Annotated in this window: 42 protein-coding genes, 1 tRNA gene and 2 rRNA genes (1 of these 45 cut by a window edge); 26 read left to right on the top strand and 19 right to left on the bottom strand. The window is 59.2% G+C overall.

From position 1 onward, the window contains the following. From ACZ9IL_RS17440 to tcdA, 4 genes are all read left to right on the top strand, one after another. A 23S ribosomal RNA gene (locus tag ACZ9IL_RS17440) occupies positions 1-1,160 on the top strand; it begins 1,730 nt to the left of the window's first position. A 124-nt stretch (positions 1,161-1,284) separates the two neighbouring features. Beyond that, positions 1,285-1,399, top strand: a 5S ribosomal RNA gene (rrf, locus tag ACZ9IL_RS17435). Positions 1,400-1,496: 97 nt separating this feature from the next. Then, positions 1,497-1,573 (top strand) — tRNA-Asp (locus ACZ9IL_RS17430). A gap of 167 nt (positions 1,574-1,740) precedes the next feature. Then, positions 1,741-2,598, top strand: a complete 858-nt coding sequence (gene tcdA, locus ACZ9IL_RS17425) for a tRNA cyclic N6-threonylcarbamoyladenosine(37) synthase TcdA (protein WP_476004608.1) — start codon at positions 1,741-1,743, stop codon at positions 2,596-2,598. On the opposite strand, the gene ACZ9IL_RS17420 is transcribed toward tcdA, so the two are convergent. Next, a complete protein-coding gene (locus ACZ9IL_RS17420) occupies positions 2,583-3,020 on the bottom strand; it encodes a SufE family protein (RefSeq protein WP_476004607.1) in 438 nt (145 codons plus the stop codon). The genes tcdA and ACZ9IL_RS17420 overlap by 16 nt on opposite strands. A gap of 14 nt (positions 3,021-3,034) precedes the next feature. Beyond that, positions 3,035-4,255, bottom strand: coding sequence for a cysteine desulfurase (locus ACZ9IL_RS17415; protein ID WP_476004606.1), 1,221 nt, complete (start codon positions 4,253-4,255; stop codon positions 3,035-3,037). A 177-nt stretch (positions 4,256-4,432) separates the two neighbouring features. On the opposite strand from ACZ9IL_RS17415, the gene rep reads away from it, so the two are divergent. After that, positions 4,433-6,445, top strand: a complete 2,013-nt coding sequence (gene rep, locus ACZ9IL_RS17410; RefSeq protein ID WP_476004605.1) for a DNA helicase Rep — start codon at positions 4,433-4,435, stop codon at positions 6,443-6,445. A gap of 22 nt (positions 6,446-6,467) precedes the next feature. Here the strand turns inward: rep and ACZ9IL_RS17405 are convergent, their stop codons facing one another. The 5 genes from ACZ9IL_RS17405 to ACZ9IL_RS17385 all read right to left on the bottom strand — a co-directional run bounded on the left by ACZ9IL_RS17405 (position 6,468) and on the right by ACZ9IL_RS17385 (position 12,833). After that, complete coding sequence (locus ACZ9IL_RS17405) at positions 6,468-8,738, bottom strand: putative bifunctional diguanylate cyclase/phosphodiesterase (protein ID WP_476004604.1); 2,271 nt, start codon at positions 8,736-8,738, stop codon at positions 6,468-6,470. Positions 8,739-8,822: 84 nt separating this feature from the next. Beyond that, positions 8,823-9,275 (bottom strand): c-type cytochrome, encoded by a 453-nt coding sequence (locus tag ACZ9IL_RS17400; protein WP_476004603.1) that lies wholly within the window; start codon positions 9,273-9,275, stop codon positions 8,823-8,825. Positions 9,276-9,510: 235 nt separating this feature from the next. Beyond that, positions 9,511-10,536 (bottom strand): L-threonine 3-dehydrogenase, encoded by a 1,026-nt coding sequence (gene tdh / locus ACZ9IL_RS17395; protein WP_476004602.1) that lies wholly within the window; start codon positions 10,534-10,536, stop codon positions 9,511-9,513. A gap of 86 nt (positions 10,537-10,622) precedes the next feature. Next, entirely contained in the window at positions 10,623-11,813 is a 1,191-nt protein-coding gene (locus tag ACZ9IL_RS17390; RefSeq protein ID WP_476004601.1) for a glycine C-acetyltransferase, read from the bottom strand. Positions 11,814-12,188: 375 nt separating this feature from the next. Continuing rightward, complete coding sequence (locus ACZ9IL_RS17385; protein ID WP_476004600.1) at positions 12,189-12,833, bottom strand: TetR/AcrR family transcriptional regulator; 645 nt, start codon at positions 12,831-12,833, stop codon at positions 12,189-12,191. A 146-nt stretch (positions 12,834-12,979) separates the two neighbouring features. On the opposite strand from ACZ9IL_RS17385, the gene rfaD reads away from it, so the two are divergent. The 5 genes from rfaD to ACZ9IL_RS17360 are packed head-to-tail and all read left to right on the top strand — an operon-like array spanning position 12,980 to position 18,711. Beyond that, positions 12,980-13,939 carry an ADP-glyceromanno-heptose 6-epimerase gene (gene rfaD / locus ACZ9IL_RS17380; protein WP_476004599.1) on the top strand — a complete coding sequence of 320 codons (960 nt, stop codon included), beginning with the start codon at positions 12,980-12,982 and terminating at the stop codon, positions 13,937-13,939. 49 nt (positions 13,940-13,988) lie between these two features. Then, positions 13,989-15,749, top strand: coding sequence for a bifunctional glycosyltransferase family 4 protein/polysaccharide deacetylase (locus ACZ9IL_RS17375; protein ID WP_476004598.1), 1,761 nt, complete (start codon positions 13,989-13,991; stop codon positions 15,747-15,749). 2 nt (positions 15,750-15,751) lie between these two features. Next, positions 15,752-16,999, top strand: coding sequence for an O-antigen ligase family protein (locus tag ACZ9IL_RS17370; protein WP_476004597.1), 1,248 nt, complete (start codon positions 15,752-15,754; stop codon positions 16,997-16,999). After that, positions 16,980-17,759: a glycosyltransferase family 25 protein gene (locus ACZ9IL_RS17365; protein WP_476004596.1), complete on the top strand. Its 780-nt coding sequence runs from the start codon at positions 16,980-16,982 to the stop codon at positions 17,757-17,759. Before ACZ9IL_RS17370 ends, ACZ9IL_RS17365 begins: the two co-directional genes overlap by 20 nt. Positions 17,760-17,787: 28 nt before the next feature. Beyond that, complete coding sequence (locus ACZ9IL_RS17360; RefSeq protein ID WP_476004595.1) at positions 17,788-18,711, top strand: glycosyltransferase family 2 protein; 924 nt, start codon at positions 17,788-17,790, stop codon at positions 18,709-18,711. A 135-nt stretch (positions 18,712-18,846) separates the two neighbouring features. Here the strand turns inward: ACZ9IL_RS17360 and ACZ9IL_RS17355 are convergent, their stop codons facing one another. From ACZ9IL_RS17355 to ACZ9IL_RS17340, 4 genes are all read right to left on the bottom strand, one after another. Continuing rightward, the gene (locus ACZ9IL_RS17355) at positions 18,847-19,863 is read right to left on the bottom strand and encodes a glycosyltransferase family 9 protein (protein WP_476004594.1); all 1,017 of its coding nucleotides are present in this window, start codon (positions 19,861-19,863) and stop codon (positions 18,847-18,849) included. A gap of 212 nt (positions 19,864-20,075) precedes the next feature. Continuing rightward, complete coding sequence (locus ACZ9IL_RS17350) at positions 20,076-21,332, bottom strand: PTS ascorbate transporter subunit IIC (protein ID WP_476004593.1); 1,257 nt, start codon at positions 21,330-21,332, stop codon at positions 20,076-20,078. A 51-nt stretch (positions 21,333-21,383) separates the two neighbouring features. Next, positions 21,384-21,671: a PTS sugar transporter subunit IIB gene (locus ACZ9IL_RS17345; protein ID WP_476004592.1), complete on the bottom strand. Its 288-nt coding sequence runs from the start codon at positions 21,669-21,671 to the stop codon at positions 21,384-21,386. 33 nt (positions 21,672-21,704) lie between these two features. Further along, on the bottom strand, positions 21,705-22,148 hold the full coding sequence (locus tag ACZ9IL_RS17340; RefSeq protein ID WP_476004591.1) for a PTS sugar transporter subunit IIA: 444 nt from the start codon (positions 22,146-22,148) through the stop codon (positions 21,705-21,707). 252 nt (positions 22,149-22,400) lie between these two features. On the opposite strand from ACZ9IL_RS17340, the gene ACZ9IL_RS17335 reads away from it, so the two are divergent. From ACZ9IL_RS17335 to ACZ9IL_RS17315, 5 genes are all read left to right on the top strand, one after another. Next, positions 22,401-23,420 (top strand): LacI family DNA-binding transcriptional regulator, encoded by a 1,020-nt coding sequence (locus ACZ9IL_RS17335; protein WP_476004590.1) that lies wholly within the window; start codon positions 22,401-22,403, stop codon positions 23,418-23,420. A 30-nt stretch (positions 23,421-23,450) separates the two neighbouring features. Then, positions 23,451-24,431 (top strand): acrylyl-CoA reductase (NADPH), encoded by a 981-nt coding sequence (acuI, locus tag ACZ9IL_RS17330; protein WP_476004589.1) that lies wholly within the window; start codon positions 23,451-23,453, stop codon positions 24,429-24,431. Between the two features lie 72 nt (positions 24,432-24,503). Next, a complete protein-coding gene (locus ACZ9IL_RS17325) occupies positions 24,504-24,626 on the top strand; it encodes a hypothetical protein (protein ID WP_269429039.1) in 123 nt (40 codons plus the stop codon). A 175-nt stretch (positions 24,627-24,801) separates the two neighbouring features. Further along, entirely contained in the window at positions 24,802-25,146 is a 345-nt protein-coding gene (locus ACZ9IL_RS17320; RefSeq protein ID WP_476004588.1) for a DUF2799 domain-containing protein, read from the top strand. A gap of 24 nt (positions 25,147-25,170) precedes the next feature. Then, positions 25,171-25,497 (top strand): hypothetical protein, encoded by a 327-nt coding sequence (locus tag ACZ9IL_RS17315; protein ID WP_476004587.1) that lies wholly within the window; start codon positions 25,171-25,173, stop codon positions 25,495-25,497. A gap of 45 nt (positions 25,498-25,542) precedes the next feature. Here the strand turns inward: ACZ9IL_RS17315 and ACZ9IL_RS17310 are convergent, their stop codons facing one another. After that, a complete protein-coding gene (locus ACZ9IL_RS17310; protein ID WP_476004586.1) occupies positions 25,543-25,710 on the bottom strand; it encodes a hypothetical protein in 168 nt (55 codons plus the stop codon). Between the two features lie 75 nt (positions 25,711-25,785). Further along, complete coding sequence (locus tag ACZ9IL_RS17305) at positions 25,786-26,220, bottom strand: flagellar basal body-associated FliL family protein (RefSeq protein ID WP_476004585.1); 435 nt, start codon at positions 26,218-26,220, stop codon at positions 25,786-25,788. A gap of 145 nt (positions 26,221-26,365) precedes the next feature. Between ACZ9IL_RS17305 and ACZ9IL_RS17300 the strand changes: the two genes are divergently transcribed. Together ACZ9IL_RS17300 and ubiA are read left to right on the top strand one after the other, a co-directional pair. Then, complete coding sequence (locus ACZ9IL_RS17300) at positions 26,366-26,917, top strand: chorismate--pyruvate lyase family protein (protein WP_476004584.1); 552 nt, start codon at positions 26,366-26,368, stop codon at positions 26,915-26,917. After that, entirely contained in the window at positions 26,914-27,777 is an 864-nt protein-coding gene (ubiA, locus tag ACZ9IL_RS17295; protein ID WP_476004583.1) for a 4-hydroxybenzoate octaprenyltransferase, read from the top strand. Before ACZ9IL_RS17300 ends, ubiA begins: the two co-directional genes overlap by 4 nt. A gap of 178 nt (positions 27,778-27,955) precedes the next feature. Here the strand turns inward: ubiA and plsB are convergent, their stop codons facing one another. Next, a complete protein-coding gene (gene plsB / locus ACZ9IL_RS17290; RefSeq protein ID WP_476004582.1) occupies positions 27,956-30,379 on the bottom strand; it encodes a glycerol-3-phosphate 1-O-acyltransferase PlsB in 2,424 nt (807 codons plus the stop codon). Between the two features lie 203 nt (positions 30,380-30,582). Between plsB and lexA the strand changes: the two genes are divergently transcribed. The 4 genes from lexA (at position 30,583) to ACZ9IL_RS17270 (ending at position 34,189) form a co-directional block, all read left to right on the top strand. Beyond that, on the top strand, positions 30,583-31,209 hold the full coding sequence (gene lexA / locus ACZ9IL_RS17285; RefSeq protein WP_476004581.1) for a transcriptional repressor LexA: 627 nt from the start codon (positions 30,583-30,585) through the stop codon (positions 31,207-31,209). A 445-nt stretch (positions 31,210-31,654) separates the two neighbouring features. Next, positions 31,655-31,945, top strand: a complete 291-nt coding sequence (locus ACZ9IL_RS17280) for a hypothetical protein (protein ID WP_476004580.1) — start codon at positions 31,655-31,657, stop codon at positions 31,943-31,945. 215 nt (positions 31,946-32,160) lie between these two features. Beyond that, positions 32,161-32,787, top strand: coding sequence for an SCO family protein (locus tag ACZ9IL_RS17275; protein WP_476004579.1), 627 nt, complete (start codon positions 32,161-32,163; stop codon positions 32,785-32,787). Between the two features lie 22 nt (positions 32,788-32,809). Next, complete coding sequence (locus ACZ9IL_RS17270; RefSeq protein WP_476004578.1) at positions 32,810-34,189, top strand: MATE family efflux transporter; 1,380 nt, start codon at positions 32,810-32,812, stop codon at positions 34,187-34,189. Positions 34,190-34,233: 44 nt separating this feature from the next. Here the strand turns inward: ACZ9IL_RS17270 and trmL are convergent, their stop codons facing one another. From trmL to ACZ9IL_RS17255, 3 genes are all read right to left on the bottom strand, one after another. Beyond that, on the bottom strand, positions 34,234-34,698 hold the full coding sequence (gene trmL, locus ACZ9IL_RS17265; protein WP_476004577.1) for a tRNA (uridine(34)/cytosine(34)/5-carboxymethylaminomethyluridine(34)-2'-O)-methyltransferase TrmL: 465 nt from the start codon (positions 34,696-34,698) through the stop codon (positions 34,234-34,236). A gap of 186 nt (positions 34,699-34,884) precedes the next feature. Then, positions 34,885-36,240 carry an ATP-binding protein gene (locus ACZ9IL_RS17260; RefSeq protein ID WP_476004576.1) on the bottom strand — a complete coding sequence of 452 codons (1,356 nt, stop codon included), beginning with the start codon at positions 36,238-36,240 and terminating at the stop codon, positions 34,885-34,887. Next, entirely contained in the window at positions 36,237-36,929 is a 693-nt protein-coding gene (locus tag ACZ9IL_RS17255) for a response regulator (protein WP_476004575.1), read from the bottom strand. The genes ACZ9IL_RS17260 and ACZ9IL_RS17255 overlap by 4 nt, the downstream gene beginning before the upstream one ends. Positions 36,930-37,015: 86 nt before the next feature. On the opposite strand from ACZ9IL_RS17255, the gene fieF reads away from it, so the two are divergent. The 4 genes from fieF (at position 37,016) to ACZ9IL_RS17235 (ending at position 40,453) form a co-directional block, all read left to right on the top strand. Further along, on the top strand, positions 37,016-37,927 hold the full coding sequence (gene fieF / locus ACZ9IL_RS17250) for a cation efflux pump FieF (protein ID WP_476004574.1): 912 nt from the start codon (positions 37,016-37,018) through the stop codon (positions 37,925-37,927). 8 nt (positions 37,928-37,935) lie between these two features. Then, positions 37,936-38,715, top strand: coding sequence for a serine O-acetyltransferase (gene cysE, locus ACZ9IL_RS17245; RefSeq protein ID WP_476004573.1), 780 nt, complete (start codon positions 37,936-37,938; stop codon positions 38,713-38,715). 1 nt (position 38,716) lies between these two features. Continuing rightward, entirely contained in the window at positions 38,717-39,997 is a 1,281-nt protein-coding gene (locus tag ACZ9IL_RS17240; protein WP_476004572.1) for a hypothetical protein, read from the top strand. Positions 39,998-40,243: 246 nt separating this feature from the next. Continuing rightward, positions 40,244-40,453: a cell division protein ZapB gene (locus ACZ9IL_RS17235; RefSeq protein WP_476004571.1), complete on the top strand. Its 210-nt coding sequence runs from the start codon at positions 40,244-40,246 to the stop codon at positions 40,451-40,453. A 67-nt stretch (positions 40,454-40,520) separates the two neighbouring features. Here the strand turns inward: ACZ9IL_RS17235 and elbB are convergent, their stop codons facing one another. Continuing rightward, on the bottom strand, positions 40,521-41,171 hold the full coding sequence (gene elbB / locus ACZ9IL_RS17230) for an isoprenoid biosynthesis glyoxalase ElbB (RefSeq protein WP_476004570.1): 651 nt from the start codon (positions 41,169-41,171) through the stop codon (positions 40,521-40,523). Positions 41,172-41,570: 399 nt separating this feature from the next. On the opposite strand from elbB, the gene polA reads away from it, so the two are divergent. Next, entirely contained in the window at positions 41,571-44,333 is a 2,763-nt protein-coding gene (gene polA / locus ACZ9IL_RS17225; RefSeq protein WP_476004569.1) for a DNA polymerase I, read from the top strand. 87 nt (positions 44,334-44,420) lie between these two features. On the opposite strand, the gene ACZ9IL_RS17220 is transcribed toward polA, so the two are convergent. Next, entirely contained in the window at positions 44,421-44,984 is a 564-nt protein-coding gene (locus tag ACZ9IL_RS17220) for a gamma carbonic anhydrase family protein (protein WP_476004568.1), read from the bottom strand. Positions 44,985-45,000: the final 16 nt, after the last annotated feature.

Raw genomic sequence — 45,000 nt, 5'->3', positions numbered from 1 at the left:
GGGAGTCGCAGTGACCAGATGGCTGGGACTGTTTATCAAAAACACAGCACTCTGCAAACACGAAAGTGGACGTATAGGGTGTGACACCTGCCCGGTGCCGGAAGGTTAATTGATGGGGTTAGCGCAAGCGAAGCTCTTGATCGAAGCCCCGGTAAACGGCGGCCGTAACTATAACGGTCCTAAGGTAGCGAAATTCCTTGTCGGGTAAGTTCCGACCTGCACGAATGGTGTAACCATGGCCATGCTGTCTCCACCCGAGACTCAGTGAAATCGAATTCGCCGTGAAGATGCGGTGTACCCGCGGCTAGACGGAAAGACCCCGTGAACCTTTACTACAGCTTGGCACTGAACATTGAACCTACATGTGTAGGATAGGTGGGAGGCTTTGAAGGCGTGACGCTAGTTGCGCTGGAGCCGTCCTTGAAATACCACCCTTGTATGTTTGATGTTCTAACGCAGGGCCCTGAATCGGGCTCGCGGACAGTGCCTGGTGGGTAGTTTGACTGGGGCGGTCTCCTCCCAAAGAGTAACGGAGGAGCACGAAGGTTGGCTAATCCTGGTCGGACATCAGGAGGTTAGTGCAATGGCATAAGCCAGCTTAACTGCGAGACGGACAGGTCGAGCAGGTACGAAAGTAGGTCATAGTGATCCGGTGGTTCTGAATGGAAGGGCCATCGCTCAACGGATAAAAGGTACTCCGGGGATAACAGGCTGATACCGCCCAAGAGTTCATATCGACGGCGGTGTTTGGCACCTCGATGTCGGCTCATCACATCCTGGGGCTGAAGTCGGTCCCAAGGGTATGGCTGTTCGCCATTTAAAGTGGTACGCGAGCTGGGTTCAGAACGTCGTGAGACAGTTCGGTCCCTATCTGCCGTGGGCGTTGGATGATTGAAGGGAGTTGCTCCTAGTACGAGAGGACCGGAGTGAACGAACCTCTGGTGTTCGGGTTGTCACGCCAGTGGCACTGCCCGGTAGCTAAGTTCGGAATCGATAACCGCTGAAAGCATCTAAGCGGGAAGCGAGCCCTGAGATGAGTCATCCCTGACCCCTTGAGGGTCCTAAAGGGCCGTTGGAGACCACAACGTTGATAGGTGGGGTGTGTAAGCGCGGCGACGTGTTGAGCTAACCCATACTAATTACCCGTGAGGCTTAACCATACAACACCCAAGAAGTGTTCTGGGCCTTGTAGCAAGTGAACGAACTACTTATCTAATTCAGTGATAGTGACAAGGCAAACGCCTAAGTCGTTATTCACGTCAGCTTTCCAGATGAAGTTTTTTGCCTGGCGGCCATAGCGCCGTGGAACCACCTGATCCCATGCCGAACTCAGAAGTGAAACGCGGTAGCGCCGATGGTAGTGTGGCATTCGCCATGCGAGAGTAGGATACTGCCAGGCACCCAATTAAACGATGATGTGCAAAGTCACGTCATTGGCCGAGAGGATGACACCTCGTTGAACGGCAGCAGAATTAGCAAAGCGCTAACCAAATTGCGGAGCGGTAGTTCAGTTGGTTAGAATACCGGCCTGTCACGCCGGGGGTCGCGGGTTCGAGTCCCGTCCGCTCCGCCACACTTTAAAAGCCCAGTCGAAAGACTGGGCTTTTTTCATTTCTGATATCCGAAAATACAACCTTTGCTGTCACTTTTTCCCCTGTTCCAATATATCCGCGATCTTTTCTGATGATGCTGCCACCCCTTGTTGCCGCTATAATGGCCGCCCTCAAGCAAGGTGGTGGTATGAAAGCAGAATATCTACAGCGATTCGGGGGCATTGCCCGTCTATATGGTCAGAGCGCGCTCGGCTCCTTCAGTCAGGCCAAGGTCTGCGTAGTGGGGATCGGCGGGGTCGGTTCCTGGGCGGCGGAGGCACTGGCCCGGGCCGGCATCAATCAGATCACTCTGATCGATATGGACGACATCTGCATCACCAACACCAATCGCCAGATCCATGCCATGCAGGGTACCGTCGGGCGTCTGAAGACCGAAGTGATGGCCGAGCGCATTCGTGCCATCAACCCGGATTGCGAGGTGATCGAGGTGGACGACTTCGTCACTGCCGATAATCTGGCCGAGCACATCAAGCGGGAGTTTGACTATGTGGTGGATGCCATCGATTCGGTCAAGGCCAAGGTTGCGCTGATTGCCTTTTGCAAGCGCAACAAGATACCCGTGATAGTGGCGGGAGGGGCCGGCGGGCAGATGGATCCGACCCGGATCACCGTGGCCGATCTGGCCAAGACCATTCAGGATCCGCTGGCCGCCAAGGTGCGCTCAGATCTGCGCCGTCTGCACAACTTCAGCAAGAATCCGGCTCGCAAGTTCGGGGTGGAGTGTGTCTTCTCAACCGAGCAGTTGAGTTATCCCGATGGCAATGGCGGTACCTGTCAGGCCAAGGCGACCAGCGACGGTAACATGAAGATGGATTGCGCCTCCGGTTTTGGTGCCGTGACGCCGGTGACTGCGACCTTTGGTCTGGTGGCCGCTTCCCGGGTGCTGAAGAAGATTGCCGAACGGGGGGCTAAAGTTGAGCGCCTTGAGGCGGCCGCAAAGGCAGAAGAAATGCCGCCAGCGGCAGAGGATCAAGCTGAAGCCTGATCCCGGATCCCCAGCACTATTGCCCTGAGCCCGTTGCCCCGTGACGGGCTCAGGTGTTTCTCCAGCCCGAGTTCGGCGAGATAGCCAGTCATATCGAAGGCCTGAATGGCCTCCGCAGTCTGGTGATTGAGCGCCGCCAGCACTATAACGATGAGGCCGCGTACTATGCGGGCGTCGGAGTCGCAGGCGAAGTGCCAGCAGCCATCCTCACTCTTCTCCCCCTTCAGCCAGGCCTGACTCTCGCAGCCCTTCAGGCGAAGCTCGTCCTGCTGCCACTCGGTCGGCAGGACGGGCAGCAGCTTGCCGAGCAGGATGATGAGGCGGTATTGGTTTTCCCAGCCATTGGCGGCCGCAAACTGCTGGCGGATGGTATCGGCATTCGGCTCTCGGCCGATGGGGGTATAAGTCGCGAGATCACTCATTTCAATCATCCGCCTTAGAAGAAGTCGCTTAACTTGTGCAGGGCCGCCAGCAGAGCATCCACGTCATTCCGATCGTTGTAGCAGGCCAGCGAGGCACGCATGGTACCGCCGATGCCAAGGCTATCCATCAATGGCATGGCACAGTGATGGCCGACCCGCAGCGCTATGCCCTGCATGTCGAGCAGGGTGGCGGCATCTTGCGGGTGGATCTCGTCCAGCAGGAAGGAGATGGCCCCGGCGCGCCGCCTGGGCTCACCGATCAGACGCAGGCCCGGCACCTGTTGCAGGCCAACTAACAGATAGTCGGTGAGGGCCTGCTCGTGGCGCACTAAAGCCGCTCTGTCCTGCTGCTCGATAAATGTGATGGCGGCGGCCAAGCCGATGGCCCCGGCGATATGTGGGGTACCTGCCTCGAACTTGAACGGCAGGGTATTGAAAGTGGTGCCGGCGAAGCTGACCCTGTCGATCATCTCGCCGCCTGCCTGCCAGGGTGGCATCCGCTCCAGCCATTCTGTCTTGCCCCATAGCACGCCGATCCCGGTCGGGCCATAGAGCTTGTGGCCGGAGAAGGCATAGAAGTCGCAGCCGATGGCCTGCACATCTACCTCGAGGTGCGCCACCGCCTGGGCCCCGTCGATCAGGGTCAGGGCGCCGACCGCCTTGGCGGCCGCCACTATCTGCTCTATTGGATTGACGGTGCCCAGTGCGTTGGAGACATGAGCGACGCTGACCAGCCGGGTACGTGGCCCCAGCAGTGCGTGGTAAGCGTCGAGATCGAGATCGCCGCGCGCATCCAGCGGGATGACCCTGATGAGGGCGCCGGTGCGCTCGGCGAGCAACTGCCAGGGCACGATATTGGCGTGGTGTTCCAGGGTGCTGAGCACTATCTCGTCCCCCGCCCTGAGTTCGCTCAACCCCCAGCTCTGGGCTACCAGATTGATCGCCTCTGTGGTGCCGCGGGTCCAGATGATTTCCCGACTGTGCGGGGCATTGATGAAGCGGCTCATCGTCTCGCGGGCGGCCTCGAAGGCGCGGGTGGCGCGGCCGCTCAGGGCATGGGCGGCGCGATGCACGTTGGCGTTGTCGGCACTGTAGTAGCGGGCGATGGCATCCAGCACTGACTGCGGCTTCTGGGTGGTGGCGGCGTTGTCCAGGTAGACCAGGGGATGGCCGTTGACCTCCTGCGCCAAGGCCGGAAACTGGCTGCGCAGCCGGGCGTGCTGTTGCTGGTTCATGCTCCCCTCATCATCCTCTGGAAAAGTCGGTCATGATCCTGAAAAAGGCGCGCAAACACAAGGTGAAGTGCCGGGATCCTGCACAGCACCATGGCACCAGGCCAGTGCTCGGCTTCGGCGACGCTGACGATTTCTGTTACAATGCCGCCCCTCATCATAAGCCAAGAGATCCGGCCCATGAAGCTCAACCCGAATCAGAACGAAGCGGTCAAGCATGTCTCCGGCCCTTGCCTGGTGCTGGCGGGCGCCGGATCGGGCAAGACCCGTGTCATCACCAACAAGATCGCCTACCTGGTGCAGCAGTGCGGCTATAACGCCCGCAACATAGCGGCGGTCACCTTCACCAACAAGGCGGCGCGGGAGATGAAGGAGCGGGTCGGACAGACCCTGGGCCGCAAGGAGGCGCGGGGGCTCATGGTCTCAACCTTCCATACCCTGGGCCTCGACATCATTCGCCGTGAGCACAAGAGTCTGAATCTCAAGGCGAACTTCTCCCTGTTCGACGATACCGATCAGCTGGCGCTGCTCAAGGAGCTGACCGAGGCGGAGCTCGACAACGACAAGGACAAGCTGTCGGCCCTCATCAGCCAGATCTCCAACTGGAAGAACGACCTCATACTGCCGGCCCGTGCCATGCGCATCGCCAAGGGCCCGGAAGAGGTGCTGATGGCCCAGCTTTACGAGCGTTATCATCGCCAGATGGTGGCCTACAACGCGCTGGATTTTGACGACCTCATCGTGATGCCGACCCTGCTGCTCAAGAGCAATGACGAGGTACGCACCCGCTGGCAGAACAAGATCCGCTACCTGCTGGTCGATGAATATCAGGACACCAATACCAGCCAGTACGAGCTGGTGAAGCAGATCGTCGGCGAGCGGGCCCGTTTCACCGTGGTAGGGGACGATGATCAGTCCATCTATTCCTGGCGCGGTGCCAAGCCGCAGAACCTGGTGCTGCTGAACGAGGATTTCCCGAGCCTCAAGCTGATCAAGCTGGAGCAGAACTACCGATCCAAGGGCCGCATCCTGAAATGCGCCAACATCCTGATCGCCAACAACCCCCACGTGTTCGACAAGGCGCTGTTCTCCGAGCTCGACTATGGGGTGCCGGTCAAGGTGCTGTTCGCCAAGAATGAAGAGCACGAGGCGGAGCGGATCGCCGCCGAGCTGATGGGCCACAAGTTCATGAATCGCACCCGCTTCAAGGATTACGCCATCCTCTACCGGGGCAACCATCAGTCGCGGATCTTCGAGAAGGCGCTGATGACCAACCGCATTCCCTATCGTATCTCGGGAGGCACCTCCTTCTTCTCGCGCACCGAGATCAAGGACATCATGGCTTACCTCAAGCTGCTGGTGAATCCGGACGAGGACACCGCCTTCCTGCGGGTGGTCAATCTGCCGCGGCGGGAAATAGGCCCCACCACGCTCGAAAAACTGGGCCAGTATGCCAACCAGCGCGGCAAGAGCCTGTTTGCCGTAAGCACAGAGCTGGGGCTGGAGCAGCATCTCTCGGGCCGCGGCCTGGTCGCCCTGCAAGCCTTCACCAACTGGTTGGCGCGGCTCGGCGAACAGGCCCAGCGCGGCAACCCGGTGGAGGCGGTGCGAGACATGATCAAGGGGATCCACTACGAGGAGTGGCTGATGGAGACCTCGCCCAGCCCCAAGGCGGCCGAGATGCGGATGAAAAACGTCTCCACACTGTATGGCTGGCTCGTTGAGAAGCTGGAGGGGAATGAATTGAACGAGCCCATGACCCTGCCTGAAGTGGTCACCAGTTTCACCCTGCGGGACATGATGGAGCGCAACGAGGGGGAGGATGACGCGGATCAGGTGCAGCTGATGACGCTGCATGCCTCCAAGGGGCTGGAGTTTCCTTATGTCTATATGGTGGGTATGGAGGAGGGTCTGCTGCCACACCAGACCAGCATAGACGAAGATAACGTGGAGGAGGAGCGTCGCCTCGCCTACGTGGGCATCACCCGCGCCCAGACCGAGCTGACCTTCACCCTCTGCAAGGAGCGGCGCCAATACGGGGAATCGGTGCGGCCCGAGCCCAGCCGCTTCCTGCTGGAACTGCCCCAGGACGATCTGGAGTGGGAGAATCAGAAGAAGGTGACGCCCGAGGAGCGTCAGCAGAAGGGGCAGGTCGGGATTGCCAACCTGCGGGCCATGTTCAAGAAGGACTGAGTTCAGGAAGGCTTGCGCGGCATCAGTTTGTCTGGCTCAGCAGGGGGGTGATGTCGGCTCCGGGCAGGGGAGGAGAAATATGGCGCCCCTGTCCCATGGTACAGCCCAGCTCGATCAGCTTCTGCAACTGCTGCTGGTTTTCGATGCCCTCGACCACCAGGGTGAAGTCGAGATCCTGACAGATGTCCCGCATGGCACGGATCAGCGCCAGATCCTTCGGGGAATTCAGCATCCGGTGAGTGAAGCTGTCATCCACCTTGATGTAGTCCACCGGGAAGTGGAACAGGGCGTTGAGGGAGGAGAAGCCGGTGCCAAAATCGTCAAGGCTGATCTGGATGCCCTTGGCCCTGAGTTCGTGCAACGAGGTGAGCGAATCGACGTTTTGCCGCGACAGCTCCCGCTCGTTGAACTCGAAGATGAAGTAACTCGGCACCACCCCCTCTTGCTCTATGATGTTGACCAGCTGCATGACCTGTTCACGGCTGGCCAGGTGCTTGCCGGAGAGGTTGATGGCGATCTTGAAGCGGCTCTGACCCGAGACGGGCAGCCAGCTCTTCAACTGCTGGCAGGTGCGGCTGAGGATCTGCCGATCCAGCTCCTGGATGAGGCCGCACTGCTCGGCCAGCGGAATGAAATCGAAGGCATCCTTGAGCTCTCCCTCCTCCGTTATCCAGCGCGCCATTACCTCCAGCCCGGTCAGGCGACTGTCTTCGAGCCGGATCACCGGCTGGAAGTAGGGCACTATCCGGCCTTCCCGCAGGGCCCTGGTCAGCCGCTCCTCCGGTGAACCCGTGTGATCCCGGCAGGCCTCGGAATAACTGACGATGCGGCTGCGACCGTTGCGCTTGGCCTGGTACATGGCGAGATCTGCCTGGTGCAGCAGTTCGCTGACGTCCGTGGTCTGTTCAGAGACGCTGGCCACCCCCAGGCTGACGGTGATGCTCAGCTCATTGCCCTGCAACCTGAAGGGGTGGGCGATGCGACCGACGAGGCGGTTCAGTACCGGGCTGACGTCTTCCTCCTGCTGGCTGTTATCCAGATAGATGACGAACTCGTCCCCTCCCAGCCTGGCCACCATGTCGTTTTGCCTGATGCAGCTCTGCAGCCGCTTGCTCAGCTCCTGCAGCAGCTGATCGCCGGCGCCGTGACCCAGGGCATCGTTGACCTGCTTGAAGTGATCCACATCGATGAAGATCAGGGTGAAACCGGCCGTCTGGTAACGGCGATAGCGGGTCATGGCGTGATGGAGGTGATTCATCAGCAGGGCCCGGTTCGGCAACTGGGTCAGAGGGTCGTGCAGCGCGTTGAATTGCAGCCGCCGCTCCAGCTCCTGATGCTGCTTGAGTTGTTTCTGCAGCCTGAGATTGGTCTGGCGCAGTTGCTGCAGCCGCTGATTGATGGACTCTTCCGAATGGATGTCGTCCAGCTGCTGACGGACACGCTTGAGCTCCAGCAACAGGGTCAGTTGGTGGCGCAGGAAGTCGAGGAACAGCCGATCATCGGTCTCCAGCGGTTGGGCGGTATTGATGAGCAGGTGAGCGAAATACTGCTGCTGCTGGCGCAGCGGCAGGCTGTACCAATATTGCCCCGCCTCGTATCGCTCGACGCCGTTGGTGCTGTGACAGAGCGCCCTGATGAAGTCGTCACCATAGGAGAGCTGCACCGGATACAGCTTCTCCAGCCGCTGGCTGTCGAGCCGGATCAGCAGCATGTCGTTGACCGCCAGCATCTGGCGCAGCACGGCCTCCAGTTGGGAGAGCAGCGCATGCTGGGGCAGGCTGTGGGCCAACCGCATGATACGGCTGATCTTTTCTATCTTCTGCTGCCAGTGAGGATCCCGCTGCATGAGGGGAGAAGCTTGTCCCGCCAGCTGGGAACCTGTCTGGGTCTCATGCAGCCGTTTGGCCAGGCACTCCAGCAACAGCCGCAGGGTGGGCAGGTGCTCGGGGGCCGCGCAGGCCAGCAGCCACTGCACCTCCCCATGCTCCACCGCCTGCACACACCAGCCCTGATGTTCATCGAGCTGGGTGAGCTGCTCGGTGAGGCGGGGCTCTTCGCGCCCCAGCTGCTGTTTGAAATCCTCGTCGAGCCGATGTTCATAGACCCAGTGCAGGCCATCATTCGCCAGCCCCAGCATGGCAAAGTGCTGCAGGGGGCAGAGTCGACTCAACTGCGCAAGCAGCCGGCCGTAGTCCTCCCGGGAGGCGGCACCGGGCGCAGGAAAATCCATGATGGAGGAGACGATCGCCAGCAAGGGCGCGGAGTCGTGCGGTGTGGTGGGCTGGGCTGACATGCAAAACTCCCGAATGAACATACCTTCAAGGGTGGCCGGAAGTAAACAGATTGAAAGGACTTCAATAGAAGCCCTTTCAATTACTTATAGCTTGTCGATCATGTAGTGGACGGCATTCAGGAGCTCTTCGTCGCTACAGGTGGCGCAGGTGCCGCGGGGTGGCATCATGCCAGCCTCGCCGGTGAAGCCCTCGATCGCGTGTTTCTTCAGGGTGTCTATGCCCTTGGCGATACGGGGTGCCCAGGCGACCTTGTCGCCGCGCTTGGGTGCACCGGCCGCGCCGGTGTCGTGGCAGGCGAAGCAGGCCCCCTTGAACACGGTCTCGCCGTCACGGGGACCGGACGATGCGGCAGCGGGCGCCGCGGCGGCCGTTGCAATCCCTTCCAGATCCTTGGCGGTGTATACCTGGCCGACCGGGGCGATACGCTCGGCGATGGCATCCGCTGACATCTCGTCGGCGGCAAATACGGTGCCGGACAGACTGGCAACCGCCATTCCGGCAACCAGCAAATAGCTCAGTTTTCTCAACACGCTCATGTACTCCCAGCAGGCTCTTATTATCCCTAGAAAACGACGGGATTATAACCGAATAGTTACAGGCATTTAAACGCTTGTGTGTGAAGTGTTAAGCAATCTGCGAATAAAAATTCGACGGCGACAGGGCCTCGGAGGTGGGGGCTGGCAAAAAGAAACCCGGCTTTCGCCGGGTTTTCTGAGGCAGGCAGGGAAAAAGACTGATTTATCCCGGTTGAATATCAGCTTGCCGGGGTTATCAATCCCAATTCAGGATCACCTTGCCGGACTGGCCGGAGCGCATGGCGTCGAAGCCCTGCTGGAAGTCATCGATGTGGAAGTTGTGGGTGATGATGGGGGAGAGATCCAGCCCTGACTGGATGAGACTGGCCATCTTGTACCAGGTCTCGAACATCTCGCGGCCGTAGATCCCTTTGATAAACAGTCCCTTGAAGATCACCTTGCCCCAGTCGATGGCCATGGTGGCGGGAGGAATGCCGAGCATGGCGATCTTGCCGCCGTTGTTCATCTTGTCGATCATGTCCTGGAAGGCGCTGGGGACGCCGGACATCTCCAGCCCCACGTCGAAGCCTTCGGTCATGCCGAGCTCGGCCATGACGTCGGAGAGCTGCTCCTTGCTCACGTTGACGGCACGGGTGGCGCCCATCTTGCGGGCCAGCTCGAGGCGGTATTCGTTGACGTCGGTGATCACCACGTGGCGAGCGCCGACGTGGCGGCAGACGGCGGCGGCCATGATGCCGATGGGGCCGGCACCGGTGATGAGCACGTCTTCACCCACCAGATCGAAGGAGAGGGCGGTGTGCACGGCGTTGCCGAACGGATCGAAGATGGCGGCCAGCTCATCGGGCACGTTGTCCGGCAACTTGAAGGCGTTGAAGGCCGGGATCACCAGGTATTCGGCGAAGGAACCGGGGCGGTTGACGCCGACGCCTATGGTGTTGCGGCACAGGTGGGTGCGACCGGCGCGGCAGTTGCGGCAGTGGCCGCAGGTGATATGACCTTCACCGGAGACGCGGTCGCCCACGGCGAAGCCCCGCACTTCCTGACCGACGGCGACCACTTCTCCCACGTATTCGTGACCCACCACCATGGGCACCGGGATGGTCTTCTGGGACCATTCGTCCCAGTTGTAGATGTGGATGTCGGTGCCGCAGATGGCGGTCTTGCGGATCTTGATCAGCAGATCGTTGTGGCCGAGCTCGGGGGCCGGGACATCCGTCATCCAGATGCCGACTTCTTTCTTCAGTTTGGAGAGTGCTTTCATGACAGACTTCCTCAGGACGCTGCGCCGGATGGGGTGTTCGCAGCAAGAGAGTGCAAAAAATGGGGCCGATAGCGGCCCCGTTTCAATCAGATGACACCGAGCTCGCGGCCGATGCGGATGAAGGCGTCGATCGCCTTGTCGAGCTGTTCACGGCTGTGGGCGGCGGACATCTGGGTGCGAATGCGGGCCTGACCCTTGGGCACCACCGGGAAGGAGAAGCCCACCACGTAGATGCCGGCGGCCAGCATGCGGCTCGCCATCTCGGAGGCCAGCTTGGCATCCCCCAGCATCACCGGGATGATGGCGTGATCGGCGCCGGCCAGGGTGAAACCGGCGGCGCTCATGCGCGTGCGGAAGTAGTCGCTGTTCTCTCTCAGGCTGGCACGCAGTGCGTGGCCCTCGGCCAGCATGTCGATCACCCTGATGGTGGCTGCGACGATGGAGGGGGCCAGCGAGTTGGAGAAGAGGTAGGGACGGGAGCGCTGACGCAGCCAGTCGATCACCTCTTTCTTGCCGGAGGTGTAGCCGCCGGAGGCGCCGCCGAGCGCCTTGCCCAGGGTGCCGGTGATGATGTCGACCCGGTCCAGCACGCCACAGTGTTCGTGGGTGCCGCGGCCGTTCTCGCCGATGAAGCCGACCGCGTGGGAGTCATCCACCATCACCAGGGCATCGTATTTATCGGCCAGATCGCAGATGGATTTCAGGTCCGCGATGACCCCGTCCATGGAGAAGACGCCGTCGGTGGCGATCAGCTTGAAGCGGGCGCCATCGGCGTTGGCCTGCTTGAGCTGGGCTTCCAGCTCGGCCATGTCGTTGTTGGCGTAGCGATAGCGCTTGGCCTTGCACAGCCGCACGCCGTCGATGATGGAGGCGTGGTTGAGTGCATCGGAGATGATGGCGTCTTCGGCGCCGAACAGGGTCTCGAACAGACCGCCATTGGCATCGAAGCAGGAGGAGTAGAGGATGCTGTCCTCGGTGCCGAGGAAGGCCGACAGCTTCTGCTCCAGTTCCTTGTGCTGATCCTGGGTGCCGCAGATGAAGCGCACCGAGGCCATGCCGAAGCCGTGGCTGTCCAGCCCCTGATGGGCGGCGGCGATGAGGTCGGGGTGATTGGCGAGCCCCAGGTAGTTGTTGGCACAGAAGTTCAGTACCTGCTCCCCGCCCACCGCGATCCTGGCCTGCTGGGCCGAGGTGATGATGCGTTCCTGCTTGTACAGGCCTTCCGCTTTGACCTGTTCGAGCTGCTCGCTCAGGTGACGATAGAATCCGTTAGACATCCTCGGTCCTCATTAGCTATTTCGGCTGGGAAATTAGGGTCTGTTGACGTTTCGTCGCAAGCCGCGTTGCTACGACAAATGACGCCAGGCTAGGCGCAGGGCGCCGGCAATGGCCATCCCCTTGGCAAGTCCTGCAACAACGCATGGCTTGATTTGCCGTGCAACCCGTAGGGACGGGTCAATTGTTTGCGCATAACGTCGTTTCTCGACAACTCATTTGAACGACCAAACTTCGTGTCTCGCTATGCGCAAAAATTGACGCCATCGCGGTCGTGACGAAATGTCGACAGGCCCTAGAGTAGGCAACATTTTACTGTAATAAGTTCGCGGAAATTCAAATTATTGTGCTGATATTCAACAATTGTGAAACAGATCTCACCCGACTGGTTGGGCCAGCTGATGGTAGTGTTGCTCCAGTTGATGGATCTGTTCGGCGACCTTGGGTTGTACATAGGGGCGCAACAGGAACAGCACCCGCAGGACGCCCTGATAGAGCAAGGGCTTGGTGATGCGGGTGGCGGGGGCCTGGGCTATCTGGAACGGGATCCAGCAGGTCACCACCATCTTGATGGTCTGGCCGAGATCCGGCAGGTCTTCGTCGCTGACGGCGATGATGCCACCCTCGCGCAGGCTCCTGAGCAAGGCGACCACGGAGGCGCGCAGCTGTTCCTGGGCCTTGAGGTACTTCTGTTGCAGCGGTTCGTCGCGACTGAGGATGTCCGGCAGATTCGCGTAGAAGAAGCGGAACTGCCACATCAGATAGAAGATGGCATCCAGGTAGCCCATCAGATCCGCCAGCGTGATCTCGTTGCTGCGGGCCGGGGTGAAGCTGTCGCTCAGGTGGCGGGCATATTGATCGAAAATCGAGTGGATGATGTCTTCTTTATTGCGGAAGTGGTAATAAAGGTTGCCTGGGCTGATGCCGAGATGGGCGGCAATGTGGTTGGTGGTGATGTTGCGTTCACCCTGATCGTTGAACAGCTCGGTGGCGCTGTGAATGATCCTGTCTCTGGTTTTCATCGCTGATCCCTCTGCCGGGCCCTGTGCATCAAGGTCGAATCCCCTTGCGGCCCGTGATAAACTTTTCGGCAATTTCAAATTGGCCCACTATACACAGCTTTAACAGGCAGTCACACGGGGCCATCAACGTACGCGAGGCAAACTCCATGATCGTAGTAACTGGCGGTGCTGGCTTTATCGGCAGCAATCTGGTCAAGCAGCTGAACGCTCAAGGACGGACCGATGTGGTGGTCATCGATGACCTGACCGACGGCACCAAGTTCGTCAATCTGGTCGATCTCACCATCGCCGATTACATGGATAAGGACGAGTTCCAGGCGCGCATCGTCTCCGGCGACGAATTTGAGGAGTGGGATGGCGGCATCGAGGTGATCTTCCACGAAGGCGCCTGCTCCGCGACCACCGAGTGGAACGGCAAGTTCATCATGGAGGTCAACTACGAGTACTCCAAGGATCTGTTCCACTACTGCATCGAGCGGGAAATTCCGTTCATCTACGCTTCCTCCGCCGCCACCTACGGTGGCCGCAACGACAACTTCATCGAAGACCCCAGGTACGAGCAGCCGCTCAACGTCTACGGCTACTCCAAGCAGCTGTTCGATCAGTACGTGCGCCGCTGGCTGCCGGAGATCGACTCCCAGGTGGTGGGCCTGAAGTATTTCAACGTCTACGGCCCGCGCGAGCAGCACAAGGACTCCATGGCCTCCGTCGCCTTCCACCTCAACACCCAGGTGAAGCAGGGCAGCAACCCCAAGCTGTTCGAGGGTTGTGACGGCTTCCCGGATGGTGGCCAGATGCGTGATTTCATCTATGTGGACGACGTCTGCAAGGTCAACCTCTGGTTCTGGCAGAATCCGCAGCACTCCGGCATCTTCAACTGCGGCACCGGCCGGGCCGAGCCGTTCCAGCACGTGGCCGAGGCCGTGATCAAGCATCACCAGCAGGGCACCATCGAATATATCCCCTTCCCGGATCATCTGAAGGGCCGCTACCAGAGCTTCACCCAGGCCGACCTCACCAAGCTGCGTGGCGTAGGCTATGACGGCGAGTTCAAGACGGTGGCCGAAGGCGTGGCCGATTACATGGCCTGGTTGAACCGGGCTTGATCCCCTCCTGACGGGCGGCTCTGGCCGCCCGTCGCTCGGATACGCTTGCATGAATATATTGATGGCACTCTCCCAGCTCGAAGTGACGGGAGCTGAGGTCTATGCCACCACGGTCGGTAACGAGCTGACCCGGCGTGGTCACCAGGTTTTCTACGTTTCTGATACTCTGACCAAGCCGACCCTGGGGCCGGTGTTCAAGTTGCGTTTCAACAAGCGCAGCATCTTGCGCCGCTTCTGGCACGTGTTTTACCTCATCTATCTCATCAAGAGGCACCACATCCAGCTGGTGCACGCTCACTCGCGCGCCTCCGGCTGGAGCAGCTATGTGGCCTGCAAGCTGACCGGCACTCCGATGATCACCACGGTGCACGGTCGTCAGCCGGTACACGCTTCGCGCAAGGCCTTCCACGCGCTTGGGCATAAGGCGGTGGCGGTGTGCGAGGATATCGCCCACCAGATCATCGACAACCTGGGGGTGGATCCGGCCAAGGTACAGGTGCTGCGCAACGGCATCGAAACCGACCAGTTCCAGCCCGTGCCGATACCAAACAATCCCAGGCCGGTGATCGCCATCATAGGTCGGCTGAGTGGCCCCAAAGGGGAGCTCTGCTACCGGCTGCTGGACGAGGTACTGGATCTGGACGCCTGTCGGGTGCGAATTGTCAGTGGTACCCGGGTGCCGGAGCGCTTCGCCCGCTTCAAGGACAGGGCCGAGTTTGTCGGCTACGTCGACGATGTCCCCGCCTTGTTGGCGAGCTGCGATCTGGTGATCGGCGCCGGTCGGGTGGCGATGGAAGCGTTGCTCTGTGGTCGTCCTGCCTTCGCCATCGGCGAAGCCAAGGCCATAGGGCTGGTGACCGAGCAGAATCTGGCCGAGGCATTGGCCAGCAACTTCGGCGACATAGGGCCACAGGATCTGGCGATCGACTTCTCCGCCCTGAAGCCGCAGATCGCCGGGGCGTTGGCGAGCAAGACGGTGCCGGAGTCCGTGCGCCAATGCATATTGCAAGAGTATGATCTGCAAGGAGTTGTCACCGGGTTGGAGTCCGTCTACCAGGATGCCGTGGTGGAGACCCTGCGTCGGGAGGTGCCGGTCATCATGTATCATCGCTTCATCGAGCACGACAACGAGAAGGGGGTGCACGGCACCTGGCTGCCCGTCGCCATGTTCGAGAAACACCTGAAACTGATGAAGTGGCTCGGCTACGAGACCCTGACGTTTGCAGATCTGGCGGACAAGGGCTTCATTCACCGACTGCAGTACGGCAAGAAGTACCTGATGATCACCGTCGATGACGGTTATCGGGACAACCTCACCCGCATGCTGCCGCTGCTCGAAAAATATGGTTACAAGGCTGTGGTGTACATAGTGACCGGCGAAGATCACAATCGCTGGGATGTGGAGCACCCGACCCATCCAGACACCCCGGTGGCCTTGATGAATGGTGAGGAAATACGTGCACTGGTTGCCTCCGGGCACGTGGAAATTGGGGGCCATACCCTGACCCATCCACGTCTGAGCACCCTAGTGCCGGAACGGCAGGCCCACGAGATCCGTGCCAACAAGGAGAGGCTGGAGCAACTGCTCGGCCATCCGCTGCTGTCGTTCGCCTACCCCTACGGGGATCTGAATGATGATGCGAAAGCCCAGGCCAGCGCCGCCGGTTATCGCTTTGCGGTCGCTACCAACAGCGGCCCCAGGGCCATGCACCAGGACCCGTTCCAGATCCGCCGGATTGCCATCTTCCCCCGTACCGACGCGTTCGGGCTATGGCGCAAGATCCGGGGTAATTATGTATTTAGGAAGTAAGCATGCTGAGCTTCGAGCGTAGAGATGTGTTATTCAATTTAGTACAGTTATCTGCTTTTCTATTTGGGGCTTTGTCACTGATCACACCGAGTGGCTACTCCTATGGCCCCGCTTTGTTATTGTTCGCTAGTTTTTGTTTCTTTATCAAAACGCCTAAACTAACAAAGTTGCCAACCGAAATGAAACTTATTGGTTTGGTTCTTATTATTTATTTTGTAGTTATGGTCGTATCGGTATGGTTAGATGGTGGGAAGCTAAGTGAAATAGACAGAGCCAGTAGAAGTCTTATGATATTATTCACACTGCCTCTATTGGTTAATGTCCCTGTACGCCTACCAGTATTACTATCTGGTTATAGTGTGGGTGCAATATCTGCTTTTCTTTATGCGCTATATGACAAGTACATATTAGGACTTGAGCGAGCCTTCAGTAACGCAATGCCGATTCAAAGTGGTGATATTGCCATGTCGTTAGGGCTTTTTTGTTTATGTGGTTTTTTCTGGGCACAAAAGAAGAGAAATAATTTATTTTCGCTCTTTATGTTATTAGGAGCCTTAAGTGGTATTGGGGCCAGTTTCCTTTCCGGCTCTCGTGGTGGTTGGGTTTTATTACCGATTATCTTATATACTATATTGATACTGTTTAAGGAAACTATAACGCGTAGAGGTATTGTGCTCATGATGGGGGTTGTTCTTCTTGGCACACTTCTGGTTGTTCAGCCACAATCTGGCGTCACACAACGGATTGAATCTGCACAACAAGATGTCACGCAGTATTTAGATAAGACGAATCTCAATACGTCTTTGGGCATTCGATTTCAGCTATGGCAGAGTGCTTGGTTAAGTTTCATTGATAAACCCCTGTTCGGCTGGGGTAATCATGGGACTCGATTATCGCAAGCCCAACAATTACGGGATGGTGTGATTAGCCAATATATATACGATTTTAATTCGCATGCCCATAACCAATTTCTTGATGACATGGCTAAGCGTGGTGTGATTGGATTGACGGCGTTGCTCATGCTGCTACTTATTCCTGTTGTCATGGTAAAACGAGTTTTGAAACGACCCGATAATGCTGATATACATTGTAGCGCAGTATTGGTGATAGTCACGGCATTCACCTCAATTGATTATTGTTTGAGTCAAGCTTATTTTGGTCATAACTCTGGAATTACATTCTATCTCGCGTCCCTCACGATCGGGTTGTCGGTGGTTTTTGGGAGGAAGAGTGCAGATATATGTAATTAGTTTAACTACATCAGTAGTTCGTCGTGAAAAAATATCTTATGAGTTGAATAAGGTTGGCTTGGATTTTACATTTTTCGATGCCATAAATGGTCTGACTACTGATATAAAAGAATATGATAATGCGAGAAGAATGTGGGAAAAGGGCCATGGATTGACAAGGGGCGAACAAGGATGCTTCGCAAGTCATAAGGCATTATGGTATGAGTGTGCGAGTGCGCATGAGCCATTTTTAATTATGGAGGATGACGTAATATTATCAGATGATTTTTCTGCAGCCATTAATAAGTCAAAATCATTGGCTAATAAATTTGGTTATATTAAATTGGGACATGGTAGTTGTAATAGTCTATTTGGTGTTGGGGCTTGGCTTAATATGCATGATATGGGAGATAGTAAATTTATAGTGAAATATATGAAAGGAAATAGTGGCTCTTATGCATATATTATATCTCCTCTCATGGCATTAAAATTTATATCAACATCCGAGTCATGGTTCTGGCCAGTCGATGATTTTATGACTAAAGAGTATCTTCATCAAGTGGATAATTATGGTGTTGAGCCTCCATTAGTATGGCCAATAGGAAATGATTCGGATATTGGAGATAGAATAAAGCCTGTTTCAAGAACTTTCATTAGTCGGATCAGAAAAGAATATTATAGGACCAAGGATAAATTAGCTAACAATTTATATAATTATGAGTTTTTTATAAAAACAAAGTTGGTTTATATAATGTCATACATTTTATCATATAATAAATAAAAATATTTTTAATTAAATTAGGTGATATATGGAAAATATAATATCGATAGTAATTTTAAACTACAACTCATCACAATATACGATAGATTGTATTGATTCTATATTAGATAGCTCATATAGTAACTATGAAGTAATTATTGTTGACAACAATTCAAAAAGTGAAGATTTCAATATACTATCAAAAAAGATAGAATCCCTTAATAAAGAAAATATATTTCTTGAAAGAAATGATATAAACTTTGGCTTCGCTCTAGGAAATATATTTGGAATTAACAAGGCTCAGGGTAAGTATGTATTTGTTTTAAATAATGATACCTTGATAGATGGAGATGCATTAAACATCCTTCATTGTTTTATGGAATCAAATCCAGATGTGGCATTAAGTATTCCTGCTCAATATAATAGAGATGGATTGTACTCTCCATCATTTGCTTATTTACCTTCAGTTGCAAACCAATGGCTGGGTAATGGTTTTTGTAGAATGTTTTCCCCCAATGAGTATATTAATAGAAAGAAAATATATAGCGATCCATTCCGAGTCCAAATGGGGAGTGGGGCTTCTATGTTTTTTAGAACATCAGATTATTTTAAAGTAGGTGGTTTAGACCCAAACTTCTTTTTATACTGTGAAGAAGAAGATATCTGCATCAGAATGAGAAAGAAAAATATGAAGATTTTCTTTGTTCCTGAAGCAAAGATTGTACATTATGGTGGAGGGAGTACGAATAGAAATGAACAAATTGAAATAGAGTTTTATCGTTCATTATTCTATTTTTTTGATAAAAACTATAATTATGTATCAGCAAAGCTACTTAAAATTAGATTCATTATTAAAGAACTCTTTAAGGCATGTAAGAAACCGTCAAGGTTTTCATTTCTTTTTACCATCCTGAGCAGAACGTCACTGTCATATTCACTTAGGCACCAACAAATAGGCAATAAAATAGTATAAATACAATATCGTTACTGCCAACTGGTAGCCGTCCTTAATAATAATTTTTTCTTGAATTATTTCTAAAAGAAAAAATCTTATTATTTCGAGCTGCTACCTATACTAGGCTGGTAGATTATTTTTGGCATCTAATATTTACAGCTTGTTATTTACAACGTCAATGTTAGTCCATAGTTCGCTCAGCTTTTCCTGTACACTCCGGATCTCCGCTTCTGAGTTTATATTATTGGTATCCACAAACTGATAGCGGGGGTGAGAGACCGGGTTGGCGATGGCCGAGTGACCCAGGGGGGAGACTATGGTCAGCAGCGGTATGTCCAGCGCCTGCGCCATGTGCCGTGGGCCGGTATCGTTGCCGACGAACAGCTGGCAATGGGCGAAGAGCCCCACCAGCTCCCGCACCGAGCGGGTCTGGATCTGATCAAACACACTGGCCCGCAACGGGGCGGGCAGCAGGGGCTTCAGGCCCCGGTTGTACTCCTCTTCCCCCGGCCCGCAGTAGATCAGGATCTGGGCGTCGTGCTCTTCAATCAGCCATTGCGCCACCCGGGCGAAGCAGTCGATGGGCCAGCGTTTGTAGTGGCCGAGGGAGTTGACCCCCATGGCGATCAACGGTCTGGCCGAGTCTATGCCGGCGGCCAGCAGGGTCTCGCGTCCCCGTAGTGTCTCCTCTTCGCTCAGCCAGAGATGGTAGCTGCGATCCTCGTGGGAGAGCTTGAGCGGCTTGAGCAGGGCGAAGCGATCGTCGACCAGGGTGCTGTTGCCCTGATGCTCGGTGTCGTGCCGAAAGCGTACGATCCGGTTGTGACCGAGGCGCCAGGGGAAGGAGTCGAACCCTATCCTCAGCTTGGCCCCCGAGATGAGGCAGGTCAGCAGCCCTATCATCTGGCCCTGGCTGTTGATCACCACGTCATAACGCTCGCGGCGGATCCCCAGCAGCAGCGCCTTCATGTAGCCCCATTCATTGCGACGCGCCTTCTCGATGACGATCAGCTTGTCGATGTTGGGGTTACCCTCCGCCATGCCCGCGCAGTAATCCATGACCAGATAGTGAACTTCCCCGGCGGTGTCATTTTGCTTGAGGTTGTTGCACAGGGCGGTGGAGATCAGCACGTCCCCTATCTGTTTGGTTTGTACGACTAGGTATTTCATGAAGAAGGCCTCAAATGAGGTCATGGTTGAACGACAGTGGAACAGCATATCGCACTCGACCGTCAGATGCTGCCGCGACGGCGTGAAAATCCGATCCGGCGCACTGCGATTGCCTGTATTGCCGGCACGGAGGGCGTCGGCTGGAGCAAGAATGCGGGAGGCGCGACCCGGTTGCCCGCGTCGCGCCTCCCATCAGTCGCGGTGATTCGACATCAGCGCACGATAAGGCCCAGCAGTATGCCGACCACACCGAAGTCGGCATCGCTGAAGGTGGTGTTGGCAAAGCCGAGATCCCCGAGTACCGGCAGCAGGAACACCGGCAGGAAGGTGATCAGCAGGCCGTTGGCGAAGGCGCCAAGCAGGGCGCCGCGGCGGCCACCGGTGGCATTGCCGAACACCCCGGCGGCAGCGCCGACGAAGAAGTGCGGCACCACGCCAGGGATGATGACGGTCAGCCCCAGCAGATAGAGCAGCACCATGCCCAGCAGGCCGGCGGTGAAGCTGGACAGGAAGCCGATCAGCACCGCATTGGGGGCGTAGGGGAACACGATGGGGCAGTCCAGCGCCGGCTTGGCGTTCGGCACCAGTTTGTCGGAGATCCCCTTGAAGGCCGGTACTATTTCGGCGATGACCATGCGCACCCCTTGCAGGATGACGTAGACCCCGGCGGCGAAGGTGATGGACTGCATCAGGGAGAACATGAACCAGTGTTTGCCCTTGGCGACGCTGGAGACGAACTCGGGGCCGGCGAAGGCGGAGGTGATGAGGAAGATGATGCCCATGGTGAAGGAGATGGCCACCGGGGTATCGCGCAGGAACAGCAGGCTCTTGGGTACCTGCACCTCTTCACTGCTGTGGGCCTTGTTGCCAAACTTGGCACCGATCCAGCCGGCCAGAACGTAAGAGATGGTGGAGAAGTGGCCGAGTGCCACGTCATCGGAGCCGGTGATCTGCTTCATGTAGGGGTGGGCGATGGCCGGGAACAGCACCATGGTCACGCCAACCACCAGGCTGCCGACCGCGATCAGCGGAATGCCGCTCATGCCGCCGGCGGAGAGAATGGCCGCGACCATCATCGACATGAACAGGGTGTGATGACCGGTCAGGAAGATGAATTTCCAGGGGGTGAGGCGGGCGATCAGGATGTTCACCAGCATGGCGAAGAACATGATCATTGCCATCTCCTTGCCGAACGACTGCTGGGCGATGGAGACGATGGCCTCGTTGTTGGGGACCACGCCCTTGATGCCGAAGGCATGCTGGAAGATGGTGGCGAAGTCGCCGAGGGAGTTCACCACCAGGGTGGCGCCGGCCCCCAGGATGACGAAGCCCATGATGGTCTTGACCGTGCCCTTGATGCACTCGGTCACCGGTTTCTTCTGGGCTATCAGGCCAATCAGCGCGATCAGGCCGACCAGCACGGCCGGCTCGGACAGCACGTCAAACATCAGAAAATTGAAAAATTCCATGGTCAGCTCCAATCAATGGAAGAAGCGGCCCGCAGGCCGCGTGGTGGATCCTTAGAGTGCACCCAGTTCGCGCAAGGCAACGGAGAGTCGCTCCTTCATGGCCACCTTGTCGACCATGTTGTCCAGTGACACCAGTCGGCCGTTGACCCCCATGCTGGTGAGCTGCTCGGCGATGTCGCGGGTAGCCACGAACATCTCGGCGGTTTCACTGCCGGCGGAGGCGAGATCGCGATGATCCACCTCAGCGGTCACATTCAGCTCCTTGAGGATGCTCTTGATGCTCATCTCCATCATCAGGCTGGTGCCCAGACCATGTCCGCATACAACCAGAATTTTCATTGTCTTTTTCCTCTGTCGGGCGCAGGGCGCCGCTCAGTAACGCGCCAGGATGCGCAGTATGTCGTCTTTGGTGTCGGCTGCGATGATGGCCGCCACGTCTTCTTCATTCATGAACAGCTCGGCCAGCTGGGCGATGGTCTCCACGTGGGAGTTGCTGTCGCTGGCGGCCAGGGTGATCAGCAGCTGGACCGGGTCATTGCCATCGGAATCGAAATTGACCCCTTGCTTGAGCACGGTCAGGCCGAGGCCCAGCCGGTTGACGCCGTCCTCCGGGCGGGCGTGGGGCATGGCGAGGCCGGGGCCCAGCACGTAGTAGGGGCCGAGCTCCTCGTGGGAGCGAAACAGCGCCGCCACATAGGAGGGCTCTATGGTGCCGTTGGCCAGCAGGGGAGTGGTGGCGAGCTCGATGGCATGACGCCAGTCGCGGGCCCCCGCTTCGATGGAAATGACCTCTTCGGTCAGCAATTGAGTCAGCATGGCAATGTCCCGGCTTGATGCAATGGCGCCAATCTAGCGATCCTGCGGCGGGATAACTGTGAGCGGGATCTCGAAAGTTAGCGCTACCAGATAGCGCTAACATTGAACTGTGATAGCGCTATCATTTTCATCTTTAACCGGAGTCATATTGAGCTCTATCTCGTGCCAGGAGGGTAAGATAGGATCCGAGCAAATAGTCAGTGCTGCAGTTTTGCCTTAAAGTGAGTACCCGCATGCCGAGGAAGGGAAAGGATGTCAGAAGTCAAAAAACGCCGTAGCACGGGTCGGGTGACCCTCAACGAGGTGGCCCGGCTGGCCGGGGTGGGGGCCATGACGGTATCGCGCGCCCTGCGTACCCCCGAACTGGTGTCGGACAAGATGCGCGAGCGCATCGAGGCGGCGGTGGATGAACTCGGCTATATCCCCAATCGGGCGGCGGGTGCGCTGGCCTCGGGTACCTCTCATGTCATTCTGGTGATAGTGCCGAGCTTGCTGGATCGCGCTAGTGCTGAATTGATGGCCGGGCTGCAGCCTATGTTGATGAAAGCCGGTTATCAGTTGGTGCTGGGAGACGCCCAACACCTGCGCCAGCAGAGCGAACAGCTGGAGCATCTACTGCAGCACAATCCCGCCGCCGTGATCGTACTGGGCTGCCTTGAGTCGTCGGATGACAAGGCGTTGTTGCGGCAGAGCCGCCTGCCAGTTGTAGAGGTGGGGGCTCTGGTGCCACATCCCATGGATATCTGTGTGGGCGGATCCAATCAGGATGCAGGCTATCGGTTGACCCGCCATCTGATCGAGCGGGGTTATCGCAATATCGGTTTTCTGTGCGCTCGCCAGGAGCAGTGGATGCTGCAACAGCGGATGCGTGGCTGGCAACAGGCGATGCTGGAGAGCTATTTGTCGCCGGATATGGTTATTAATACTTCGGAGGCCCCCAGTTTCAGCACGGGTGCGGCCATGTTGGGGGAGTTTTTGCTGCGCTGGCCCGAGCTGGATGCGCTGGTCTGTGTCAACGACGAGCTGGCGGCGGGCGTGCTATTTGAATGCCAGCGGCGGCACCTGAGTGTGCCTAGCAAGTTGGCCATCGCCGGTTTCGATAATTCCGACGTAGCGAAGGCCTGTTATCCTGCGCTGACTTCGGTACATATCCCTTATCGTAAAATGGGCAGCATGGCTGCCGAAATGGTCCTGCGTAAATTGGCTGGCGAGGAACTACAAGAGTGTACCGAGACCCTCGAGTTTCAATTGCACAAGCGTCAAAGCACCTGATTCATGACTACAAAACAGCGAGAAGCAAGCATGTTCAAGGCTCTGTTACTGGAAAACCAGGATGGCAAGACGGTCCCGACGCTCACCCAACTGACGGCGAGCCAACTGCCGGAAGGGGAAGTGCGGGTGGCGGTGAGTTACAGCTCGATCAACTACAAGGATGGCTTGGCCATCACCGGCAAGGGCAGGATAGTGCGCCAATGGCCGCTGGTGCCCGGCATCGACTTCGCCGGGACCGTGCTGGAATCCGCCGATCCTCGTTACCAAGCGGGCGACAAAGTCGTGCTGACCGGCTGGGGCGTGGGCGAGGGCCATTGGGGCGGCATGGCCGAGCAGGCGCGGGTCAAGGCGGACTGGCTGGTGCCGCTGCCGGCCGGGCTGAATGAGCGCCAGGCCATGTGCATCGGCACCGCCGGCCTCACCGCCATGCTGTGCGTGCTGGCGCTGGAGGAGGCGGGAGTGACCCCGCAGAGCGGCGAGATCCTGGTGACGGGCGCCGCCGGTGGCGTGGGTTCCACCGCCGTGGCCCTGCTGGCCGCGCTGGGTTATCAAGTCGCGGCCCTGACCGGTCGTCCCGAAGAGCAGGGCGAGATGCTGAGGGCGCTCGGCGCCAGTCGCATAGTGCCGCGCAGCGAACTGCTGGAACCCGCCAAGCCGCTGGAGAAGCAGCTGTGGGCCGGTGCCATCGACACCGTCGGCAGCCAGGTGCTGGCCAAGCTGCTGGCCCAGATGAACTACGGTGGCGCCGTGGCGGCGTGCGGGTTGGCGGGGGGCTTCGATCTGCCCACCAGCGTCATGCCCTTCATCCTGCGCAATGTGCGCCTGCAGGGGGTGGATTCGGTGATGTGTCCGCTGGCCCGCCGCCAGCAGGCTTGGGCACGGCTGGCCCGCGACCTGCCCGCCAGCTTCTTCGAACGGGCGGTGACCGAGATCGGGCTGGATCAGGTGGTCGCTGCGGCGGAGGCGATCACCCAGGGTCAGGTCGCTGGCCGCACCCTGATAAAGCTCTGATCGGAACCACTGGCGAGCCCCATGTTTCTGGATAGACTTTGAAGGCCGGTGCACTATCCAAGGAGAATGAGCATGGGTGAACAGACGCCGGATTACGAGCTCGACGATGATTGGGAGCCGGAATCCTGGGAAGACGAGCTGGAGGAGCTGGATGACGAGGGCTGGCAAGACTTTGACTCTCTCGACGATCAGTAAATCACGGTGAAGCAGACGGGCGGGCCCAGGGGCCCGCCCGATTTATTTTGTGTATTCAGCGGGATGCGACTTGGTGGGGGAGGATCGGGCTGGTTAGAATGAACTGCTCAAATGGCGCTGTGAGAAGGCCATCCCGCGCCACGGAACGGATAACCAGCGTCAAGAACGCTCAAGGATGATTATGCGATCACTCGTCATCATGCTGTGTGCCACCCTGCTCGGGGGCTGCGTCTCCAATTCGGACGATCCCTGCGAGAAGGTATGGAGCGATGTGGGAGAGGGCGACGGCAAGCTGGGCTTCACCGCCGATCGGGTGGAATTCCATCAGACCCAGTGCGGGGACAAGGTGGATGTCGCCATGTGGCAGCAGGGTCGCCAGAAGGGGCTGGCCTGGTATTGCCGCCCCGAGCACCTCTATCTGGCCGGTCGCTCCGGGGAGGAGTACCGCGGCGTTTGCCCCAATGACGTGCAGGCCCGTCGCCTGTTCGAGCAGGGGCGCCAGGGTTGGACCGATCAGTGAGGCCCCACAAGCTGGGTTAATTGTATGGAAAAAGTTCTCAGTATTGATGTAGACGCCACAGTGGCCATGATTGCTGCACTCATCGCCGCATGTTCAGCGTTATATGCTCGCCGATCTGCGAAGGAAGCCAAGCGGGCCAATGACATAGGTCGTCTGAATGCTTTGCTCTCCCTCAGACAGCACTATCTCGAACTGCTGCGGCATCAGGAGGTTATGGCGAAACAGTTGGAACACATTCCCAGTGGCTTGAGGTCTGTCAGAGAGACATACGCGGATTTGGACTCGAAATTGCGCCAAGTGACCGCCGAGCTCGACTTGTACCATCCCAAGGTGGTGAAGAACAAGCTGTGACGCCGTGTTAGGCGGCGGTCAACTAAGCGACTTAATCTATTGGTTTTACTCTTCTTTTTTCAGCCGCAGCGGCTGGCACAGATACTGTTTGTCGTTGGCGCTGCGGGCACATTTGCCGCACACGAACTTGGGCTTCTTGACTATCTTGCGCAGTGCCTTGATCTCTAAGGGGATCTCGTGACGGCGCCATTCACACAGTGTCTTGTGGCCCATGACGATGACTTCCTCGACAACGAATGGAGTGAATGAGATGAGCAAGGTGCCTGTCGGCACGGCGCTCATCCCTCGTTACTGGTACAGATACTTGGTAAAGATGAGCTCGCGCACCGCCTTCTTGCCTGTCTCCTTCACCAGCAGCTCGTTGACCCGGGTCTCGCACTCCTTGCGCAGCTCTTCCCGGCTCGCCAGCGACTTGATCTGATCGCCGGTCTTGCTGCCAATCAGGCGAATGATGGCGTCGCGGATCAGTGGGTCATGCTGCTCCAGCAGCTTGAGATCGGCGGCATTCTCGGCCATCAGCTGCACCGTCACCCGCACATAGCCCAAGGTTTTGCCATCGCCAAGGTAATTGGTGATGATGTCCGGATCCAGCGCATGATAGGCAAATCCCGGCTTGGCGGCGGTGGCTGCCGGATCGGCTGCGGGCTCCTCGGCGGAGGAGGCTTGGGCATTCAATACGGTACAGCTCAGCAATAACATCAGCAGAACATTGACGATCTTCATCTAGATGGCTCGGCAGCGACGGATGCCCCATTTTTGATGCTGTCATCGGGGCCGTCAAGCACGGATGTTCTTACAATTCTCCATTGATTTACGGATAATAAACCGGATTTTAACCTGACAACGGAAATCTCCGGATGGTGAAGCTGTGAAGTCCGAGTTGACTGTTCCCCTCATCCAGCTCGCGCCGTGGCGAGCTCCCGAGCAGTGCGAGCCGCCCGAGGCGCTGCGTCCCTGGCTGCTGGAAGCCGATTCCATGACCCGTCGGCTGCGTCGCTACAATCGCCAGCTGTCGGTACAACTGCTGGGCAATCGCCAGGTATCGCTCGGCGCGGACGAGCAGGCGCTGGTGGCTGCCGACTCTCCTCAGGGGCTGTGCCGCGAGGTGATACTGCACGGCGACAACGGCCCGGCCATCCTGGGCTGGACCCTGTTTGCCGAGGCGGCATTGCAGGGTGGTGGTTTACAGGATCTGGGTGAGCAGCCATTGGGTGAACGGATCTTTGGTAGCGAGCCTGCCAGGCGAGATCATCTGCTGCTGGCCTGCTTCGAAATTGCGACCAACCCCTGGTGCCCGACCGCCATCGTCTGGGGGCGTCGCTCCCGTCTGTATCTGGGGCCGTGGCCTTTGCTGGTCCACGAACTCTTCCTGCCCTCGCTATCGTCCAACCCGCGGCCATTGAATAAGGAGCCAGAGTGAAGCTGTTAACCAAGGAGCGGGGACTGGCCTATGTGCAGTTGGCCCGCATCGACAAGCCCATCGGCACCCTGCTGCTGCTGTGGCCGACCCTGTGGGCACTCTGGCTGGCGGCCGGTGGCCTGCCGGATCCCTGGATCCTGATCGTGTTCCTGGTGGGGGTGTTTCTGATGCGCTCCGCCGGTTGCGTCATCAATGACTATGCGGACCGCAACTTCGACGGCCACGTGAAGCGTACCGCCGGGCGGCCACTGCCCATGGGCAAGGTCAAACCCCGTGAGGTGCTGACGTTGTTCGCCGTGCTGGCGCTCATCTCGTTCGCCCTGGTGTTGACCCTGAACCCGCTCACCATCGGGCTGTCGTTTGCCGGTCTGCTGCTGGCGGTCTGCTACCCCTTCATGAAGCGCTTCATTCCGATACCGCAGCTGGTGCTGGGGATGGCCTTCTCCTGGTCGATCCCCATGGCCTATGCGGCCCAGGCTGATGCGTTGCCACCGGTGGCCTGGCTGCTGTTTCTCGCCAACCTGTTGTGGACCATCGCCTACGATACCCAGTACGCCATGGTGGACAGGGACGATGACCTCAAGCTCGGCCTGAAATCGAGCGCCATCCTGTTTGGTCGCCAGGACAAGCGGATCATCGGCGTGCTGCAGCTGGCGACCCTGCTGATCCTGCTGCTGGTGGGCCAGCTGATGGCGCTTGGCTCGGGTTACTACTGGGGCTTGCTGGGGGCGGGGGCGCTGTTCGTCTATCAGCAGCGACTGATCCGGGAGCGGCAGCGGGAAGCCTGCTTCAAGGCGTTTCTCAACAACAACTATGTGGGGGCGCTGGTGCTGCTCGGGGTGGCGAGTCACTACCTCTGAGTCAAGTCGGCGGGTCCACAGTGCTTCCCGCGCCATGGCGAGCAACCGTTGTGAAAAAGGCCGCATTCTTATGCGGCCTTTTTATGTGTGGTGATGCCTTGTCTGCGATCCGTCATGACCGATGATCGGCCTCTCTGGCGTGGCGGTTTTTTACTGCTGAGCCGCGTTCATCGCAAGCTTAGGAGCGGCTGCCTGCTTCTATGGTGCGGCGGATCTTGGTGCTCAGCAGCGGCACTATGTTGTCGGCCAGTGCCTGGAAGCGGCCGAGATCCGGTTTGCAGCCCGTATCCAGATAGCCTTCGCTGCGCAAGGAGTGGATCAGGGTGCTGAACAGCTTCTGGTCGAAGAACTCGGGGGCGTTGATGCCGTGCAGGGTGCCGAGGCGCTCCGCCATCATCAGGCCGTCCGCTTCCAGTTGCTCCGCCTCGATATAGGGCTGGGCCAGTACCCGGGTCAGCACGATGGCGTAGCGTTGCAGTGTCTCCTGGATGCTCTCGGCCAGCAGCAACAGCCGCATCTGGTTGCCTGGGTTGACCCAATGGCCACCCTCGCGCTCCTCAATCAACTGCTGCCGTTGCAGCTCCCTCAGCAGGGCATCGATCAGCGCCGGCAGTTCCTCCTCCTGGTAGCGCAGGAACAGCTCTGTCTTGAGCAAGGGGTAGATGTCGACGCAGCGGGCGACGATCTCGCCGCGGGAGATCCCCTCGCAGCGCTCGATCAAGGCCGCCACCAGGGAGGGCAGGGCGAACAGGTGCAGGATGTTGTTGCGGTAGTAGGTCAGCAGGATCGCCTGATAGCGATCCAGACTGACTATCTGGCCGAGCTTGTCCTCGCTCACCTCGAACTTGTTGAGCTCCATCGCCTGATCCAGCAGGGTGCGGGCATCCTCGTCCGGCAGGGTGCTGTGCGGGCTGTAGGGCACCTGCTTGAGCAAGTCCAGATAGGTGTTGAGCTGCGCCTGCAACTCATCACGGGTCAGGGCGTGGCGCTCGGCAGCCAGCAGCGCCAGTGCGCTCAGGGTCAGGCCATTGACGGCGGCCGCATCGTTGATGCGGGTCATCAGCAATTCGGCCAGCCGGTTGACGGTGGGCGCCATCCAGTCGGGGCGCTCCTCCTGGCCGATGCTCTCCTTCCAGTGCGGGACCTGCTCACTGAGGTAGCTGTTGAGGGTCAACGGCTCGCCGAAGTTGACGAAGCCCCGGCCGTAGTTGCGCAGCTTGCGCAAGATGCCGAGCACCTGCAGGAAGCTCTCTTTCTCCTTGCGGCTGCCCTTGAGCTCGTTGTGATAGGTGTTCACCTCCATCACATGCTCGTAGCCCAGATAGACCGGAACCAGGGTCACCGGCCTGTCCAGCCCGCGCATCATGGCCTGCAGAGTCATGGCCAGCATCCCGGTCTTGGGAGGCAGCAGGCGGCCGGTGCGCGAGCGTCCCCCTTCGGTGAAGAACTCCACCGAGTAGCCCTTGGCGAACAGCAGGTTCAGGTACTCGCGAAACACCGTGCTGTAGAGCGGGTTGCCCTTGAAGGTGCGGCGGATGAAGAAGGCGCCGCCGTGGCGGAAGATGGGGCCCGCCGGCCAGAAGTTGAGGTTGATGCCGGCCGCGATGTGAGGTGGCACCATGCCCTGGTGATAGATGACATAGGAGAGCAGCAGGTAGTCCATGTGGCTGCGATGGCAGGGCACGTAGACTATCTCGTGGCCTTCCTGTGCCAGTTGGCGCACCTTTTCGGCACCGTTGACCGACAGGCCGCGGTAGAGCTTGTTCCACAACCAGCCGAGGAAGGTCTCGCCGAGCCGGATCAGCCGGAAGGAGAAATTGGAGGCGATCTCGTCCATGTAGCCGTGTGCGCGCTTCTGCGCCTTCTCCAGGCTGATTCCCTCGCGCTGCGCCTCTTCCTCGATGGCCTGCTGGATCACGCTCGAATCCAGCAACTGCTTGAACAACAGGTTGCGGTTGGGCAGCTTGGGGCCGGTTGCCGCCAGTTGCTGGCGGCTGAAATGAGTGCGGGCCACCCGCGCCAGCTTGTGGGCGATAGCCTCGTCGGTACCGTGCTTGTCTGCCATATGACGCAGGGAGAGCGGCGGGGAGAAGCGCACCAGGTTCTCGCGCCCCTTGAGGATCACGATCAGTGCCTTCTTGAGCCGGTTTGGCGCCAGGCTGCTGATGATGTTCCAGCCGGAGGCTTCTTCGCCCTCGCGGCCAGGGGCGCGACCCCAGAACAGGGTGACGGGGACGACCTGGATATCCAGCGCCGGATCCTGCTTGTGCAGATCCAGCAACTGATGAAATTCTTGCAAGAAGGGGAGCGGTTTGGTGCGTTTGCCAAACAGGGGCGGTGGCCGATCCAGGCAGACATAGCGCGGCAGCAATTGGCCGCCCAGTTCCAGCGGGGTGAAGGGGCCGGGCAGGCCGAGATCCTCGCAGCACTGCTGCAGGGTCATCAGATCGGTGATCGAGCTGGTCTTCAGGGCATAGACAATGGGTCTGGCCGGGTCCAGATCCAGTTCCGTAATGGGGTTTTCCGGCAGGCTCTTGTGATTGACCAAGAAGCTGACCGGCCATTGCAGGATGGCTCTGGAAATGTTCTGTCCGATGGACATGGGTGTCTGCTCTCCAAAAAAATGCGGCGTGAGCATAACAAATCACCGCTGGCTTGTCGCCGAGAGGTAGGATGAGTGCCTGTGCAGGATCAAGAATGCGCCATTTTGCGAGAAGCAGACGACAAATATCAGCAACGCCTTGCCTTGGCCCCAGCACTGTATATACTGCCAGTGTGCTGTATAAAAAGACAGGTGCCCATGCTATGAAACCTCTTACCCCCCGCCAGGCTGAAGTGCTGGCGCTTATCAAGGCGAACATGAGCGAGACCGGTATGCCGCCGACTCGTGCTGAGATCGCCCAGAAGCTTGGTTTCAAGTCGGCCAATGCGGCCGAGGAACATCTGAAGGCCCTGGCCAAGAAAGGGGTCATCGAGATCATGCCCGGTACCTCCCGCGGCATCCGTCTGCTGATCGAAGAAGAGGAAGCCGCGCCGGAAGAGAGCGGTCTGCCACTGATCGGCAAGGTGGCGGCGGGCGAACCCATCCTGGCCCAGGAACACATCGAGAGCCACTATCAGGTGGATCCCGCCCTGTTCCACCCACGAGCAGACTTCCTGCTGCGGGTACAGGGGATGAGCATGAAGAACATCGGCATCATGGATGGCGATCTGCTGGCGGTACACAAGACCCAGGACGTGCGCAATGGCCAGGTCGTGGTGGCTCGCCTCGATGAGGATGTCACCGTCAAGCGCTTCCAGCGCAAGGGCAGCCAGGTGTGGCTGCTGCCGGAAAACGAAGAGCTCGCGCCCATCTCGGTGGATCTCTCCAGCCAGCATCTGACCATAGAGGGGCTGGCGGTCGGCGTGATCCGCAATGCCGACTGGATGTAAGATCCGGTAATGAGATCTGATGGACGGCCTCCTGCGGGAGGCCGTCTTGTTTCTGCCGTTTGCCCCGCCTGCTTGTTTCTCCCCGATACCCAGCATTTTCTGCCCCATCGTTTGCTACAAAAGAAAGCGGCAAAGCGAGCGCAACAATGAGAGTGCCGCCACACAGCCGGCATTTCGGATATATCCTTTGAGGAGGCGCGATGCGCCGTTACCGGGCCACGGGATCGGCCATGATCCGGATTGTTGCCTGAACCGGCCAGCACAAGGTCGAAGGGATGCAACACTGGCGACCGCCAAGGCGGCGCCGGAGAGAAGGGAGAGTCGTCAGGGCGCTCGCACAGAGTCCATGACCCGGCACGACTCAGTCAGTACGCGACGGTGTTTTGCCTGTCATCCTGATGGCAGGACACTGGTCGACGTGGCCTGTTGAGCAAGGAGGACAGGTATGGCTTCAAGCTCGCCATGGGATCCGGGTCTGGCCGCAGCGCCCGCATCCTCCATTACCCGGTTCATCAAGGGCAGTCGGATGACGTGGTTCTATGCGCTCTGGGTGTATCACAAGGGGGATGGCTGGACCATCTGGCTGGGATGCCCCAAGGACAAGATTGTCCATCTGGTACGCCTGTTTCGCCGCCACCACGACATAGGGTTGCCGGATGCCCCCTGGGTTGCCCCGGTCGTTCCATTGCACGCCGTGGCCCGGCGTCCCCAGGCGCAGCACCGGCGGCGACCCTGATCCATTTCGCCAGCATGCTGTGAGCCCCACCTGACGTGGGGCTTCTGTTTTTTCCTATCCATGATGAATAATGAGGGCCAGCGTAGCCCGAACTGACCCTCTTTGTGCCCGATATCCGGACTCCGGGGTAGCCAGAGGCGGCATGCTCCGGGTTACAATACCCCTGCACCGGGCCCGCCCCATCGCCTGAATAGACTAGCAAGGCTCTGTTTTATATGATTAAACCACGTTACCCCCTGCTGTTTTTGCTGCTGGTTGGCAGCATGATGATCGCATACAGTTGGAGCCAGCCTTCCTTGCCAGAGCAGGCTGACTATTATCCGGCGGGGCGGGATATCAACCCCTTCACCCTCACCGACGGCGATGGCAAACCCTTCACTGCGGCCAGTCTGAGCGGGCATTGGACCTTCCTGTTTCTCGGTTATACCTATTGCCCGGACATCTGCCCGACCACGCTGGCCGATCTGCGCTCCGTCTATCCTGAATTGCAGAAAATCGCGCCCGGCAGTCAGGTGGCCTTCATCTCGGCGGATCCCCAGCGGGATGACAGCGCCCGCCTCAAGCGCTACACCGCCTTCTTCCAGCCGGAGTTCAAGGCGGCCACCGGCCCTCACAACCAGCTGTTTCCCTTCGTGCGCAACCTCGGCCTCGTCTACTCCATCGTCGATCACGGCAGCAAGGATTACCTGATAGACCACTCGGCCTCGATCGTCCTGATCAGTCCAGAGGGCAAGATGACGGCCGTGTTCAGACCTCAGATGGACTCAGGTCAGGTGCCTCATGTGGCGATGAAAACCCTGGTCTCGGACTTCGCGCGGATAGTGCGGCTGGCCGACCAGTGATGCTGCAAAACTGGCCCTGCCCATGCTGATCCCGCATTGGTTGCGCGATCCCCGGCGCCACCGCGCCGTGTTTGTGCTTGCCCTGCCGATGGTGTTTTCCAACGTCACCACCCCGCTGCTCGGGCTGGTGGATACCTGGGTGATTGGTCATCTCGGTCAAGCCTGGTTTCTCGGCGGCGTCTCGGTCGGGGCGACCCTCATCAATCTGCTCTTCTGGTTGCTGGGTTTCCTGCGCATGTCCACCACCGGGCTGACGGCCCAGGCCCACGGCGCCGCCAGTGCCGAGGGGACGCTGGACACCCTGGCGCGGGCGCTGGGGTTGGCGATCGGTCTGGGAATGGCGTTGTTGCTGCTGTTGTTACCCTTCTTGCCGGCCCTCATCGGGCTGAGTGGCGGCTCCCCCGAGGTGCAGGGTTATGCCGCAGAATATGTGTCGGTCCGGATCTGGAGCGCCCCCGCTGCGCTGTGCAATCTGGTCATCATGGGTTGGCTGCTGGGCATGCAGGACGCCCGCAGCCCCATGCTGCTGCTGATCCTGAGCAATCTCGTCAACATGGTGCTGGATACCTGGTTCGTGCTGGGACTGGGCTGGCAGGTCAAGGGGGTGGCGGCCGCCTCCTTGCTGGCGGATTACAGCGCGCTGGGGGTCGGGCTCTGGCTGGTGAGCCGCCGGCTGCACCAGATGTCGGCCGAGGTGTGGCAGGGTGCCTGGCTGCGCTGGTGGCAGTGGTCCGCGGTGCGGCGCCTGCTCGGTCTGAACCGGGACATCTTCATCCGTTCTCTCTGCCTGCAACTCTGCTTTGCCTTCATGACCCTGCAGGGGGCGCGGCTGGGCGATGTGGCGGTGGCTGCCAACGCGGTGCTGCTCAACTTCCTGATGCTCATCTCCTACGGACTGGACGGATTCGCCTACGCGGTGGAGGCCATGGTGGGGCGCGCCATCGGGCGGCGGGATCGACAGGGATTGCGCGAGGCCATAGTGCTGAACCTGGGCTGGGCATTGTTGATCGCCCTCGGCTTCACCCTGGCGTTTGGATTTGGGGGGCAACGGCTCATCACCCAGATCACCGACATCCCGGCGGTGATCGCCGAGGCGAGCCGCCAGCTACCCTGGCTGGTTGCCATGCCGATGCTGGCGGTCTGGTGCTTCCTGCTGGATGGGGTCTTCATCGGCGCGACTCGCGCCCGGGAGATGCGCAACAGCATGCTGGTGGCGGTCTTTGTCGGCTTCTTCCCGGCCTGGTGGTTGTGCCAGTCGTGGGGGGTATCCGCCCTGTGGGCCGCGATGACGGCCCTGATGGCGGGACGTGGACTGACCCTTGGCTGGCTATGCTGGCAACTGGAGCGGGATGGCCGCCTGCTGGGGCAGGGGGCGGCCGAGCCGACCTGGCAGGAGCGATAACTCGCCGGGGTCGGCGGCCGGCTTAGGCTTATTCCTCGGCTGGATTAGAGCGAACCTTCATAGCCAAACTGGCGCCAGCTCTCATACACGAAGACGGAGACCGCATTGGCCAGGTTCATGCTGCGGCTCTGGGGCAACATGGGGATGCGCAGCCGTTGCTCGAACGGCAGGCTCTCGATGATCTCCGCCGGCAGACCGCGGCTCTCCGGGCCGAACAGCAGGGCATCTCCTTGCGCAAACTGCACCGCCGAGTGAGCGGTGCGCCCCTTGGTGGTACAGGCGAATACCCGCTTGGGCGCCACCGCTGCCAGGAAAGCCTCGTAGCTCGGCCAGCGTTTCACCTCGGCAAACTCGTGATAGTCGAGTCCGGCCCGCTTCACCCGCTTGTCATCCCACTCAAACCCCAGCGGCTCTATCAGGTGCAACCGGTAGCCGGTGTTGGCACACAGACGGATGATGTTGCCGGTATTGGGCGGAATTTCCGGTTGATAGAGCACTATGTCGAGCATGACGGGGTCCTGAGGGCGCAATGAGGGCGCCAGCATACCCAGCGCCCGCCGGGATGAAAAGGGGGAGTCTCACGGCAGCGGCAGGTGGATGGTGATGATCAGCTCACTCAGTTGGTTATTGCTGGCCCGAATTGGGTTGGAAGGGTGCAATCAGGGCCAGTACTCAGCGGAATGAAAAGCAGAGCCTCATGCCATGGGCAGGCGGATGGTGATGATCAGCCCGTTCGGCTGGTTGCTGCTGGCCTTGATGGTGCCGCCATGCTGCTGGATCGCCTCGGCGGCGATGGCGAGACCCAGCCCGGTGCCGCCGGTCTTGGCGTTGCGGGCATCGTCCACCCGAAAGAACGGCAGGAACAGTTGCGCCTGTTGCTCGATCGGCACGCCGGGGCCGTCATCCCGGATGGTCATCACCCACATCCTTCCCTCCCGATACCAGTCCGCCTGGATGAACTCGCGGGCATACTTGAGTGCATTGCGCAGCGGGTTTTCCAATGCCCTGGCCAGCAGTTCGGGCCGCATCATGAGTGATTCCGTCGGCAGGGCAGGCAGGCGCAGCTGCTTGCCGTTCTGGTTTGCCTCGAACATGGCGTCGTCGAGGATGGGTTCCAGCAACTCCGCCAGCGGCAGCAGCACGGGGGCCTCCACGTGTTGCTGCACCCGCGACAAGTCCAGCAGATCCCCGATCAGCTTGTCGAGCCGCGCGATCTCGGTTTCGATCCGTGCCAGCTCACTGCTATCGCCCTGCTTGCGGCGGATCAGCGCCTGTGCCAATTGAATGCGGGTGAGGGGGCTGCGCAGTTCGTGGGAGATGTCGGACAGCAGTTGTTTCTGCTTCTGGATCATGCTCTTGAGGGTATCCACCATGTCGCTGACGTGATCCGCCAGCTGGCCAATCTCATCCTGCTTGCCGAGGTTGGGGATCCGGGTCTCCAGCTTGCCCTGCGCCAGTTGGGAGACGGCCTGCTGCAACTGCAAGATGGGGCGGGTCAGCCGCCAGGCCAGCAGCAGACAGAGCGGGGTGCTGACCAGCATGGCGATGCCCAGGATCTGGATGGGGTGATCCAGGATCTGGATGAACAGGAAGAGGTGGGAGTTTTCGACGTTGAGGCCGAAGTAGACGTGATAAGGCTGGCCGTGGTACTGCATCAGGAAGGGGCCAGCAATGGCCCGCTTGTGCTCGCTGCTCAGCATGGGCTTGGCCGGGTTGTCCGAGTCCAGCATGAAGCGGGTGACAAACTTGTTGGGCTTGGTGGTGAACTGCAGCTGGCCTTTGGCGTCGCGCAGATAGACGTTGTCCACCGGCAGCAGGCCGGTGGCCGCCATCGCCTGGGAGAGGTTGAAGTCTCGGTCCGGATCCGCTCCCCGCTGCAGCGCCATCAGGTTGTTGTTCATCCGGCTGACCTCGTGTTCGGGGAGCGGGATGGTATTGCGGGGATCCAGGGTCGGCAGTATGACTACGGCGGCCATCATCAGCAGCAGGATCAGCCAGAACCAAAGGAAAATCTGGGTTGAAAGTCCACCAAGCGACCGGTTCATCGTCATGCCTGTTCCAGCCAGAGATAGCCCCGGCCGCGCACCGTCTTGAAGCGGGGCTGGCCATCGCCGCGCTCCGGCAGCTTCTTGCGCAGGTTGCTCAGGTGCATGTCGATAGCCCGATCGAAGGGCTCAAGCTTCTTGCCAAGCACTTGTTCAGAAAGCAGATTTTTGCTGACGATCTGGCCTGGGCTGCGCAGCAGACACTCCAGCAGGCCAAATTCGGTGGCGGTGAGATCCAGCAGCTGACCGTCGCTGTGGGCCTGTTGCAGACCGGGTTGCAGCACCAGATCCATGAACCGCAGCTCGTCGGCGCCGCCGCGCTGGGGTTGCAGGTTCTGGGTGCGGCGCAGGATGGCGCGCACCCTTGCCAGCAGCTCCCTGTCGTCGAACGGCTTGGCGAGATAGTCGTCGGCCCCTGCTTCCAGTCCGTTCACCCTGTCCTGACTGTCACCGCGCGCGGTCAGCATCAGCACCGGAGTCTCATGGCGCTTGCGCAGCTTGGCCAGCATGGCGAAACCGTTGAGTCTGGGCATCATCACATCCAGCAGCACCAGATCGAACGTCTGCTCCGCCAGCCGCTGCAATCCCTCCTCGCCATCCTCGGCGACCGTGACCTCGAAGCCCTCCAGTGTCAGGATCTCGGTCAGCAGTTGGGTCAGATCGAGATCGTCGTCGACCAGGAGTATTTTGTTCATCTGGGGTCACTCCGTTGATTTTGCACGCCAAACTGACGCTAGGGTCAGGGTATAATAAATTTTTACACGCCAGAGGAAAGCCGGTTTTGAGCCATCAACAATATTCTCGCTGGGTCACCCTGGCCAGCGTGGCGGCGGTCACCGTTGCGACCCTGCTGATCATCGGCAAACTGATCGCCTGGTTGATGACGGATTCGTCCAGCCTGCTCGCCTCCCTGACCGACTCCTTCATGGACGTCAGCGCCTCCCTCATCAACCTGTTCGCGATCCGCTACGCCCTGGTGCCGGCGGATGAGGAGCATCGCTTCGGCCACGGCAAGGCGGAGTCGCTGGCAGGGCTCATCCAGTCGGCTTTCATCTCGGGCTCGGCGCTGCTGCTGGTGATGCACGGCATCTCCTCCCTGCTCAATCAGGTACCGGTACAGCGGCTGGAGGCCGGGCTTTGGGTCAGTGGCGGCTCCATCCTGTTGACCCTGCTGCTGGTCAGCTTCCAGCGCTGGGTGGTGCAGCGTACCAGGAGCGTGGCCATCAAGGCCGACATGCTGCACTACCGTTCCGATCTGCTGCTCAACGCCGGCGTGCTGCTGGCCCTGGTGCTGACGGGGCAGGGCTGGTACTGGGCCGATGGCCTGTTCGCCATCCTGATCGGCCTGTTCCTGGTGTGGGGTGCCATCCAGATCGGCTACGAATCGGTGCAGGCCCTGCTCGATCGTCAGTTGCCAGCAGAAGAACAAGCGAGAATAATGGCGCTCTGCTGTGCCGTAGAGGGGGTACATGGTGTACATGATCTGCGTACCCGCCAATCCGGGCCCACCCGTTTCGTACAATTGCATCTGGAGCTTGATGATCAACTTCCCTTGGTCAAGGCCCACCAGATCGCCGACGAGGCTGAACTGGCCGTGCGCCAGTCATTCGAGCGGATGGATGTGATCATTCACATGGACCCCATCTCGGTGCTGAAAAAAGAACAACAAGGCCCTCACCCCGAACAACAGTAGGCTGCAACATGGACGATCTGGTTGCCCAAACGTGGCAAAAAATTCAGCAAGAAGCGCAGTGCATGGCGGCCCAGGAGCCCATGCTGGCCAGCTTCTTCCACTCCACCATCCTCAACCACGGGGATCTGCGCTCGGCGCTCAGCTTCCAGCTTGCCAACAAGCTCGACAGCACCACCATGCCGGCCATCGCCCTGCGTGAGGTGATCGAACTGGCCCTGCGCAGCGAACCCGAGCTGCTGGACATGGTCGCCGCCGATATCTGCGCGGTGCAGGACCGGGATCCCGCCGTCGACCTCTTCTCGACCCCGCTGCTCTACCTCAAGGGCTTCCACGCCCTGCAAGGCTACCGGGTCGCCAACTGGCTGTGGCGTCAGGGCCGCCGCTCGCTGGCACTCTATCTGCAAAACCAGATCTCGGTGGTGTTCGGGGTCGACGTGCACCCGGCCGCGCGGATCGGCAAGGGCATCATGTTTGACCACGCCACCGGCATAGTGGTCGGTGAGACGGCGGTGATCGAGGACGATGTCTCCATCCTGCAGAGCGTGACCCTGGGCGGGACCGGCAAGGAGAGCGGTGATCGCCACCCCAAGATCCGGGAAGGGGTGATGATAGGGGCGGGTGCCAAGGTGCTTGGCAACATCGAGGTGGGCGTGGGCGCCAAGATAGGTGCCGGCAGCGTGGTGATCAATCCCGTACCGCCCCACACCACGGTCGCCGGCGTACCGGCCAGGATCGTGGGTCGGCCGGAGTGCGACAAACCTTCCTTCGATATGAATCAGAACATCTGACGTGGTCAAACGCTGGTCAGGTTATCTGATCCTGGGGATGTGGCTGCTCAACCTGTTGCATCTCTATCTCGGATTCTCCCCCTGGCCGGCGGCCATCGCCGCCTGGGCCGCCTCTCTGCTCACCTGGCCCTGGCTGGTGGGCGCCGCCCGGCGTCAGGCCATGGCCCTCTACGGCGCGGCGCTATTGCTGCTTATCTTCTCCTGGTGGCGCGGGGCCAGCCTCAGCCCCGGCGACTGGCTGCTGCCCAACATCAACATGCTCACCATGTTCGCCGCCGTCAGCACCCTCAACCTCGCGACCTCCGGCCTGCTGACCGGTACCAGCTCCTGGTCGGGGCGCAAGGGGCTGTGGAGCACCATGGCCAGCCTCAACCTGCTGGGTGCCGTCATCAACCTCTCGGTGTTGTTCATCATCGGCGATCGGCTGGAGAAAAACGGCACCCTGGAGCGGCGCCAAATCATGGTGCTGAGCCGGATCTTCTGCGCGGCCGCCTTCTGGTCACCCTTCTTCGTCGCCATGGCGGTGGCGCTGACCTATGCCCCCGGCCTGCAACTTTCCAGCATACTGCCGTTTGGCATCATCGCCGCCCTGCTGGCGATGGGGCTGACGGCCTGGCAGGTGGAGCGGCTCGGGGTGGCCGACTTCGAGGGCTATCCGCTGCGGCTGCAGACGCTCGGGTTGCCGGTGACGCTGGCGCTGCTGGTCTTGCTGATCAACCGGCTCTGGCCAGGGCTCAGCATCCTCGCGGTGATTGCGCTGGTGGCTCCTTTGCTGGCGCTGCTGTTCATGCCGAGCAAGGGGCGAGGGGCAGCCCTCAAGCGGCAGGTGGTGGAGCGTTTCCCCGCCATCGGCGGCCAGCTGGTGTTGTTCCTCGGGGCCGGCCTGCTGGCGGCGGGCATCAACAGCGCCTTGTCGGTGCTGGAGTTGGGGGACGGTCACGGTCTGCCGCTGTTCAATGACTTCGGCTGGCTGGAAGCCAGTCTGACCCTGCTGCTGATCTTCCTGGTGGCCATCATAGGCGTGCACCCGCTCATCAGCATCTCTGGCGTCGCCCCCTTGCTGTGGCCGCTCTCGCCAGATCCCAGCCTGCTCGGCATGTGCTTCCTGCTGGGTTGGGGGCTGGCCACCGGTACCAGTCCGCTGTCCGGCTCCAACCTGGCGCTGGCGTCACGCTACAATCTGAGCGCCGGCTTGCTGCTGCGCTGGAATCTGCTTTACGGCCTGCTGATGTACGGGGTCGCCTGCCTGTTGATGGGGGCCTTCATCGCCCTGCATGGATGAGGGTAACAGTGACTTGAGTCTGGGGTTATCGGTGCGGTATATATCGCAATTGTGCTGTTGCAAACATCCCGAATCGTGGTTCCTGCTGCCTGCGAGAAAAATAGACGCATATTTAGGCAATACCGGCAGGGAAGGCGCATTTTACGGCGCACCGTCTTGTTTGTGCCGAGCGCATCAGGGTATGCTGGCTTCACGCGCTTGAATCGCCCTCTGTGGGGCATCGCAATTGAACAAACAGGTATGCATATGTCACTAGAAGTCCTTGAGCAACTCGAATCCAAAGTACAATCCGCCGTCGACAACATCTCCCTGCTGAAGATGGAGCTGGACGAGCTGAAAGAGCAGAACAACAAGCTGCAAGACGAGAACCATCTGCTGCGCAACGAGCACGTTGCCTGGCAAGAACGTCTGCGCGCCCTGCTGGGCAAGATGGATCAGATGGGCGAAGCCATCTAATTTCGTCGCTGCTGACAGGAATGAAAAGGGGCCGCTTGATAAGCGGCCCCTTTGTTTGCTGTCGCCTCTACATGGCGAGCAGCTGCCTGACCGTTTTCTCGATGCCGTCGGCCGCTTCTACTATGTTGTTTGCCAGCATATAAGCGGGGGTCGAGATCACCTTGCGTTCCTGATCCACTACGAATTCGCTAACCGGGCAGTTGAGATGACTGCCGCCCATGGCCTCGATGGCATTGGCGGTTGTCGCGTCATGACCGATGGTGGTCAGGGTGCCGGCGCCATAGACGAGCGGGATCATGGCCGGTGCGATGCAGATGTAGGCCGCCGGTTTGCGGGCCTTGGCGAAGCTCTGGCAGGCCTTGAGCACATCCGGCTGGATCTGGCAGTCGGCACCCGCAATGGCGAAGTCGCACAGGTTCTTGGCGGCGCCGAAGCCACCGGGCAGCAGCAGGGCGTCGAAGTCGGCCGCATCCAGCTCGGCCACATCCCGGATCTGACCGCGCACGATCCGGGCCGCCTCGACCAGCACGTTGCGGCTCTCCCCCTCGCTCACCTCGCCGGTCAGATGGTTGATGACATGCAACTGCTGCACGTTCGGTGCGAAGCATTGGACCTGGGCGCCCTGGCGGGCCAGCGCCAGCAGGCTGATGACGGTTTCGTGGATCTCGGCGCCGTCAAAGACGCCGCAGCCACTCAAGATCACGGCCACTTTTTTCATGGCGAACTCCTCGTTGTTGAAAATGTGAGCCAGGGTAGATTGTTGTACTTTTGTATGGTTATCGTTCGCCCTCCGCTGGTCAAGTCATCCCGCTGTGCTAGGATTGTTTCGTTTTGGATCCTGCCGTATCGCCCCCTTAAAATTTTTTCCACATTGATCGAGATCATAATGGTCGCATTGTGATCTGTTTTTATGATCTTAATTATTTGTTTTATATGTAATTTTTAAATTCAATCCACAGCTTTGTCACAGCGCTCCACTCATGCCCCCATTTTTGGACACAGAGTTATCCACAGTCTGTGGCCCGATTTATGGCCCGGGCGGCAAGGCGCCAGCCCCTTGGTGTGATGCGGGCCCTGTGGCATCCTAGCGACTGTTTATTCCTGGCAGGACGATTTCATGGCCCCTAGCAATCCCCTTATCTTGGTCGACGGCTCTTCATATCTTTACCGCGCCTTCTTCGCCTCCCAGCAGGCCGATCTGCGCACATCGACCGGGCTGCCGAGCGGCGCCGTCCGCGTGATGGCCAACATGATGCGCAGCCTGCGCAAGCAATATCCTGACTGCCACGTGGCCGTGGTGTTCGATGCCAAGGGCAAGACCTTCCGCGACGACATCTATCCCGAATACAAGGCGACCCGCGCCAGCATGCCGGACGACCTGCGCAGCCAGGTCGCTCCCATTCACCAGATGATCAAGGCGATGGGTTTCCCGTTCCTGATGGTGGAAGGGGTCGAGGCTGACGATGTGATCGGCACCCTGGCTCGCCAGGCGACCGAGAAGAAGCTGCCGGTGCTCATCAGCACAGGTGACAAGGACATGGCGCAGCTGGTCTCCGACCACGTCACCCTGATCGACACCATGAAGGACGTGACCACGGACCGGGAAGGGGTGATCGAGAAATTTGGCGTGCCGCCCGAGCTTATCATCGACTACCTGGCGCTGATGGGGGACAAGGTGGACAACATTCCCGGCATGACGGGGGTGGGCGAGAAGACCGCACTGGCCCTGTTGCAGGGGATCGGCAGCATCGATGAGATCGCCGCCAATCTGGACAAGGTGGCCGCCCTCGGTTTTCGTGGCTCCAAGGCGTTTGCCGACAAGTTCCGCGAGCAGGAAGAGCAGGTACGCCTCTCCTATCGTCTGGCGACCATCAAGACCGACGTGGAGCTGGAGCAGAGCCTGGAGCAGCTGTTGCTGAAACCGGTCGACAAGGAGTCCCTGCTGGAGGTCTATCGCGAATATGAACTGCGCAACCTGATCAAGGAGCTGGAGTCCGGCGAGGAGGGCGCTGGCGCGAGTGCCGGTCAGGAGCCGACGGATGAAGAGGCTGCCCCCGTCGTCGTCATCGAGACCGATTATCGCTGCATTCTGGACGAGGTCGAGTTTGACGAGTGGCTGGCACGGCTGACAGCCGCCCCGTTGTTTGCCTTCGACACCGAAACCACCAGTCTCGACTACATGGAGGCGCGGGTCGTCGGCGTCTCCTTCGCCGTCGAACCGGGCAAGGCGGCCTATGTGCCCTTCGGCCACGACTACCTGGGTGCGCCGACTCAGCTGACCGAGGCGCTGGTGTTGGGCAAACTCAAGCCGTTGCTGGAGGATGCTGCTCGTCTAAAGATTGGCCAGAACCTCAAGTACGATCGCAATGTGCTGCAGAACCACGGCATCGATCTGCAGGGCATCGCCTACGACACCATGCTCGAGTCCTACGTACTCAACTCCACCGCCAGCCGTCACGACATGGACTCCCTCGCCAGGAAATACCTGGGTGTCGAGACCATCTCGTTCGAAGAGATTGCCGGTAAGGGGGCCAAGCAGCTCACCTTCAACCAGATAGAGCTGGAGCAGGCTGCACCTTATGCGGCGGAAGATGCCGACATTACGCTGCGTCTGCACCAGGCCCTGTGGGGCAATCTGAGCAAACTGCCGGAACTGGCCAAGGTCTTCACCGAGATCGAGCTGCCCCTGTTGCCGGTGCTGGCAAGGATGGAGTTGATGGGCACCACCATAGATCCCAAGCTGCTGCATCAACAGAGCCAGGAGATTGAAGTGCGGCTGGCGGAGCTGGAGCGCCAGGCCCACGAGCTGGCCGGACAGGAGTTCAACCTCTCGTCCCCCAAACAGCTCGGCGAGATCCTGTTCGTCAAGCTGGGGCTGCCCATTCTCAAGAAGACGCCAAAGGGCGCCCCGTCCACCGCCGAAGAGGTGCTGGCCGAGCTGGCGGAGACCTATGAGCTGCCGCGCCTCTTGATGGAGCACCGTGGCTTGGCCAAGCTCAAGTCCACTTATACCGACAAGCTGCCGCTGATGATCAAGCCCCAGACCGGGCGGGTGCACACCTCCTATCATCAGGCGGTGGCGGCGACCGGGCGGCTCTCCTCCACCGATCCGAACCTGCAAAACATCCCGGTGCGCAACGAGCAGGGCCGCCGCATTCGGCAGGCCTTCATCCCGAGCGCCGGTTACAAGCTGGTGGCGGCGGATTACTCCCAGATTGAACTGCGCATCATGGCGCACCTCTCCGGCGACAAAGGGCTGCTGACCGCTTTCGCCGAGGGCAAGGACATCCACAAGGCGACCGCGGCCGAGGTGTTCGGTGTCGCGCTGGAGGCGGTGACCACCGACATGCGCCGCAGCGCCAAGGCGATCAACTTCGGCCTCATCTATGGCATGAGCGCCTTCGGTCTCGCCAAACAGCTGGGGATCGGCCGCGCCGAAGCGCAGAAGTACATGGATCTCTACTTCGAGCGCTACCCCGGCGTGCTCGACTACATGGAGCGCACCCGCCAGCAGGCCGAAGCTCAGGGCTATGTCGAAACCTTGTTCGGTCGCCGCCTCTATCTGCCGGACATCAAGTCCCGCAATGCCGGACTGCGCAAGGGCGCGGAGCGGGCGGCGATCAACGCCCCCATGCAAGGCACGGCGGCCGATATCATCAAGCGCGCCATGATCGGCGTCGATGGCTGGATCCAGGGAATTACCGACGGTTCCATCCATATGCTGATGCAGGTGCACGATGAACTGGTGTTCGAGATCCGTGAGGAGAAGCTGGAAGAGTACGTCGCCATCATCAAGCAGAAGATGTCGGCCGCCGCTGAACTGCACGTGCCGCTCGAGGTGGAAGCCGGGGTCGGTGACAACTGGGATCAGGCCCACTGATCCACCGCGAGTAGTCGCTAGCTATATATCAAGAAGATAAGCCCGGCATGATGCCGGGCTTTTTGTTTCTGTTCGAGATGCTGTGGCTCAGGCTTCCTGCAGATACTCGTCTTTGAGCAGCACGTAGTTGTCGGCGGAGATCTTCAGGAAGGCGATCTCGGCCGGTTTGAGTGCTCTGGCCTGTTTGACGGGATTGCCCATATACAAGAAGCCGGACTCGAGCCGCTTGCCTGGCGGTACCAGGCTGCCGGCACCTATCATCACGTCGTCTTCTACTATCACCCCATCCAGCAAGATGGCGCCCATGCCGACCAACACTCTATTGCCTATGGTGCAACCGTGCAGCATGGCCTTGTGGCCGACGGTGACATCCTCGCCGATCAGCAACGGATGACCATCGGGATTGCCGGCACTCCTGCGGCTGAGGTGTAGCACAGTGCCGTCTTGCACGTTGCTGCGGGCACCGATGCGAATGTGGTTCACATCACCCCGTGCCGCCACCAGGGGCCAGATGCTGGCATCGTCGCCGAGCTCGATATCTCCCACCAGGGTGGCGCAAGGGTCTACGTATACTCGTTTGCCCAGTTGCGGGCGTTTTCCTTTATAGGATCTCAGTCGCAAGTCCATCTTGGCCTCCTTGTTTTCGGCCATTCTAGCAATCCAGAAC

The organism is Aeromonas sp. TECH754 (assembly GCF_056279295.1).
The sequence above is the reverse complement of the archived record's forward strand: the minus strand, read 5'-3'. Positions and strand labels throughout refer to the sequence as shown.

What these genes read in the sequence shown, in the direction of transcription:
- tcdA (WP_476004608.1), top strand. Translation starts at nt 1,741, where the DNA reads ATGAAAGCAGAATATCTACAGCGATTCGGGGGCATTGCCCGTCTATAT.
- ACZ9IL_RS17420 (WP_476004607.1), bottom strand. Translation starts at nt 3,020, where the DNA reads ATGAGTGATCTCGCGACTTATACCCCCATCGGCCGAGAGCCGAATGCC.
- ACZ9IL_RS17415 (WP_476004606.1), bottom strand. Translation starts at nt 4,255, where the DNA reads ATGAACCAGCAACAGCACGCCCGGCTGCGCAGCCAGTTTCCGGCCTTG.
- rep (WP_476004605.1), top strand. Translation starts at nt 4,433, where the DNA reads ATGAAGCTCAACCCGAATCAGAACGAAGCGGTCAAGCATGTCTCCGGC.
- ACZ9IL_RS17405 (WP_476004604.1), bottom strand. Translation starts at nt 8,738, where the DNA reads ATGTCAGCCCAGCCCACCACACCGCACGACTCCGCGCCCTTGCTGGCG.
- ACZ9IL_RS17400 (WP_476004603.1), bottom strand. Translation starts at nt 9,275, where the DNA reads ATGAGCGTGTTGAGAAAACTGAGCTATTTGCTGGTTGCCGGAATGGCG.
- tdh (WP_476004602.1), bottom strand. Translation starts at nt 10,536, where the DNA reads ATGAAAGCACTCTCCAAACTGAAGAAAGAAGTCGGCATCTGGATGACG.
- ACZ9IL_RS17390 (WP_476004601.1), bottom strand. Translation starts at nt 11,813, where the DNA reads ATGTCTAACGGATTCTATCGTCACCTGAGCGAGCAGCTCGAACAGGTC.
- ACZ9IL_RS17385 (WP_476004600.1), bottom strand. Translation starts at nt 12,833, where the DNA reads ATGAAAACCAGAGACAGGATCATTCACAGCGCCACCGAGCTGTTCAAC.
- rfaD (WP_476004599.1), top strand. Translation starts at nt 12,980, where the DNA reads ATGATCGTAGTAACTGGCGGTGCTGGCTTTATCGGCAGCAATCTGGTC.
- ACZ9IL_RS17375 (WP_476004598.1), top strand. Translation starts at nt 13,989, where the DNA reads ATGAATATATTGATGGCACTCTCCCAGCTCGAAGTGACGGGAGCTGAG.
- ACZ9IL_RS17370 (WP_476004597.1), top strand. Translation starts at nt 15,752, where the DNA reads ATGCTGAGCTTCGAGCGTAGAGATGTGTTATTCAATTTAGTACAGTTA.
- ACZ9IL_RS17360 (WP_476004595.1), top strand. Translation starts at nt 17,788, where the DNA reads ATGGAAAATATAATATCGATAGTAATTTTAAACTACAACTCATCACAA.
- ACZ9IL_RS17355 (WP_476004594.1), bottom strand. Translation starts at nt 19,863, where the DNA reads ATGAAATACCTAGTCGTACAAACCAAACAGATAGGGGACGTGCTGATC.
- ACZ9IL_RS17350 (WP_476004593.1), bottom strand. Translation starts at nt 21,332, where the DNA reads ATGGAATTTTTCAATTTTCTGATGTTTGACGTGCTGTCCGAGCCGGCC.
- ACZ9IL_RS17345 (WP_476004592.1), bottom strand. Translation starts at nt 21,671, where the DNA reads ATGAAAATTCTGGTTGTATGCGGACATGGTCTGGGCACCAGCCTGATG.
- ACZ9IL_RS17340 (WP_476004591.1), bottom strand. Translation starts at nt 22,148, where the DNA reads ATGCTGACTCAATTGCTGACCGAAGAGGTCATTTCCATCGAAGCGGGG.
- ACZ9IL_RS17335 (WP_476004590.1), top strand. Translation starts at nt 22,401, where the DNA reads ATGTCAGAAGTCAAAAAACGCCGTAGCACGGGTCGGGTGACCCTCAAC.
- acuI (WP_476004589.1), top strand. Translation starts at nt 23,451, where the DNA reads ATGTTCAAGGCTCTGTTACTGGAAAACCAGGATGGCAAGACGGTCCCG.
- ACZ9IL_RS17325 (WP_269429039.1), top strand. Translation starts at nt 24,504, where the DNA reads ATGGGTGAACAGACGCCGGATTACGAGCTCGACGATGATTGGGAGCCG.
- ACZ9IL_RS17320 (WP_476004588.1), top strand. Translation starts at nt 24,802, where the DNA reads ATGATTATGCGATCACTCGTCATCATGCTGTGTGCCACCCTGCTCGGG.
- ACZ9IL_RS17315 (WP_476004587.1), top strand. Translation starts at nt 25,171, where the DNA reads ATGGAAAAAGTTCTCAGTATTGATGTAGACGCCACAGTGGCCATGATT.
- ACZ9IL_RS17310 (WP_476004586.1), bottom strand. Translation starts at nt 25,710, where the DNA reads ATGGGCCACAAGACACTGTGTGAATGGCGCCGTCACGAGATCCCCTTA.
- ACZ9IL_RS17305 (WP_476004585.1), bottom strand. Translation starts at nt 26,220, where the DNA reads ATGAAGATCGTCAATGTTCTGCTGATGTTATTGCTGAGCTGTACCGTA.
- plsB (WP_476004582.1), bottom strand. Translation starts at nt 30,379, where the DNA reads ATGTCCATCGGACAGAACATTTCCAGAGCCATCCTGCAATGGCCGGTC.
- lexA (WP_476004581.1), top strand. Translation starts at nt 30,583, where the DNA reads ATGAAACCTCTTACCCCCCGCCAGGCTGAAGTGCTGGCGCTTATCAAG.
- ACZ9IL_RS17280 (WP_476004580.1), top strand. Translation starts at nt 31,655, where the DNA reads ATGGCTTCAAGCTCGCCATGGGATCCGGGTCTGGCCGCAGCGCCCGCA.
- ACZ9IL_RS17275 (WP_476004579.1), top strand. Translation starts at nt 32,161, where the DNA reads ATGATTAAACCACGTTACCCCCTGCTGTTTTTGCTGCTGGTTGGCAGC.
- ACZ9IL_RS17270 (WP_476004578.1), top strand. Translation starts at nt 32,810, where the DNA reads ATGCTGATCCCGCATTGGTTGCGCGATCCCCGGCGCCACCGCGCCGTG.
- trmL (WP_476004577.1), bottom strand. Translation starts at nt 34,698, where the DNA reads ATGCTCGACATAGTGCTCTATCAACCGGAAATTCCGCCCAATACCGGC.
- ACZ9IL_RS17260 (WP_476004576.1), bottom strand. Translation starts at nt 36,240, where the DNA reads ATGACGATGAACCGGTCGCTTGGTGGACTTTCAACCCAGATTTTCCTT.
- ACZ9IL_RS17255 (WP_476004575.1), bottom strand. Translation starts at nt 36,929, where the DNA reads ATGAACAAAATACTCCTGGTCGACGACGATCTCGATCTGACCCAACTG.
- cysE (WP_476004573.1), top strand. Translation starts at nt 37,936, where the DNA reads ATGGACGATCTGGTTGCCCAAACGTGGCAAAAAATTCAGCAAGAAGCG.
- ACZ9IL_RS17235 (WP_476004571.1), top strand. Translation starts at nt 40,244, where the DNA reads ATGTCACTAGAAGTCCTTGAGCAACTCGAATCCAAAGTACAATCCGCC.
- elbB (WP_476004570.1), bottom strand. Translation starts at nt 41,171, where the DNA reads ATGAAAAAAGTGGCCGTGATCTTGAGTGGCTGCGGCGTCTTTGACGGC.
- polA (WP_476004569.1), top strand. Translation starts at nt 41,571, where the DNA reads ATGGCCCCTAGCAATCCCCTTATCTTGGTCGACGGCTCTTCATATCTT.
- ACZ9IL_RS17220 (WP_476004568.1), bottom strand. Translation starts at nt 44,984, where the DNA reads ATGGCCGAAAACAAGGAGGCCAAGATGGACTTGCGACTGAGATCCTAT.